This is a genomic window from Arthrobacter sp. B0316-5-4 (assembly GCF_059090325.1).
This window is the reverse complement of the sequence record NZ_JBNHFN010000006.1, coordinates 336,409-378,549: the sequence shown is the minus strand read 5'-3', so window position 1 is coordinate 378,549 and position 42,141 is coordinate 336,409. Positions and strand designations below refer to the sequence as shown.

Genomic DNA, 42,141 nt, shown 5'->3' with positions numbered 1-42,141 from the left:
CACCCGGGAGGGTGTGGGAGAGTAGGACACCGCCGGACACACATTAACGGGGAGCCCCGACCACCACGGTCGGGGCTCCACCCATTTAACCCACACAACACAACACAGGTATTGTCATGGGATGAATCTCACCCGGAGCCTCCCTTTTGACGCCACCGGTACCCCCGCCAGCCACGGCTTGCTGACCCTCCGCCCGTTGGAATCCCAGGATGGCGGCCCCCTGGCCGCCGCCTACGCACGGAACCGCGACCACCTGGCCCCGTGGGACCCTCAACGCAGCGACGAGTTCTTCAGCGCAGCCGGTCAGGCTAAAGATGTGGCAATCAAGCTGAACCTGTTCGCAGCCGGCAGCGAGGTGCCGTGGGTCCTTACCGCTGGCGAAAGGATCATCGGAAGAATCACGCTCTCGGGCGTCGTCCGCGGACCCTTTCTCAGCGCGAATATGGGTTATTGGATTGACCAGGAGTTCACTGGCAGGGGCCTTGCCTCTGCCGCAGTGGGACAAGTCCTCACCATGGCTGCGGAGGAGCTCGGACTCCATCGCGTTCAGGCCGCCACCCTGGTCCATAACCTGGCCTCGCAGGCGGTACTCAAGAGGTCTGGATTCGAGCGGATCGGGATGGCGCCGGACTATCTGCAGATCGCCGGGGAGTGGCAGGACCACGTCCTGTTCCAACGCATCCTGTTCTGACCGGGCAGGGCAATGGGTCCCAGCCAACGGCGCAGGGTACGCCAAGGGCGTAAACCGGTCCCAAAAACCCCGAAAATCCGGTGATTTTGGTCAAAAAGGCGCGGAAACACGCGGAATTTGCTGGTCATGGCTGCCCAAGCTGGTAAGTTTTCGAACAGTGGCTTGCTCGCATTCCGCTTGAAAGCTCAAAAACGTATGAGTCCAGGAGGACGTAAATGGCTAAGAACCGTAGTGAACTCGTTGCAGAGGTAGCAGGCAAGGCTGGCACCAGCCAGGCAGCAGTCAACTCCGTGCTCGATGCACTGTTCGAAGTTTTCGAGACTTCTGTCGCCGCTGGCGAAAAGATCACCATCCCGGGCTGGCTCGCAGTTGAGCGCACCGACCGTGCAGCTCGCACCGGCCGCAACCCGCAGACCGGCGAAACCATCCAGATCGCAGCCGGCCACAGCGTCAAGCTGACCGCAGGCTCCAAGCTGAAGGCTGCTGTCGCCAAGAAGAAGTAACTACTCTTCGGCGAACGCCTTGAAGGGACGGCAACCTGTTGGTTGCCGTCCCTTTTGCTGTTAGTTAATGCACATAGCGCCACTTACGATTCGCAGCCCGGCAGCGGGTAGCGGACAATGGATAAGTGCCATCAGCAAGAAGCTCCGCAACTGCCCCTTCGCCCGTTCCCAAGCCGGGACCGCGTGGAGGCGATTCCGTCGCGGGAATTTCCCTTCCGTGGCAATTGGCCGGCTTGGCGGTGTTGTTTCTGGTTCTTACCGCGGCCCTGATCTTCTCCGGAGCTTCGGCGGCCCGGCAAGTCTCCGACCCCGGCGCCCTGGTGCGGTGGGGCCTTCCCATCGCGAAAGCCGTACACAACGTATCCGTGGCCACCGTCGTTGGTGGACTGATCTTCGCCGTCGGCATTCTGCCCAAGAACCTCGGCGGATCCCGATCACGTGAAAAGGATCTGGACGCTCCGGAGCATCCCGCGTTTGCCCGGGCACTTGCGGTCGCCGCAGCAGCCGGTGCCGCATGGACGTTGTCGGCCGTAGCTGTTCTCGTCCTGACGTATGCGGATGTTGCTGGACAGGCACTCTCGGGAGATGCGGAGTTCACCAAGTCCTTGGTGTACTTCATGACCGACATCGACACCGGTAAGGCGTGGCTCGCCGTCACCATTATCGCCGCGGTGGTAACCACGGCATTGTTCGGCGTCAGGTCCCTGACGGGTCTGGCCTTCACACTGCTTTTGGCCCTCATTGGACTCGTTCCTACTGCCCTTATTGGGCACTCTTCAAGCTCCAGCGACCATGAAGGTGCCATCAACTCACTGGGCCTTCACTTGGTTGGAGTCTCAACATGGGTGGGCGGCATCATCATGCTCGCCGTCCTGTCCGGACTCCTTACGGGTTCGCGAAGCAAGGGGAGCCCCGATATCACGGAGCAGACGCTGCGGCGCTTCTCCGCCCTGGCAGGTTTCGCGTTCGTCCTGGTGTTCGCCTCGGGTGTCATCAACGCAGCAATCCGCGTAACCAACCCAGCGGACCTGTTCGGTTCGCCCTACGGCCAGCTGATTGTAGCCAAGGCGCTGGCCACTTTGGTGTTGGGCGGCATTGGTTTCATGCACCGCCAATGGGTCATCCCCCAGCTCGGCAAGAGCGGCTCCATGTCTGCGCGCCGGGTGCTGTGGCAGTTGGTTTTGGTTGAGCTGCTCGTGATGGGTGCGACGTCGGGACTCGCCGTTGCGCTTGGGCGCTCGGCTCCGCCGCAACCCACCACCTACGCGCCGGACGCATCGCCGTCGTTCATCCTTTCCGGCTACGAACTGCCACCCGAACTGACCCCCGAGCGATGGCTCACTGAATGGCGTTTCGACTGGCTGTGGGTAGGTGTAGCGCTATTTGGCGCGGTCTCCTACATCATGGGCATCGTGAAGGTCCGCAGGCGTGGGGACAAGTGGTCCTGGTTCCGGGCCGTGAACTGGATGATCGGCCTGGTGGTGCTCACCTATATCACTTCCGGCCCACCCGCTGTTTACGGCAGGGTACTGTTTTCCGCGCACATGGTGGACCACATGGCCCTCACCATGGTGGCGCCGATCTTCCTGGTCCTGGGTGCGCCGGTGACCCTCGCCTTGCGCGCTCTCCCTGCCAGGGGCGAAGGCGTCCATGGCTCTAGGGGATTGCGCGAATGGTTGTTGCTGTTTGTCCACTCCAGGTTCTCGCAGATCGTCACCCACCCGCTGTTCGCCGCTGCGAACTTCGCAGGCTCGATCGTTTTGTTCTATTACTCGGATCTCTTCGGCCTGGCGATGCGCGAGCACGTTGGCCACGAGCTCATGAATGTCCACTTCCTGCTAACGGGCTACATTTTTGTGCTCAGCATGATCGGCAGCGATCCCCTGCCACGCCGTGCCCCATATCCGATGCGCCTGCTCCTGCTGCTGGCCACCATGGGCTTCCACGCTTTCTTTGGCGTGGCCATCATGGGTGGTACGGGGCTGCTCGCTGCGGACTACTTCGGAAACCTCGGCCGTTCATGGGGTCCGTCGGCCCTGGGAGACCAGCAACTGGGTGGCGCCGTAGCTTGGGGCATCGGCGAAATACCCACGCTGCTGGTCGCAATCGGGGTGGCCGTCATGTGGTCCCGCTCGGATGAGCGCGAGACCCGCAGGGTGGATCGGGCCGCCGATAGGAATAACGACGCCGATCTCAGTGCTTACAACGATATGTTTGCCCGCCTGGCTGATCGCGACGCCAAGATGGCGGGCCGGAGCACGCAACCTACCCGGACGGACACCACTACGGACCCCGCCGGGCAGACTGAACCACATACCAAGCTGGAAGGACGCTGATGAGCGAAACCGTACGAACCCAACTCCGGGTCCGGGCCTCCGAACTGGAGGGCCGCGGCTGGCTCAACACGGGCGGCAAATCACTGGATCTCGAATCCCTGCGGGGAAAGATCGTGCTGCTCGACTTCTGGACCTTCTGCTGCATCAATTGCCTGCACGTCCTGGATGAGCTCCGCCCGCTCGAGGAAAAGTACTCGGACGTCCTGGTGACGGTAGGCGTGCACTCGCCCAAGTTCGAGCATGAGGCCGATCCCGTGGCATTGGCTTCAGCCGTTGAGCGCTACGAAATCCACCACCCGGTCCTGGACGACCCCGGGCTCGCGACGTGGAAGGCCTACACGGCCCGCGCATGGCCCACGCTTGTTGTGGTTGACCCTGAGGGCTACATCGTGGCCCACCTTTCGGGTGAGGGCCACGCCGGCGGCCTCGCCGTGCTGCTGGAGGAACTCGTAGCCGAACACGAAGCCAAGGGAACCCTCCACCGCGGCAATGGTCCATACGTGGCTCCAGAGCCGACGTCGGGCACGTTGCGCTTCCCCGGGAAGGCCACCCAACTCGCCAATGGCAACTACCTCGTAGTGGACTCCGGCCACCACCGGCTGGTGGAGCTCCGCCCGAACCTTGAGACCGTGGAGCGCGTTATTGGCTCGGGGACCAAGGGGTACCTGGACGGACAAGCTGAGATCGCCCAGTTCAACGAGCCGCAGGGCGTAGCTTTGCTCCCGTCTGAGCTCGCCTGGAAGCTCGGATACGACGCCGTCGTGGCCGATACGGTGAACCACCGGCTGCGTGGCGTGACGCTCAGCTCCGGTTACGTGCAGACCGTCGCGGGTAACGGAGTGCAGCGCCTGCTGGATGCCGGTCCCGCACGCGTGACGGACACTGGTGCCGGTACGTGGTCCGAACACCACGACGACGGTCCGGCCGACTTCGCGGCGGACTCCGTGGACGTTGGAGCGCTGGGACTTGGTGCTGAAGTTTCGCTGTCCTCCCCGTGGGATGTGGTGTGGAGCGGGAAGCTGCAGCGCGTGGTTATCGCCATGGCAGGTACCCACCAGATTTTCGCCTTCGACCCCCTAAGCAATGAGGTCTCCATCCTTGCCGGGTCCGGGCTTGAGGGCCTGTTGGACGGCAAAGCCGAGGAAGCCTGGTTCGCCCAGTCCTCGGGCCTCGCGATCGATGCGGATGACAACATCTGGGTTGCCGATTCCGAGACGTCGTCCCTGCGCCGGCTGGTTGTCAGCGATTCCGGCGTGACGGTCGAGACCGCAGTGGGGAAGGGGCTGTTCGACTTCGGGTTCCGCGACGGCGATTCCGCTGAGGCGCGTCTCCAGCACCCACTGGGCGTCACGGTTCTCCCTGACGGTTCGGTGGCCATCGCCGATACGTACAACGGTGCCGTTCGCCGGTACGACCCCGCCACCAAGTCAGTGTCCACGCTGGCGCGTGGCCTCGCTGAGCCGAGCGACGTCGTCGTGGTCCAGGTGGAAGGCAGCGAGCCGCTTCTTGTAGTGGTGGAGTCGAACAAGCACCAGCTGGTCCTGGTTCCCATCCCGAAGGAAGCCCAGCAAGTGGACGAGGGCGCATCGCAAACGCACCGCCCCAAGAGCCCCGTCACGCCGGGAAACCTTGAACTGGCAGTGCGTTTCAAGGCTCCCACGGGCCAGAAGCTTGACGACCGCTGGGGCGACCCGACGCAGTTGAAAATCTCCTCCACACCGCCGGAACTGCTGGTCTCCGGTGGAGGAACGTCGATGGGCCTGCTCCGCACCCTTGAACTGTCAGCGGACGTCCCCGAGGGAATCCTTCACATCACGGCCCGCGCTGCAGCTTGCGATGGCCCCGAGACAGAGGACGGCGAGATCCCGGATCACGCCGCCTGCCACCTCTACCAACAGGACTGGGGCATTCCGGTGGTCCTGCAGGCTGACGGTGAATCGGAGCTGGTTCTGGACTTGCGAGGCATGGACTAGGTCCGTCGGATAGGCCCGGGTCTGCCCCTGAGGGTGGACCCGGGCCATTTCCCGTTTAAGCCCATTCATTTCAGCAGATTTAAGCCATCCAGTTCAGCAGTGACCCAGGAAATCCTCCAGGCGTGGAGGCCGAAAACGTGCACGACGTAGAACGCCCGGAAGGCCCTAGAACGTCAGGAGTGGCGTCACGGTGACAGTGTCGCCGGAGATGTCCAGCTGGGTGGTGAAGCTGAAGTCGTGCTCGACGCTGAGGTCTTTGCCGTAGCCCGTGAAGAGGTCGATTTCGCGGGCGGTCAACGTCGCCTTGCCGTTCAGAGGCGCCACAACCCACTTGCCGCCAAAGGGCTCAATGGTGATCTTGGGGTATTCCGTAATGGCCCACTTGATGGTTCCGTCCACTACCCGCGCGTTGCTGACATGGTAGAAGGGGCAGTCCGGCTGGAGTCGCTGCTGTTCCGTGGCCTGGGCGGCGCACGTGTCCAGGAATTCCCGGACTTTGCCCGCCACAGCTTCATTCATGGCTTTTGTGGACCGGGTCTGCAGGTTCAGGGGCGCTTGGCCTCCGTCGCGGGAGGACACTAGGGCCGATGCCGGCGGAGCCTCGAAATAGGTGCCGTTCAGGCTTGCTTCGTATCTGCCGGGGAAGAAAACGGCGAAGGTGTTGCGGCCGTTGGGCATGTTGACGGGGACGCCGTTGAGCGTTGCTTCGCTGGCATTCACTACGGTGACGTCAATGGTGGGCAGAGTGGTGGGCACGAAGGCCCACTTGGTGAAGAACAGCCACTGGGTTCCGGTGCGCTCCATCAGGAACTCGGTGTGGAGGCGGTTGCCGTCCAGGGTGTATTCCACGGGCACGGCCATCCGGTTGCTGCCGCGCGCTTCGGGGTTCCCCACCTTGACGTCTGACATCTTGGAGGCGGCGGTTTGTAACGCGGTTCCGTCCAGCATCGCGGCGTTAGCGCTGGGAACTTTGGCCCTCAACAGCCCCAGTGCTTCTTCGCCTTCGCCCTTTTGCAGGGCTTCCAGATATTCCTTGACGGGCTGCTGGGGGCTGGCCACCGAGGAGCTCACCAGGTTGATGCACACGATGGCTCCGGCGGCAGCAAGCATCAGACCGAGCAGCCACCCGGCTGCGGTCTTGACCATCGCTTGACTCAACTGCACGCCCTTTACGTTACCTGCCACAGCCGCAATCACTGTGCACGAAGGCGTCGGAACGTCTTATATCCACCGTTTGGAGAAGGCTCGACGGCGGGCGGCAGCTGAGCATCCCACCGCCCGGGGCCGCTGAACAGGACTAGCGACGCCGACGCGAGGAGGTGCCGAAGACTCCGCGCATGAGGTCGCGGCCGAGCTGGGTGCCCATGGAGCGGACCATGCTCTTGAGGCCACCGCCCAATGCACCTCCCAAGGCGCCGGCTATGTCGCCGAACATCCCGTCCTGTGGGGCGGGCGCGGGAGCCGGGGCAGGCGCGGGCGGGGCCGGGTAGGACTCAGGGGTGGAAGCCCGCGAGCTTGGACGGCCCAGGATTTCCTCCTCGATACGGCGGGCTTCGGCGTCGATGTCTGCCTGCGATGCTCCCGTAGCGGATGAGGGAACAGGAGGCAGCCCCGGTGCGGGGTCGCCTGTGGAGGCAGCGACCTGGCCGTTCAACTTCTCGTAGGCGGAGACGTTGTCCACCGCGGTGCCGTATTTGACCAGCAAGGAGGACGCAGCCACGGTGCTCCGGATGAGCTCGTCAGTACTGGGTCCCATGACGGATTCGGGTGCCCGGAGCCGGGTCAGGGCGACAGGCGTGGGAGCGCCTTTTTCGTTCATGACGGTGATGACGGCTTCGCCGATGCCAGCTGAGGTGAGTGTCTTCTCCAGGTCGTAGTCGCTGACCGGGAATGTGGACACAGTTGCCTTCAGCGCCTTGGCGTCCTCTGGGGTGAAGGCCCGCAAGGCGTGCTGCACCCTGTTGGCGAGCTGGCCCAGGATGTCGGCGGGAACGTCTTTGGGTGTTTGGGTGACGAAGAAGATGCCCACGCCCTTGGACCGGATCAGCCGGACCGTGGTGGTGATGGCTTCAAGGAAGGCCTTGGAAGCGTCGTTGAAGAGCAGGTGTGCCTCGTCCAGGAAGAAGACGAGCTTGGGCTTGTCCAGGTCGCCGGCTTCGGGCAGGTCTTCGAAGAGGTCGGCGAGGAGCCACATCAGGAAGGTTGAAAACAGCAGGGGCTTGGTCTGCAGCGTGGGGAGCTCCAGGCAGCTGACCACTCCGCGGCCGTCGGGTGCCGTGCGGAGCAGCTCGGCGGTGTCGAACTCCGGTTCGCCGAAGAATTTCTCCATGCCCTGAGCTTCCAACCCCACCAGTTCGCGCAGGATCACACCGGCCGTGGCTTTGGAGAGGCCGCCCAGGTTCTCGAGTTCGGCTTTGCCTTCGTCCGAGGTGAGGAACTGGATGACGGCGCGGAGGTCCTTGAGGTCGATCAGTTCAAGGTTCTTCTGGTCGGCGAAGTGGAAGATCAGCTGGAGGCTGGATTCCTGGGTGTCGTTGAGGTCCATGATGCGGGAGAGCAGTATGGGTCCGAACGAGGTGATGGTGGCGCGGACCGGGATGCCGTTCCCGTCCCCGCCGAGTGAGAGGAACTCCACCGGGAAGTTCTTGGCTTCCCACTGCTGGCCCAGCGCGGACGTGCGGGCCGTCAGTTTCTCACTCCCGGTAGCGGGCGTGGCCAGCCCGGACAGATCGCCCTTGATGTCGGCGAGGAAAACCGGAACACCCGCCGTCGAGAGCTGTTCGGCAATCATGTGGAGGGTGACGGTTTTGCCGGTACCGGTGGCTCCGGCCACCAGGCCATGCCGGTTCATCATGGCCAGCGGGAGCCGGACCTGCGCTTCCTTGTGGACTTCGCCGTCCACGATCGCGGCACCAAGCTCAATAGTGGCGCCTTCCAGGGTGTACCCCTGCTGGATGGTGGCGAGTTTTTCGGCAGTGCTTTTGTTGGCCATGCGCATAGCTTAGCTGTGCGGGGCAAGATCCTTGCTGAACGCCAAATGCATGATTTCCTCGGGGTCCGCGTCGAGGTCGAACAGCGCCGTGTACCCTGTGGCCAGGTACAGGTTTTTCGCTTCCGGCTGGCGCGGTCCTGTGGTCAGGTAGAGCTTGGCGTAGCCGCGGCGCCGGGCCTCGGCTTCGAGCTCGACGAGAACGCGACGTGCCAATCCGCGACGGCGATGGGCGGAGTGGGTCCAAATCCTCTTGAGCTCGGCTGTGTCCTGGTCGTAGCGGCGGAAGGCGCCGCCGGCCACGGATTCGCCGTTCTCCTGGATGATGATGAGCGCACCGTGCGGAGCCGCGAACTCTTCGGCGGGGTACCGGTTAAGTTCCTCGGCCGCGCCCTCGCTGCTGAACAGGTCCCCATAGCGTGCCTCGTATTCGACGGCGAGCTCGTCCAGGAGCGGGCGGACGCGGGGATCGTCCATGGGCAGGCTCAGGACGGTGAGGCCCGACGTCGGGAGGGTCGGCGAGGTGGTCATGTCATGCCTTTCGTAGGTGGAACCCTAGTTGGGTTGGAGCGCTGGGACGACGGCAACCGTGGACAGGATCCTGCGTGCCAGGGCGTCGTTTTCCCGGAACGGAGCTGCGTTGGTGTTGGGACGGGCAAAGGCCCCCGCGCCCCACCCCGACGTCCACGGACCCACCGCAAACAAACCCTTCTGTGGAATACCAACGGGGGACAATACTTCGTGATTCCCGGAGACCAGGAGTTTCCCCGTGGAGTGGGCTCCTTCGGAGGTGAGCAGCCGCTGTTCGGTGCCCCATCCGGCGTCGTGCAGGTGCAGCAGGGCCGGGTTGGCGGACCGCTCCACGGAGGCCGAAGGCAGCCGTGCCTCGATGTAGGCGGACGCGTCCACCACCACCGGCGACTGGAAGGAGCCCGCAACGAACCGTCCGAGGGTTTCATCAGCGCGCACCCACATACCCGGGCCCAGGAATTTCAGGAGTCCGGCCCTATGCAGCGCGAGCATCTCACGGAGGCGGTGGGAAGGGGGCCCGGAGTCAACGAAGCTGAAGAAGCCGTGCCACCAGCCGTGGATCGCCTGCTGGGAGCGGGCGTTGAGCCGCTCCTGCGGGACAAGCCGGCCGAGATCCATGTACACAAACAGCAGCGCGGTGAACAACGCGAGGGTTTCGGAGTGGTCGCTGCTGGTGCGGAGGTTGAGGTCGTTCTGGATGTAGGCGGCAACGGAGCGCTGCACCGCGTCATGGTCGGCGAAAGCGCATCCGCTCAAGGGGTGGTCGAGCTTCTCCAGATCCAGGCGGAGTGCCGGATCCGGGATAGACACGGCCACCAGTTCTTCCCGCGCGGAGCTGTACCAGGGGGCGGCGTCAAAATGGGCTTCGAAGCTTTCCCACGTCCCCAGCACGCGTGATGGGTAGCCGGTGAACAGTTCCCGGTAGTAGGCGTAGCCGGCATCCTTGGCGATGAGCGGCCACAGCTGCGTCCGGAAATCGAGCTCCTGATGCTCAGCCAACAACGCCTGGACAGCCTCCGCAGTGAAATATCGGGGACGGGCAACCGGCTCACCGCGCAGCTCCGAGGAGATTTTGGAGTGGTACGGCACCCCACGCCGCGACCCTGCCCAGACCCGTGGCTCGGCGCCGGACGGAACGTAGTCAAGTTCGCCGTCGGGCCTTTCCTCGAAACGTCCACCGCGGCCCTGAAACAACAGCACCAACAGGTCAACGAACGCGAGCCCCATTCCGGAGACGATCACGTCCTGGCCTGCCTCCACCGCGGAGTAGTCCACATCCGTGGTGTACGACGGCGGCGCATGGAACCCGCCATGCGTGGCAGCAAAGTCGCTGAGGCGGGCGGACTCAGGATCCAGCAAAGAATCGGTGTGGCCCAACGCGTAAACCACGACGTCGGCAATCACCTCAGCGCCGGAAGCCAGCCTCACGTGGTGGGAACCGTCGTCGGAAGCGCGTTCGACGGCGGTTGCCGTGTCCTGATGGACCGTGACTGTCACGTCGGGGCCGAGGGAGGAGACGGCCCGGCGGAAGAACCACTCAAGGTACTTGCTCTGGAGCTGGCGGGTGGGGAAGGACGCAGGAGTCAGCGAATGGAGCTGCTCGAGCACGTGCGGCTCCAGGGCAGGAACGTCCCGGATGGTGCCGTCCAGCACACCCGCGGCCCAGGTAGAGAGGCCCGGGCCATCAACCGTTGGACCGTCGCAGGCCACCGAAGCGTCCGTGAACATGGTGACGTCCGCGGCTGTTGAGTTGAGCAGCAGGCCGGGGTCCTGGTCGTAACGCCAGATCCTGCCCGAGCCCGGCTGGTGTGGCTCGATCACGTGGATGTCCAACGGACCATCGAACAGCGCTGGGCGGTTGGCGGCGAGCCGTTCGAGGACGCCGGCCGTGCGCGGGCCGCCGCCAATAAAGGCGAGGGCTGGAACTCGTGACGGCATGGGATCTCCTGGCAAACAGTGGTTGGTGCAGTCCAATCTAGGGACCCCCGGGCACGCCGGTCGAGGAGCGGGTAACGGCCGTTCACTACGCGTCACACCGCGTTAACGCAGGCAAAGAAGAGACGCATTTGACGGTTGGTGAAGGAATTTATGACGTCATGCGAAGCCCCGAGAAGTCGCGCTAAGCCGGGTGAAGAAGTGCAAATTGCTGCCTTGCTGACGGCTTCGGCGCGCCCATAGATTGGCAGCCATCCAATAGACAACAACCGAACTGAAATGAGGTGGCGCATGAGTGCAATCGCACCGCCTGCCACGGCGGACACCGCACCGCCCACCCCGGACTACTCCGAGTACAAGCTGGTCCCGGCCCGTCACCCCTGGCGTTGGGTGGGCACGGTGCTGGTTGCGGCCGGCGTCGCAGCCATCGCCTGGTCGCTGGTGACCAACCCCCGCTGGGAGTGGGGCGTGGTGGCCCAATGGTTCACCGCCCAGTCCGTTGTCAACGGTTTGGTGGAGACCCTCAAACTCACGGCCATCTCCGGTGTCCTCGGCTTTGTGCTTGGTTTCATCCTGGCCCTCATGCGCCTGTCTGCCTCGCCGCTGCTGGTCTCGGTGTCCTGGACGTTCTCCTGGATCTTCCGCTCCACCCCGCTGCTGGTCCAGCTCCTCCTTTGGTACAACCTGGGCTACCTTTACGAGAAGATCAGCCTGGGCATCCCCTTCACGGACGTCCGCTTCTTCGAAGCCCAGACCACAACGCTCATCAGCCAGTTCGCGGCTGCCGTTCTTGGCCTCACGCTGAACCAGGCCGCCTACTCCGCCGAGATCATCCGTGGCGGCATCCTCTCCGTTGACCAGGGCCAGCTGGAAGCTGCGTCCGCTTTGGGCATCCCGGCGTGGAAGCGTTCCACCCGGATCGTGCTGCCCCAGGCCATGCGCGCCATCCTGCCCAACGCCTTCAACGAGATCATCGGCTTGGTCAAGGGGACGTCGATCGTTTACGTCCTGGCTTACTCCGAGCTTTTCTACACCGTCCAGGTCATCTACAACCGGACCCAGCAGGTGCTGCCGCTGCTCCTGGTGGCCACCCTCTGGTACGTGGTGATCACTTCGGTGCTGAGCGTTTTCCAGTACTACATTGAGCGCCACTTCTCCAAGGGCGCCCTCCGGACCTTGCCGCTCACGCCGTTGCAGAAGGCCCGGAAGTTCTTCGCCACCCACGTTGCCGCTTCTCCCACGAAGGACGCCCGATGAGCATCATCGCAGCACGCAAGCAGAAAACGACGGCGGCACAGGCTGCCGCTGAGACCGCAGCCGGTGAGGCTGCCGGGGAAGCCCGCGGAACCACTGGCGCTACCGGGTCAGCCCAGGCAGCCAACGACTCAGCCCAGGCCAAGGCCGCAACCCGTGGACAGGTGGATATCACCAACGTCCGGAAGTCCTTCGGCGCCACCGAGGTCCTCAAAGGTGTTTCCCTCTCCGTCCGGCCTGGCGGCGTGGCTGTGATCGTTGGACCGTCCGGTTCCGGCAAGTCCACGCTCCTGCGAACCATCAACCACCTCGAAAAGGTCGACGGCGGCTACATCACCATCGACGGCGAACTGGTGGGCTACGAGGTCCGTGGCAACAAACTCCACGAACTGCGCGAGAAGGACATCCTCAAGCAGCGCACCAATATCGGCATGGTGTTCCAGAGCTTCAACCTGTTCCCGCACCTCACGGCCCTGGAGAACGTCATCGAGGCGCCGATCGTGGCGCAGAAGCGCTCCAAGGCCGAAGCCCGGAAGCGTGGCTTGGAACTCCTGGACCGGGTGGGACTGAAGGACCGCGCCGACGCCTACCCTCGCCAGCTCTCCGGCGGCCAGCAGCAGCGCGTCGCAATTGCCCGTGCGTTGGCGCTCGATCCGAAGATCCTGCTTTTCGATGAGCCCACTTCCGCCTTGGACCCTGAACTGGTCAACGAGGTCCTGGACGTCATCCGGGAGCTGGCCAAGTCCGGCACCACACTGATCATCGTGACCCACGAGATGGGCTTTGCCCGGGACGTGGCAGACACCGTGGTGTTCATGGATGACGGGCTGATCATCGAATCCGGCTCACCCCAGGACATCTTCGCCAACCCGCGCGAGGAACGCACCCGGAGTTTCTTCTCCAAAGTCATCGAACCAGCTTTCAACATCTAGGACTCCCTCCATGCTTCGCAAGACCCACGCCTTCGCCGCACATGAAACCACGCTGCGTCTCACCAAAACCAAGCTCCTGGCACTCGCTGTACTTCCCGCCGTCGTGCTTCCGGTGTTGGCCGGGTGCTCCGATCCCGGGGCGTCGGCTGCCAAGCCGGAATCCGAAGCTGCCAAGAACGGCATTGTGTACAACACCTCCGTTGACCAGAACCGGATCCGCGATGAGAAGGATGCCGCAGCGGCAGCCAAGGTTCCGGCGGGCATCGCCAAGGACGGCAAGCTGACTGTCGCAACCACGGCTGGCTCCATCCCGCTGTCCTTCCACGCGACCGATGACAAGACGCCCATCGGCGTTGAGGTGGACATCGCCCAGCTTGTGGCCGACAAGCTCGGACTGGAACTGGACGTGCAGGTGACTTCGTGGGAGAACTGGCCGCTCAAGACGCAGTCTGGTGACTTCGAGGCCGTGTTCTCCAACGTGGGCATCAACGCTGCCCGCGTGAAGCTGTTCGATTTCTCCACGTACCGTGCCGCCTACATGGGCTTTGAAGCGAAGAAGAGCTCCAGCTACGACATCAAGGGTTCGGACGACATTTCCGGGTTGAAGATCTCCGTGGGCTCCGGCACCAACCAGGAGAAAATCCTGCTGGCTTGGAACAAGGAACTCGAAGCCAAGGGCAAAGCGCCGGCCACGTTGCAGTATTACTCCTCCGACGCCGACACCATCCTGGCGCTCTCTTCCGGCCGCACGGATTTGAACCTCGCTCCCTACCCGTCTGTGACGTACCGCGAAAACACGCGTGACGACCTCAAGGTAGTAGGGAAGGTCAACGCCGGCTGGCCCGCTGAAACCCTGGTTGCCGCCACCACACTCAAGGGCAACGGACTGGCCCCGGCAATCACGGACGCATTGAACTCCACCATCAAGGACGGCTCCTACGCCAAGGTCCTGGAACGCTGGGGCCTCTCCGAAGAAGCCGTGACCGAGTCCAAGACCGTCACAGAAGCAACGTTTGGTACCGGCAAATGAAGTTCCAGGTCCTTGACATCATTCCGCACCTGAAGAATCCGGTGACGGGGGACATTGTCTCCACCGCCGATCGGCTCAACCAGGTAGTGGAGACGGCCCGCCGCGCGGAGGAACTCGGCTTCGACAGCTTCGCCGTCGGGGAACGCCACGCCGGTGAGTTCGTCTCGTCATCCCCGACGACGGTCCTCGCCGCGATCGCGGCCGTCACCAGCCGCATCCGCCTCCAGACCGGGGTCACAGTGCTCTCCGTGCTGGATCCCGTGCGGGTGGCCGAGGACTACGCCACGATCGACCAGCTGAGCCGCGGACGCCTGGAATTGGTGATCGGCAAGGGCAACGAGGTCCTGCAGTACCCGTTGTTCGGTTTGTCCTTGGACGATCAATGGGAGCTCCTGGCCGAAAAATACGCGTTGCTGCGGACGCTGTGGCGCAAGGAAAGCGTCACTTGGTCCGGTCGCTTCCGGCCTGCCCTCACCGAACCAACGACGACGACGCCACGCCCCTTTGCGGGGTCGCCCCGGATTTGGCACGGCTCGGCTACAACCCTGACGTCGGCTGCGCTCGCCGCCAAGTGGGGCGATCCGTTGTTCACGGCCAACGCCATCCAGCCGCGGGAAAACTACAAGGTCCTGATCGACCATTACCGCGAAGAGTACGAGCGCCACGGCCATGATCCACGGCACCAATATCTTGGCTCGGGCAGCGGCGCAGGTGGAGTGTTCATCGCGGACACCACCCAGGAAGCCATCCGCCAATACGGCCCGGTATACGAAGGACTGACTGCGGGCCGGAACGTGCCAGGCAACAACTCGCCATTCCGCGACATTGAGCACGCCGTGGCTGAGGGCCCCGCTCTGGTGGGAAGCCCGGAACAGGTGATCGACAAGATCCTCAGCTACCACTCCCTGTACGGCCACGATCTCCAATCGATCTCCCTGCCCACCACGTTGCCGTTCGAACAGCAGCTGGACATCCTGGAGCGCTTCGCCCTGGAGGTCATCCCGGCCGTCCGCGCCGCAGCCCCCACCACTCTGTGGGAATCCGGGGATCCGTTCGGTGGCAGGCCGGAATTTGCCGGGGCCACCGAACCCGACGCCGCAGCAACAGTCACCGCCGACCACGCCTTCAACAGGACGGACAACGCCCATGTCTTTGCACACTGAAACAGCACTCGAAGCCTTTAACGAGGAATGGCAGGAATGGCACGCTGCCCACGAGCGCAACCGGGCCCACCCGCATGGCTTCCTCGCAGTGACCCACCTGCACTGGCTCAGCAGCGAGGCGACGCGGCTGGAAGGCGCGCCGGGCACCTGGAGTGCGGATGACGACGTCGTACGGGTTGTCCTGGAGCCGGGCGAAAGCCTGGAGCGGGACGGTGTCCAGCTCAGCGGCAGCGTAGCGTTGGGACCCATCGAGGAACGCGGCGGGATCAACCTGGTTTCCGGCGACACCGTGATCGAGGTTGCCAAGCGCGGCGGCGAGTACATCGTGCGCCCGCGGAATCCCGAAAACCAGCTGCTGAAGCAGTACCAAGGGACGCCCGCCTACACGCCCAACGCCGCCTTTGCCGTGGCTGGTACCTTCGTGCCGTTCGAGACACCGCGCGCCACCACGGTGGGGGCCGCGGTGGAAGGCATCCAGCACGTGTACGAAGCTCCGGGTGAGATCCGCTTCAGGTTGGCCGGCGAGGAGTTGGCGCTGACCGCGTTCAACGGCTACGCGCCGGGCTCGCTGTCCGTGCTGTTCACCGACCAGACCTCCGGTAAGACAACCTACGCGGCCAACCGCTCGCTGTCCGTAGTTCCGGCCGCCGACGGAACTGTCCAGCTCGACTTCAATCGGGCCGTGAACCTCCCTTGCGCCTACACCGACCTCGCGACCTGCCCGCTGCCGCCCGCCGAAAACCGGCTTCCTGTGGCTATCGAAGCCGGCGAAAAGATCCCCTACGAACGTCAGGACCAGAAGTGAGCAGCAACAACAACCAAGCCGGGTTCCTGGCCATCGAACTGGACGGGGCGGGCTACGGCAACCTCGCCGCTGCCGTCCTCGCCGCCGAGTCCGCCGGATTCCACGTGGCAACATTCAAAGACGCACCCGCCGCCGGTCGGGTCAACGCACTCCAGCGGGCAGCTTTCGCCGGGCCCATCACGCGTACCATCGCTGTGGTGCCGGAAGTGGACACCGTCTATACGGAGCCGTTCCACATTTCCACCCAGCTTGCCAGCCTGGACTACGTCTCCGGTGGGCGTGCCGGCTGGATCGCTACCGCAGCGGAATCGCCTGAGGCGGCCGCCGCCGTCGGACGCGCCTTTGTTGAAGGTGACGTCCTGGCGCAGGAAGCTGCCGCCTCCATCGAGGTGGGCCGCCGTTTGTGGGATTCCTGGGAGGACGACGCCGTCATCCGCGACGTCGCTACCGGGCGCTACATTGACGTCGACAAACTGCACTACGTCGACTTTGAAACGCCCGCGGACTTTGCCGGGACGCCATATTCGGTAAAGGGCCCGTCCATCATCCCGAGGCCCCTCCAGGGCCAGCTGCCCGTGCTCGCTGCGGCGTCGCTGGTAGGCGAGGGCTTGGTCCCCGTGGATGCTGTCGACGCAGTCCTCGTCTCCGCGCCTACCGCGGAGCTGCTGGCTGCCGAGGTCCGGGACGTGCGGGCCCGGCTTGGTGCCGCTGTTGCGGTCGTTGCGGAGCTCGACGTCGTCCTGGACTCGCGCGGGCAGGACGCCGCAGCGCGCTTGGCGGCTTCCACGGAAAGCGGACGCGCGCGGTTCGCTGGCACCGCAGCCGACCTGACGGAACTTCTGGACTCGCTTCTTCAGGAGGCCGACGGCGTTCGCGTCCACCCCGCTGAGGTGGACCTGGACCTGGAGGAACTGTCACGGCTGGTCCTTCCGGAACTCAGGCGCCGTGGTTCGCTGCGGGCGCCCATCCAGGACGGGACGTTCCGCGACGTGCTGGGACTGGGGCCGGCGGATAACCGCTATTCGACATCTGCCGCGGCCACCGCCGCCGGAAAGTAGGGGACCACCATGACACGAGACATTTTCCAGCCGAGCGGCCAGATCCAGTTCGGCATCTTCTTCCAAGGCGTCAACTCGGGCACCATCTGGAAGGCGGAAGAATCGGGATCACAAACGGACTTCGAGTCCTTCCGCCACATCGTCCAGACCGCCGAACGCGGAAAATTCGCGGCCTTCTTCCTCGGCGAAGGACTGCGGCTGCGCGAGCATCTGGGGCGCCCCCATGCGCTGGACGTGGTGGGCCGGCCCGACGCGCAGACGATGCTCGCCGCGCTCGCGGCCGTCACCCGGAACATCGGCCTCGTCGCCACCCAAAACACCACGTACAACGATCCCGCCGACCTGGCACACCGCTTGTCGTCGCTGGACCTGATCTCCGGCGGCCGGGCCGCGTGGAACGTGGTGACCACGGACAACGCCTGGACCGGAGCCAACTTCCGCCGGGGTGGGTACCTGGACCATGCCGACCGCTACAAGCACGCGGAAGCCTTTGTTGAAACGGCCAAGCGCATCTGGGACTCGTTGGAGACACCCACCGGTCCCGCCCGTCACGTCAGGCACGAGGGGCAGCACTACACCGTGGACGTCACACCGCGTTTGCCGCGCAGCGCCCAGTACCGCCCGGTGCTCTTCCAAGCGGGCGACTCTCCCGAAGGCCGCGATTTCGCTGCCCGCCAAGCGGACGTGATCTTCTCGGCACACCCCAGGTTCGATGACGCGGTGGAGTTCCGGCGTGACATCGTGACGCGCTCCGTAGCTGCCGGACGCGGTGCCAACGCCGTGCAGATCATGCCCGCCAGCGAGTTCATCCTTGCCGCCACCGAGCAGGAGGCACAGGAGAAAAAGGCCTGGGTCCGCAGCCTGCAGATCGGTCCGCAGCAGGCCATCGCATACCTGGAACAGTTCTGGGGCCGGGAGCTCTCCGCCTACGATCCTGACGGTCCCCTCCCTGAGATCGATCCCGTGGTGGAGGAAACGTCCGAGACGCGCGGCAGTGGATTCCATGGCGCCAAAGCCCGCCAGCTCGCCGATCAGTGGCGTGCAGAGGCCAAGGACAAGGGCCTGTCCATCCGTGGGTTCGTTACGTCCAAGACGGCGCGCATCGACTCAACGTTCACGGGTTCGTACACCGCAGTGGCAGACCACCTGGCCGAGTACGCACGGGTGGGTGCCGTGGACGGGTTCAACATCTCGCCGTGGCTCATCCCCACTGGCTTGGACGACATCGTGAACCACTTGGTGCCCGAGCTCCAGGAACGCGGCGTGTACCCGACGGAGTACCGCGGGACCACGCTCCGGGAAAACCTGGGGCTTGAGACGCCGGTGCGTTCCGAAGAGTCGGTACGGGTCTCGTGAACACGGGGCTCTTGCTGCAGCTTTGCCGTCGCTGGTTTGGTTTCACGCCGGACCGGCGCGGCAAGGCGCCCGACGGCGGCGAGGCGGCTGCCGCCGTCGTCGACCCTTCGCGTGGGACCATCAGCCTTCAGCTGACGGTGCTGGGGCAGCCGCTTTAGAGCAGATCCTTGAAGACGTTCCAACCGTTACCTATCGGCCCGTACGGGCCGTACAACGCTCCGGTTGATGCGCCTGTGGTGTAGCCGAGAAGGTTGCCGTCGGCGTCCACTGCAGAGAGCTCGTTGTATTTGGAGTGGCCGGAGCTGCCGAGTCCGGCCACGACGTTGAACGCCTCCCACCCAACGCCGACCTGTGCAGGCTGCTCCCAGCCACCTTCGCCGTCGGAGGGATACTGGTACAACCGGCCAGACTGATCGCGGCCGAAAATATCCACCGCACCATCGGCGTTCATATCACCGCCTGTGATGATCTTGTTCATGACCTGCCAACCCCACCCCACCTGCTCGGGCTCAAGCCAGCCGCCTTCGCCGTCGCCAGGGTAAAGGAAGAGGCCGCCGCCGGTGTCGCGTGCCAGCACATCGTTGGTGCCATCGCCGTTGAAGTCACCCGGTCCCACGATGGCATTGAAGATGCCCCAGCCTTGGCCTACCTGCCGGCGGGCCAGCCAACCGCCCTCACCATCGCCGGGGTACAGGAAGAGCTTGCCCGCGGCGTCCCGGCCCAGGAGATCGTTGAAACCGTCGCCGTCGAAGTCGCCCGGGGAGAACACGATGTCAAAGACGTTCCAACCCTGCCCCACTTGCTGGGGTTCGTCCCAGGAGCCCCAGTACGCAGGGCAAGGGCCTTCGCACATGCCCTTGTAGTACGTGTAGGTCCGTGGGTAAAGGATGAGCCTGCCGTCGTTGGTCCGGGCCAGGGGCTCGAAGTTGCCGCGCCCCGTCCATCCCATCGCCCGGCTGGACGCTTTGATCGGCCGTGTTTCCGCGCTCAGTTGCGTTCCTGTGGGACAACCGGTTGCGCCCGGAGTGAGCGGGTGCACCCTCAGCGATATCCGCCCGTCCTTGTCCTCGGGAAGGACTTTCAGGACATCGCCCTGCCGCTCCTGGGGAAGGGGCACACCGTCCCGCAACCATTCAAGCGTGATCCCGTCGCCTGAACCGTCAGGGTTTCGGCAACCGTTGTAGCTGTAGTCGTATTGGCGGCGCATTTCGGCACCCACGTATGGGACGCCGTCGATGTACGGTGTTGGCTGGGACGCTGCTTCGGAAGGGCCCGTGCCCAACAGTCCCGCCGCCAAGCCCAAGACGGCCGCCGAGGCAAACCTGACAGTGCGCGCTTGAATAATCCCCATTTGTTTCCCCCCGGAAGCCGGCATCGATGGTGCGTAGGTTTGTGCTGAGGCTACCGCACTTGCGGGGGTCCAGTCAGGGGGTTGCGGTAGAGACCATGAAAACGTCGATGGGATCCTCGGATTCCAACACGAACCCATGGCGTTCATAGAGACGCCGGGCAGGACTGCCCTGCAGGACGTCCAGGCGGAACGGCCGGTGATCCGCCGAAGCTGCCATGACATGCCGGAGCACGGCACCGCCCAGGCCTTTGCCCTGATGGGTGGGAGCCACGTAAAAGTGTTCAATCCACAGGGCATCCGCTTCCGGGCGGACTGCGATCACCCCGGCATCCACGCCATCGGAATGGATCACCGAGGTATGTTCCGGCTGGAATCCCTTCAGGAAACGCTCGCGGACCCGCACGGGATCGAATCTTCCAAGGCGCTCCAGGTCCGGGCGCATCACCACCGCACGAAGCTCGGCGATCCACGCCGCGTCGGAGGCTACGCAGGGACGAAGAATGAAATCAGCCATGCGAACCAGCCTATGCGCTCGCTGCCCATGACAGCGGCTTCACCCAAGCGACCTTAGGATGAAACGGACGAAAGGTGCCGCCCACATGGTCACACGCGAAGAAGTTGAAGCCGCATATTCCCGGACATCTGGCTGGGTCCGCCACACGCCCCTGGCCGAAAGCGGGAGCGCCGAGCCTTACCACCTGTGGTTCAAATGCGAATACATGCAACACACAGGCTCCTTCAAGGCCCGCGGTGCGTTCAACCGGCTGCTGACGGCGAAGGAAAACGGCGAACTGGATCCCGAGGTCGGAATTGTGGTTGCCTCCGGGGGTAACGCCGGGCTGGCCAACGCCTACGCCGCGGCCAAGCTGGGCGTACCAGCAACCGTGTTCGTCCCCGAATCCGCGCCGGCCAACAAGGTGCACAAGCTATATGCCATCGGTGCCACCGTGGTCCAGGGTGGCGCGGAGTACGCGGAAGCTTACGCGGCGGCCGTTCGTTTCGCGGAAGAGAAGGGCGCCGTCTACTGCCACGCCTACGATCAGCCCGAGATCGTCGCGGGCGCCGGTGGTGTGGGGCTTGAGTTGCTGGACGAACTGCCCGACGTCGACACCATCCTCGTTGCTGTCGGCGGCGGCGGGCTGATAGGCGGGATCGCCGCCGCCACCGAGGGCAGGGCACGCGTGGTTGGCGTGGAACCGGAAACGGTCCCCACCCTGCACACAGCGCTCGCCCAAGGTAAACCCGTCGACGTACCCGTATCAGGAATCGCCGCCGACTCGCTGGGCGCCCGGCGCATTGGGGAGATTGGCTTCGGGGTTGCCCGCCGGACCGGCGTGCACAGTGTGCTTGTCAGCGATGAGGACATCATCCAAGCCCGACGCAGCCTATGGGAAAACCACAGGATCGTGGTGGAGCACGGTGCGGCCGCGGCATACGCGGCGTTGCTCTCCGGAGCATATAAACCGCACGACGGCGAAACGGTGGCGGTCATTCTCTGCGGCGCCAACACAGATCCCGCCCACTTCTGACAAGGCCAGCGCGCAAGAATCCCCGCCGGTTGGTATCCGGCGGGGATTCGGCGTCGGCAGGTCTGCCCTGCCACAGCGGGCGTCCTACTTCTTAGGCAGACCCGCCGGGTTCAGTTCGGACGCCGGGATAGCCTCGGATGACAGCCCCCAACGGTCCAGGATCTTGCCGTAATCGCCGTCCTTGATGAGGGTGTTCAGCGCAGCCTGGGCCGCTACTGCCAAGCCGTTGCCCTTCTGGGTGGTGAACGCGATCTCGGCCTTCAACGGCCAGCCGCCTTCCAAGGTGCCTACCTGCTTCGTCTTTCCATCCTTCGCGGCCTTGTAGGCTGCCGAGGCGTTGGGACCAAACGTCAGGTCCGCACGGCCCGACTGAAGTGCGAGCTGGGAGGCGGAGTCGTCGTCGTAATACTGGAAAGCGACCGGCTGCAGGCCGTTCTTTTTGTTCTCCTCGTCCCAGCGCACCAGGATGGCCTCCTGGTTGGTGCCCGAACCGACGATGATGCGCTTGCCTGCGACGTCCTTGGCTTCCTTGATCTCACCGATGTCCGAGTCGCTCTTGGCGTAGAAGCCCAGGAGGTCGTTGCGGTAGGTAGCGAAGTCGAACTTTTCCTTGCGGGCTTCTGTGACGGTGACGTTGGAGAGAACCGCCTCATACTTGCCCGATTCAACGCCCAGCGGCCAGTCCGCCCAGGCCACCGGAAGGACTTCGACCTGAAGGCCCAAGGTCTCACCAACGGCGTATGCGATATCCACTTCGCTGCCGATGAGCGTCTTGTTGTCCGTGGCAAAGGTGCTCAGGGGCGGGGTACCTCCGGTGGTCACCACCGTCAACTTGCCATCAGCCTTGATGGCGTCAGGGACCAGTGCGGCGGCTGCCGAATCGACCGTGACTTTGATGCGGTCCTGCTGGGGCGTCAGGTTGAACTCTTTGGTCGTGGAGCCGGACGAAGCGTTCGACGACGGGGCAGTTGCGTTCGTGGCGGCCGTCGCACCGGGATCCGAGCAGGCCGCGAGCCCCAGCAGGGCGGTAGCGGCCAGCGCCGCGGTGACGCCGGTCTTGCCTGCAAAACTTGCCATGTGTACTCCTCGTGTTCCCTCATCGGGAGGTCTGATGCGTGCTTGTGGCTGCAACTATCCGGTAGGTCCGCAACCGGGGTCAAAGCACTCTGAAACGCTGGGATACAGGGGTTCATGGCGGTTAATCGGGCGTCGAACAGGGTCATAAAACACGCCATGCAGAGGCGGCGATCCGGGGCGCGACGCAACTCACAGAAATAAGGCGGCCATTGTGGTGGTTGTCGATAGAGTGCCCGGCGATCAACCGTGCCGGCACCGCGAAGCGTACCGAAAGGCCTTTCTTGTGACTGTTCCTCTTTCCATCCTCGACCTGGCAACCATCGGGAAGGGCCAGACGGTGGCGGAAAGCCTCGCGGGCAGCGTTGCCATGGCGCAGAAAGCCGAAGAACTCGGCTACCGCCGGGTCTGGTACGCCGAGCACCACAACATGTCGGCCATTGCTTCCTCCGCCACCAGCGTGTTGATCGCACACGTGGCTGCGCACACCAACACCATCCGCCTCGGTGCCGGCGGCGTCATGCTGCCCAACCACTCGCCGCTGACCATAGCCGAGCAGTTCGGCACGCTGGAGACCCTCCACCCAGGCCGGATCGACCTCGGGCTGGGACGCGCCCCCGGCAGCGACCAGAACACCATGCGGGCCCTTCGCCGGGACCACACGTCCTCGGACAGGTTCCCGCAGGACGTCCTGGAACTGCAGGGATACCTGACAGGGCCCACCCGGATCCAAGGCGTGGAAGCCACCCCGGGCAAGGGCACCAACGTTCCCCTTTACATTCTTGGGTCCTCGCTCTTTGGCGCCCAGCTGGCCGCACAGCTCGGACTTCCCTATGCATTCGCATCACATTTTGCGCCTGCCGCGTTGCAGGACGCTGTGGCCATCTACCGGCGCGAGTTCAAGCCGTCGGAGCAGCTGTCCGAGCCGCACGTGATCGCCGGCGTGAACGTCACTGCCGCGGACAGCAATGCCGAAGCGCAGGCCATCCACCTTGCGGTGAAGCGCGCCCGCGTTTCGCTGTTCTTTGGCGGCGGCCGAGAGTTCACGGACGACGAAGCGGATATGGTCCTCGACTCCCCGCAGGGGCAGCACATTGCCCAGATGATGAAGTTCTCCGCCGTGGGGACCCCTGACGTGGTGCATGACTACCTTGACGAGTTCGCCAAGCACGCCGACGCGGATGAACTCATAGTGGCGCACCAGAGCATCGGTACCGAGGAACGCCTTCGCTCGGTTGAACTGGTGGCCGAGGTTGCGGGGCTCATTCCGGCCTAGGCCTGAAGGGCTGCCAGCCCTCACTACATTGGAAGCCCGGCCAGTTCAGGCGCCATGGGGTGGCGATCAGCCCAGGGAAGCACGGATTCCACAGCCGCCCCGACGTGGAACACCGTTGCATCCTCGAAGGGATGCCCCACAATCTGTACGCCTGTGGGGATGCCGCAGTCCGCCATGCCACTGGGCACAGCCAGGACCGGGCACCGGTTGGCGATGTTGAACGGCGCGGTCATATGCGCCTGCCAGTAGTGGCTGAGCCGTTGGCCGTGGGCGTCGATTCCGTCCAGGTAATCGCCGTCCGCCTCCAACGCCGGGATGGCCGACGCCGGGCACAGCAAGGCGCTAAACCCGGTCATGGCCTCTGCGAGCTGCGCCTGCAGGAGGGTTTCGGCCCGAAGCCCGTCGATGTATCGGTTAGCCTGTGCTGCTGCGCGGGCGTCAGCCATGAAACGCCTGGTGTACGGGGCAAGTTGAGCCTCGCTACCAGCCGTTTCGTCCTCTATTGCCGGGCCCAACAGATATCCGAAGTGCGTAAACATGGTTTGGCTGATCTCCTCGACGGTCCAAGGCAGGGTGATCTCCTCGACCACCGCGCCGGCCGCCCTGAGGGCTTCTGCCACTCGCCGGGTGTTGATCTCGACGTCGGGAGCCACAGGATAATTACCCAGGCGTATACAAAGCGCTATCCGCAAACCCGCCACCGACCCCGGATCGGGAGTAATCCACGTCCCGTCGGTCACTGTGGTGTGATCGCCGGGGTGCCTCCCGGACATAATGTTCGCCAGCAATGCCGTGTCTGCCACGGTACGTGCCATGGGTCCGTCACCACGGTAATGGTCCGCTGATAACGGGGCCAGCCCCGGGATCCTTCCGTACGGTGCCTTGAAACCCACCGTCCCTGTGAACGAGGCCGGTAATCGCGTTGATCCTGCGATGTCGGACGCGGTTGCCAGGGGCGCGAACCCTGCAGCCAATGCCGCCCCGGAACCCCCCGAGGACCCACCGGGGGAGAACTTCTGATTCCATGGGTTTCGGGTGACGCCCCATAGCGGGCTGTGCGTGACCGTTGCGCAGCTCAATTCCGGTGTAGTGGTTCGCGCGTGAATTATGCCGCCTGCTCTGCGGATCCGGGCAATGACCGGGTGGTCGGCCGCCGCGACGGCGTCCTTCCTCGCGACTAGTCCCTGGGAGAGTGTTCGGCCTTGGATCCCATGCTTTTCCTTCGCGGCCACCGGCAATCCCAGCAGTGGAGTAATGTCGCGTCCGCGGGCATACTGGTTGGCTGCCTTTCGTGCCGCTGGCAAGGCTTCCTCAAAGAGTGTCTCCGTCAGCGCATTGATGCCGCCGTTTACCTCTTCAATACGTCGGATCGCGGCTTCCAACAGTTCAACCGGAGAGAGCTCACGCCGCCGGAACAGGCCCAAGGCCGCGGTGGCATCGAGGTAATGCAACCCGGTCATGCCAGCGCTCCCTGCAATAGCTCAAGGGCAACACCCGTCAGCATCTCCACGCCCATCACCATGTCCTGATCGGTGGTGAACTCGCGCTCGCAGTGCGAAACGCCGTCCACACTCGGGACAAACAGCATCACGGACGGAACGGCGGTGTTCATGGCCACGGAGTCATGCCCAGCCATCGTCTGGATGCGGCGGGAAGACAGCCCAAGGTTGGCGGCGATCTTGGCTGACAGGTCCAGTCCGGCTTCCGGGAATCGCCTGATGGGGCGGATGTCAAAGTCCTTGACGTTGACCTTGATGTCTTGTTCAGCGGCCAGCGTCTCGATATCGGCCAGCAAAGTGGCACGGGCCGCATTGACGATCTCCGGGTCGCCGGACCTCAGATCAGCGACCAGGTGCACCCGGCGTGCTACGACGATGGGTGAGTTGGGCTCCAAGGTAAGCTGGCCCACGGAAGAGACCAACGCTTCCTCGTCGAAGTCCTTGGTGACCTCATGGACCATGAGGATGATTTTCGATGCCGCCACCAGCGCGTCGTGCCTGTCTGCCATGGCGGTTGCACCGGTGTGGGACTGCTCGCCGAGCACTTCGATATCCAGCTTCTGCGTGTACCAGCTGCTGTCTACCAAACCTATGTTGATGCCTTCACGTTCGAGGATGCGTCCCTGCTCTATATGGATTTCCGCGTAGCCTGCAGCCTCCGGACCGGCATCTGTGCCAAGGTATCCGATGCCGTCCAGGGCGTCACGGACAGAGAATCCCTGCAGATCCCTGACGGAAAGCATCTGTTCAAGGTCAAACAGCCCCGCAAAAACGGAACTCCCCATGACGGACGGCGCGAACCGGCCCCCCTCCTCGTTGAACCAGTTGACGACCGCCAGGTTGAACCGGGGGGCACTGCCTGTCGCGGTGACTTCAAGGTCGATGGCGCGGGCGGCGTGCAGGGCCGCAACCACACCGTAGGCTCCGTCGAACCTGCCACCGAGTGGCTGGCTGTCCAGATGCGAACCGATCAGGATAAAGGGAGCCCCGGGTGTCCACTCAAGCAGCCCGAACATATTGCCAATGCCGTCCACCTGAAGCTGCCATCCGGCGTCGTGAATCCACTGGCCGAACCAGTCACGGGTCCTGGCATCATCCGGCGTCGCGGCTTGGCGATCAACGCCTTGGTTGGCTGTAGCGCCAATAGTGGCCACATGGTGGAAGTCCTGGAGAAAAGTTTGAGAAGTCATCGAAGTCCTTAGGATGCTATGAAGTGCGGCGGGCTCGGCGGGATTCAGCCCATGCGGCCGCGGGTCTCCGGCACTTTGGTGAAGAGGATCAGCAGAAGTACGACGACGGCGGCTGCCGCCATGTACAGGCCCGGCGCGTGTGGCACACCCGTAGCGCCTACGAGTGCGGTGCCGATCAGCGGGGCAGTGCCTCCAAAGATCGCGTATGCCCCGTTGTAGCTAACTGCTGCGGAGGTGAAGCGGGTATTGGTTGTGAAGATCTCGACAAAGAACGTATAGCAGCCGCCACCGTAGATGCAGAGCGCCACCACGAAGATCGACTGGCCGAGCAGTGCAAGGGGGAGGCTGCCGCTGGTCACGAGCATGAAGCTCGGGATGGACAGCAAAGCCAAGGAAGCGGAACCGGCGATCAGCATGGGCTTCCGGCCGAATCGATCCCCGAGCCGCCCGCCGATGGGCAGGAGGATCGCATAGAGCGCCAGTGCTGCTGCGTTGACCATGAGTGACTGTTCGCGGCTCAGCTTCCCTGTCGTCTGAACATAAGAGACGAAGTAGGCGGAGAGGAAGTAGAAGCCCATGGCTGTCAGGCCCATCACAAAGATGACTTGCACCATTCGGAGCTTGTTTTCACGGAATGCCTGACGAATAGGGCTGAATTCCTTGGTCTGGCCGGACTGTGCCTTCTTGAAGACTTCGCTTTCCTCTGTGCGGCTGCGGATCCAGACTCCGAACAAAGCCAACGGGAGGGCCAGCAGGAACGGGAGGCGCCACCCCCATTCCATGAACGCTGAGTTGGGCATGGATTGACTGAGGATCAGGATCATGGACCCTGCAACCACCGACGGCAGAGCTGTCGCTGCGATGGTGATGTTGAGCCAGAAACCCCGTTTGTTGACCGGCGCGTGCTCAAACACGAAAGACGGGGCACCAACGGATTCGCCACCCGCGGAGAAGCCTTGGATCAGCCGGCAGAGAACCAGGAGGGTCGGCGCCCAGGCTCCAATTTGGGCGTAAGTGGGGAGCAATCCCATGAGGGCTGTAGCTCCGCCGATTGCGATAAGGGTGATGGTGAGAACGCGGCGCCGGCCGATCCGGTCGCCCAAAGCGCCGAAGAAGAGGCCGCCGAGGGGGCGGACCACGAAAGCCACGCCAAAGGTGGCGAACGTTGCCAGCATCGCTGTCAGCGGGTTGCTGCCGGGGAAGAAAAGTTGTGAGAACACCACGGCGGTGAGGCCGTAAAGGGTGAAGTCGTAGAACTCGATGAACTGGCCGACGCTGCCGCCCGCCAGGACACGCCGCTGCATTCTCGAGGACGTGGTTTTGTCTTCAGCTGTGGCCGCTGGAGGCGCGGGCACCTGGGCGGGATCTTGTTCGGCGATCGTGTTGAGGGTCATGACTGCCACGCTAGGTTGTCCACGTTTCCTCGAACCGAAACAGTGTTGCGGCTGTGGGAAATGATTTCGTCAATTATTGCTTCGTTGTTGCGGGTGGGTCCGTGCGGGGAAACCGCCCAGACATTTTCGACGCTGTTCTGTACCATCGAATCTCCTCTGATCAAGATGGCAAACCGGGGTCCGGCCGAGGTCGCTTTCCTGCAATTGCGCGCTCTTCGGGGGTCTACCCGGGTCCTGCAGGTGCCGGACTGGTTCAACCATCGGTGATCCACATCACACATGTCCAATTGATTGTTTTTGATTCTGCAATCATTTTTTCCGATGGCTTTCGAAGTAGATCTAGTCTCGCGGCGCTCCATACAGCGTCAGGCACGTCTCTTCGAAGGCCAGCACCCGCCTGGTGGTTTGGACCCCTTGGGGTCGGACCAGCATCACTTCGATCGGCGGGAAGTTGTTCGTCAGCGCCAACAGCACCACCTTGCCGCCCGAGTAAGTGACATCGCTGTGCAGACGCTGGTTGAGGATCGCGTAACCATGGCCCTTCGCGACAAACGAACGGACTGTCTCGTAGCCTGCGAACCTATGCCTGACGTTCTGGACTACCCCAGCCATGGCGTACAGCTGCTCGTAGTACTCCCGGCTATGGGGAAGATCCAACACAACTGAAGGCTCGCCGTCGAGCTCCTTCAGCGAAATTTCGCGCTCCAGGCGAGCTGCGGCGGGATGTCCCTCATGGACCAGGACGTGTGGCGGAACGCGCTCCACCACCTTGTACGTGAATCCTTTGCCCAGGCCCAGCCCGTAGGTGAGGGCCACATCGCAACGGCCATCCATGAGCGCCTCCTGCAACGTGGCCAGGTCCGCTTCCAGAATGGAAACTTCGACGCCGGGATGCCGGGTCTCGAAGGTTTGCAGGATTGCTGGAAGGCGGAACGGGGCAAGCGGGGCGAAAACGCCAACTTTCAACTCGCCCACAAGCGTTGCTGACATGCCGCGTGCGGACTCATACAGCGAATCCGCCTGCTCAAGGAACGACTTAATGTCCTTGGCGAATTGCCGGCCGCTCTGCGTCAACCGCAGACCCCGGGACTTGTGGCGAACGAACAGCTGCGTTGCGAGGCTCGTCTCCAACTGTGCCATGGCCGCGGATAGTGCAGACTGCGTCACCATCAGCCGCTGAGCCGCTGCCGTCATGTTCTCGAGTTCGGCCACGACCGCGAAGTACCGCAGTTGCGTGAGGGTGAAGGGCTTGGCCATCCGTCCATGGTCGCACCAATGCCAGCCCTTTACTGTCCCCGGATCAGGTGGGCCAGGAGTGCTACGTGCAGTGAGGTGCGCGATTCGGGGTCGTCCAGGTCCACAGCCAACAGTTCTTCCAGCTTGGCGAGCCGGGCATAAAGCGTTGGCCGGCTCAGGTAGCCGCTGCGTGCCATAGCGGCTTTGTTGCCCCCGGAACCGAGGTAGAGCCCCAACAGCTCCAAATATTCGCCTTTGCCTTCGGCTTCAGCCCGGAGGACAGCCGACAACTCGGACTCCACGAATTGCTGGACCCGGGGATCCTTGCGCAGGAGGGCGAGCAGCCCGCGAAGCCGCACATCTGTAGCTCGATAGTAGGGTTTGCCGGTTTCCCGCAGCGTGGCAGCGCTTTCGGCTACGTGGGCCGCTTCGTCAATGCCCGCCGCCGCTTCCAGAAGCGTAGCTTTCATGCGGCCAACCCCAATGATCCAGGCTGGAGGAACTGCGGGGGTGGGGCGGACTCCGGAGCTAACTTCAACCCCTGGGCCCGCGGCGGCTTCGGCCAGTATCTGCAGCGTCGGTTCCTCCTGTTGCCGGGCCGGGAGGGCAAGGATCATTCCGACTGAACCGGACTGGATACTTGCCGCCAACGCTGTTCCGGCGGTGGACTTCAAGGCCTTCGCCAGTCGCTCCAAAAGTTCGCGTTCATCCTGCTGCCCTGCGAAGGGGTCGGTGGGCACCACAGGGACACCCCACGCTGGGAAGGCGGTCCTGAAAACGAGCGGCACGTAATAGGAGGAGCGTTTCAAGCCCAAGGAGCCCGCACGTGCCAGTGCCTCCGCCTCACTGAGTCCGCGGGGCTGGCGTAATGAGTTCAGGAGTCCGGCTTGGGCATGGTGGCTGAGCTCTCGCTGATCGCGATCCGCCAGGCGGTTGATCGCCAGGGTCTGGGCGGCCCGCTCAAGAACCATGACGGCCATGTCCTCATCGGCGCCAACAGTTGCCGGAGGAATCGGCACCACCAGCCTGCCCCATACCTGTTGCCTTACCCCCACCGCTGCCTGCAGCCATTGCTCCGGCCCGGACCTTCCGGTGAGTGACGGGAACGGCGTGGTCCTGGAGCGCCGCTCCCAATCGTCCAGGAGATCCGTGGTGGTGACGTGCTGGCTCGCATATGCGAGCACCAGGTGCGAGAGGTCCTCCAGTACGACGGATGCCCCGATCATGGTGGCCGCCTGCTCGACGACGCGTTGGGTGTCCGCGCTTTCCAGGCTCAGTACCGTAAAGGCTTCATGCACGTCCCGGGCCCGTTCCACGCGCTCGAGTTGGTCAGCGACGATCATCCTGTGGACGATCTCCGTGACCTGGACGAACCGCACCCGCCGTTCCACGATAACCACCGGCATGGAGGCTGTGCGGGCTGCTTTCTCCAGGGCGTTCCGGCTGCGTTGCCGTTGGCCAACGAGTTCCACGATTAACCCGGCCGCTCCGGCCGCCTCCAACGAGTGAATGAACGACGCCGACGCTTCCGGTGACTTTTCCAGCTCCAGTCCGGTGGTGAGGACCAGTTCCCCACCCGACAGCAGGCCGCCGACGTCGAGTATTTCGCTGACGTGCACCCAACGGACGGGCGTGTCCAGACCCGCTGTGCCGCCCAGCACGCTGGGGTCCGCGGCTCGTAGCACGGGCAGCTCAAGGACGGCACTAACGGTAGGAAGCATTTACACAGTGTAAGGGCTGGGCAGAATTCCTTTACATATGCCTCCTTCTGTGAGCACTCGACGGCGGGGAGACTGATTCCAACCGCGACACCTCACCAAGGAGAACTCTTGAACACCATCGAGCACTGGATCAACGGCAGCTACGTCCCGGCCGGCGACCGCACCGCTTCTGTCACTAACCCCGCCACTGGGAAAGTGACCGGGCAGGTCGCTTTGGCCAGCGTCGAGGAGGGCAATGCCGCCGTCGCCGCCGCGAAAGCCGCCTTCCCGGCATGGCGCGAAACCTCCCTGGCGCGCCGCACCCAGGTCCTTTTCGCTTTCCGTGAGCTCCTCAACTCCCGCAAGGACGAGCTTGCTGCGATCATCACCTCCGAGCACGGAAAGGTCCTGGATGATGCCTTGGGCGAGGTTACCCGCGGACAGGAAGTGGTGGAGTTCGCTTGCGGTATCCCGCACCTGCTCAAGGGCAGCTACACCGAAAACGCCTCCACCAAAGTGGACATCCACTCCATCCGGCAGGCCCTGGGCCCCGTGGCCATCATCAGCCCGTTCAACTTCCCGGCCATGGTCCCCATGTGGTTCTTCCCGATCGCGATCGCCGCAGGAAACACGGTCATCATCAAGCCGAGCGAAAAGGACCCCTCGGCCGTCAACTGGATCGCCGAGCTGTGGAAGGAAGCCGGCCTGCCTGACGGCGTATTCAACGTCCTGCACGGCGACAAGGTGGCGGTTGATTCCCTGCTGACGCACCCTGACGTCAAAGCCGTCTCCTTCGTGGGCTCCACCCCGATTGCCAAGTATGTCTACGAGACCGCTACCGCCCACGGCAAGCGGGTCCAGGCCTTGGGTGGGGCGAAGAACCACATGATTGTCCTTCCCGACGCCGACCTTGACCTCGCTGCCGACGCCGCCATCAACGCCGGCTTTGGTTCCGCAGGGGAACGCTGCATGGCTGTCTCGGCGCTCCTGGCTGTTGGCGACATCGCAGACGCGCTGGTGGACAGGATCGCTGACCGCGCCCGCAGCCTGCGCACCGGCGATGGCCTGCGTGGTTGCGACATGGGGCCCTTGGTTACGTCCCAGCACAGGGACAAGGTGTCGGGATACGTCGACGCCGGTGAAGCGGCCGGTGCCACGCTGGTGGTCGATGGCCGCGGCGTCGTTCCCGACGCTGAAGGTGACGGCTTCTTCGTGGGCCCAACCCTGTTTGATCACGTCACCACCGACATGTCCATCTACCAGGACGAAATTTTCGGACCGGTGCTCTCGGTGGTCCGGGTGGACAGCTACGACGACGCCCTCGCCACCATCAACGCCAACCCGTACGGCAACGGCACCGCGATTTTCACCAACGACGGCGGCGCCGCCCGCCGCTTCGAGAACGAGGTTGAGGTGGGCATGGTGGGCATCAACGTTCCCGTCCCTGTACCCATGGCCTACTACTCGTTCGGAGGTTGGAAGAACTCCTTGTTCGGCGACACGCACGCCCACGGCTCCGAGGGCGTTGGCTTCTTCACCCGGGGCAAGGCCGTCACCACCCGTTGGTTGGATCCCAGCCACGGCGGGATCAACCTCGGATTCCCGCAGAACTCCTAAGCGCCAACGACGTCAGGACAACCACCATGACCGCCATCCTTGAACCATCACTCACGGACTCCGGGGCAGCCCAACGCGCCTACGAGCTGGACCGCAAGCACGTCTTTCACTCCTGGTCGGCGCAGGACACCCTGGATCCCATGGTCGTCAGCGCAGCAGAGGGGTCGCACATCTGGGACGGTGAGGGCAACAAGTACCTGGACTTCTCTTCCCAGCTGGTCAACACGAACATCGGCCACCAGCACCCTGCCGTTGTGGCGGCTATCGCCGCACAGGCAGCCAAGCTGTGCACGATTGCTCCCAGCTATGTCAACGACGCGCGATCTGAGGCCGCACGGCTGATCGCGGAGCGAACCCCGGGCGAGCTGGACCGGATCTTCTTCACCAACGGTGGGGCGGATGCCAACGAACACGCTGTCCGGATGGCCAGGCTGCACACGGGCAGGCACAAGGTCCTTTCCGCCTACCGCTCGTACCACGGCGGAACACACTTGGCAGTCAACATCACTGGCGACCCACGGAGGTGGGCCAGCGACCACGCGTCCACTGGCACCATCCATTTCTTCCCGCCCTACCTCTACCGCACGGCCTTCCACTCGGCCACGGAAGCAGAGGAATCCCAGCGGGCTCTGGAGCACCTGGAACAGCTGATCGAGTTTGAAGGTCCCTCCAGCATCGCTGCGATCATGTTGGAGAGCATCCCCGGAACGGCGGGGATCTACGTTCCGCCGGCAGGCTACATGCAGGGCGTTCGGGAGCTGTGCACGAAGCACGGCATCGTCTTCATTGCTGATGAGGTCATGGCCGGTTTTGGACGCACAGGCAAGTGGTTCGCCGTCGAGCATTTTGACGTCGTCCCTGACCTGCTCACCTTTGCCAAAGGCGTGAACTCCGGCTACGTACCGCTCGGTGGCGTGGCCATCAACCCCGAGATCGCGGCCACGTTTGGTACCAGGGCCTATCCCGGCGGTTTGACCTACTCCGGTCATCCACTGGCCACGGCCGCCGCAGTCGCCACCATCAACGCCATGGAACGTGAAGGCATGGTGCAGCACGCCGAAAGCCTCGGCACTGACGTGATCGGTCCTGCGCTCACCGGCTTCGTCGAACGTCACCGTTCCGTAGGCGAAGTGCGGGGTCGCGGCGTTTTCTGGGCCATCGAGCTGGTCAGGAATCGTGCCACGCGGGAGCCGCTGGCGCCTTACGGTTCCTCCAGCCCTGAAATGAACCAGCTCGTGGCGGCTTGTAAGTCGCGCGGCCTCATACCGTTCGCGAATTTCAACCGCATCCACGTGGTTCCGCCGTGCAACATCAGCGTCGAGGATGCCCGTGCAGGCCTGGCGATTTTGGATGAGGTCCTGGACTTGCCGGACACGTTCGCTGAATAGGTGTGGTGTCAGGTCCCGCCCCGGGTGTGGGTGGAGGAAGGCGGGACCTGACAACGCCAAAGGTTTTACGCATTTGCAACGAATAAAGCATGACGGCGAAACCGGACGGGCGGAAACTGGATCTATCCGCTTCGGAAGGATTCCCCATGCCTACGCCCTTGAACCAGTCGGTTGCCGATTCAGCGCTGCTAATGAAGTCGCTTCCGCTCGGCCTGCTCCGGACTGCCCTTCAGTCCGACGCGCCAAGCGGCATCACCCCGCAGCTGTTCTCGGAGCTCCGTGTCCTGGCCCGGGTGCCTGGCCTGCTGGTGGCCTGCAACTATGGCGGGACTCTCTGTTCGGCGGAGGGCGTGTCTACGGAGACGCTCCCCCTGGATAGCGCAGCCGTAGCGCTCCGTGCGCTCGCAGCTTTGCCGAACACCCACACCGCCATCATTTCCGGCCGGTCGCTCAGGGATTTGGCGGCAGTGTCCCGGCTCCCGGCAGAGGTGCACCTGGTGGGGTCCCACGGGGTGGAGTTCGACATGGGCTACGCCTACACCCTGTCCCTCGCCACGGAACAGTTGCTTCAACAGGTGGCCACGGCGTTGACCGAAGCCGTCGGGTTCGAAAAGGGCATCAGTGTGGTCCGCAAGCCCGTGGGCGTCGGCGTGCACACCCGGCCGGCGACACCCGAAGTGGTGGACAGGGTGATTTTCGCTTCGCAGAAGATCGCGATCGAGTTTGGCCTGTACTTCATCATTGACGGAACCGTCCTGGACCTGACCGTCGAAGAACCAGCCAAGGGACAAGCCCTAGAACAGCTCCGCTCGCGGCTCGGGGTCAGTGCAGCGCTGTACGCGGGCGACGCCGAGAGTGACGAAAAGGCGCTCGCCACCCTGCGCGGCCCGGACCTTGGCCTTCATGTCGGGCTGGGGGACACGACGGCGCCGCACACCATTCCGGATCCGGAAGCCTTTGCGCACGTACTGGCTGTGTTGTTCGAACTGCGGCGGGCGTGGCTGTTCGGCGAGGACGCGGTGGGCCTGGAACGGCATTCGATGATCGGCAACGGCAGCTCGACGGCGTTGATCACCCCGGATGCCAAGGTCTGCTGGATGAGCCACCCCTTGCCGGATTCCGGCTCACTTTTTGCCCACATCCTGGGCGGCGATCCCGCCGGCCACTTCAGCGTTGAGCCCGTGAAACCATCCCCGGTTCTGGCGCAGCGCTATGTGGACAACACGATGATCGTGGAAACCCGCTGGGCCGACGTCACGGTGACCGACTACTTGGAGCCCGCCCCCGAGGGCATCACCAGCCTGGTCCGTGTCCTGTCCGGGACGGGTAAGGCGCGTGTAGTGTTCGCGCCAAGGCCTGACTACGCCAATGCGCCGTTCAATATGGAGATCCGCGGCGATGAGGTCCACATCATCGGGACGTCGGACCCAATCATCCTCTCGGCGCCAGGCGTTGTTTTCACCATTACCAGCGATGCCAAGTACGCCACGGCTACGGCAGAGGTCGCTTTGGGCGATGGTCCCGTAGTACTGAATATGCGGTGCGGTGACACTGAGCCGCCACCCGCGGACCCGGCGGGCGAACCGCACCGGCGTGCCGCCGTCGGACTCGTCACTCGCGAGTGGGTCAAAATGCTGCAGCTGCCCACCATGAAACCGTCGCTGGTGCGGCGCTCGGCACTGGTGTTGAAGTCGTTGGTCCATGAGCCGACCGGCGCCGTGCTGGCCGCGCCCACTACGTCCCTGCCGGAAGGTATTGGGGGCACGCGCAACTGGGATTACCGGTATTGCTGGCTGCGTGACGGGTCCATGACCGTGAACTCGTTGGTGTCGTTGGGGTCCACGGAAGAAGCCGAAGGTTTCCTGGCGTGGCTGGGCCGGATTCTGGACAACGCGCCGGGACCGGAATGGCTGCACCCCCTCTACTCGGTGACGGGTGCTCCGCTGTCCACGGAAGCCATTGTTGAGAGCTTGCCGGGTTACGCGGGTTCGCGGCCAGTGCGGATCGGCAACGCCGCGGACCACCAAGTGCAGTTGGACGTTTTTGGGCCCATCGCCGAGCTGATCCACGATCTCGCCGAGCGGCGCGGATTCCTTCCGGACCAGCATTGGTTCCTTATGGAGCAGATGGCGCACGCCGTGCTGGCCCGTTGGCACGAGCCCGACCACGGGATTTGGGAAGCCCGCCGGCCGCCGCGCCACCACGTGTACACCAAGGTCATGTGCTGGGTGACGCTGGATCGGGCGCTGCGGGCTGCCGCTTTGCATGGCCGGGTTCCCCATACGGACTGGGCGCCCACCGCGGACACCATCCGCGAGGAAGTGCTGCACGAGGGCTGGGATGAGTCCGTCGCGTCCTACACCGTGGCTTATGACAGCCCGGACCTCGATGCCGCCGTCCTGCACATTGGCCTGTCCGGCCTGCTGGACGCCCAGGACCAGCGTTTCCTGGATACCGTCACTGCCGTTGAGCGCGAGCTTCGCGTGGGGCCCACCGTTTTCCGGTACAGGTACGACGACGGTCTGCCGGGTTTGGAGGGTGGCTTCCACATCTGCACTACCTGGCTGATCGAGGCGTATCTGGCCGTGGGTCGCCTGGATGATGCGCTGGAGCTGTTCAACCAGTTGGTGGCTCTGTTCGGACCAACGGGCCTGCTGCCCGAAGAATACGACCCCGGCACCGAAACACACCTGGGTAACCATCCGCAGGCGTATTCACACCTGGGCTTCATCCGATGCGCACAGCTCCTGGACCACTATTTGGCAAGCGCTGACGTGGAGTAACCCAACGGTCCGAACCAGCCATTGGGGTGAGGCTACAAACCCCTCCGGGGCGCCGACTAGGTGAGCAGTAGTGCCACGGCGATCATGGCGGGCACTGCCACGATGGTGGTGATCAGCACGGTGTCCTTGGCCACGGTGATCCCGGCCTGGTACCGATTGGCCGCGACGAAAACGTTCTGGGCTGTCGGCAGCGCTGATGTCACGACGACGGCGAACAGCGCGTGCCCGTCCATCCCCAGGGCGAACCGAGCGAACAAGTACGCGATCAAAGGATGCACCACCAGTTTGAAGCCGCTGGCCAACAAGGTGTCCAGTCTCCGCCCGGTGTCTTTCTGGAGGGGTTTGGAGCCGTTGAGGCTCATGCCGAACGCCATCAGCATGGCCGGGATTGCTGCTCCGCCGATCAGGTGGATGGGTTCCAAAATCAGCGTGGGCACTTGGAATCCGGTCCCCGCCACCAGCAGGCCGAGCGCGGAGCCCACGATCATGGGGTTCTTCACGATCATCAGCAGGAAGCGCAGGGGAGTGGTCCGGTGCGAGCTGGTGCTGGCATCCAGTGCCATCAAGTACATCGGTGTGAAGAACGCCAACTGGAAGATCAACAGCGGGGCCACATAGCTCGCATCGCCCAGGACAAACACAGCTATGGGGATGCCCAGGTTCGCCGAGTTCGCCAAGGATGCGCTCATGGAGGACATGAGGGCTTCGGGCATCGAACGCTTGAGCCAGAACTTCACGATCAGGAAGAACAGGAGGCCGGTGATGACAGCGCCCACGGCCGTGACCAGAAGCGGTGCAGCGAACACGTCGTGCAGCTTGGCCTTACTCAGGGTTTCAAAGAGGAGCGCGGGGCTCGCCACAAAGAATGTCAGTGAACTCAGGACGGACCGGGCGTTCTCGCCCAGAATGTTGCGGCGTCCAACATACATGCCCACCAGGATGATGGCCCACACCACGAAGAACCCCTGCAGTACGCCAATCATGGCAGCGTACGGGCGGGGGCTTTTTGGGTCACGAACTACAGCCTAGCCAGAACCTTCCAGCCAGTAAGCGTTTTCTGCCGGGCGTTCCGTCATATGGACAGTGGAGCTTTTGTGCAGCTGGCGACCCAAGGGCGCCTTCTTTGCCGCCTTATCTCTACCAAAACGTGCTCGACGCCGGGGTCTGCGGTGGGTGCCGGCGTCGGACTCTATTTCGTGGCTGGCTTTTTGGTTGTTCCGTTCGCCGTCTCCAGTGCGGAGATCATATGCCCTACCTGAATGACGGCGGACCTGATCCGGTGGGGGTCGCTGATGGTGAGGAATTGAAGCATGAGGCCGTCGAGGGCGGCGAAAATGGCAAGCGAGGCTTCGTTGCGTGTGTCCAGTCCGCGGCGCGTCAGGGCCTCCTCCACTGTGCTGACGTAGTTCGCGTAGAGGCGCTCCACCATCGAGCGGATCTGCGGGTTGCGCCTGGATTCGAGGATCATTTCGAACTGAAACAGCTGAAGCTCCGGTTCGGCGGAGACGGTGGCGATGAGTGTATCGGCGAAGGTCCCATCGAAGTCCGCGATCCCCGACAGCCCGGTTTCCTCAATGGAGCGCTGGACGGACCATTCCATGGTGGCGGCCAAGAGACCTTCCATGGAGCCGAAGTGATGCGTGACCAGTGCATGGTTGACGCCGGCCTTGGCGGCAACTGATCTGTAGGTTGCGCCGCGCAGGCCCTTTTCCGCCACGACCTCCAGTACGGCAGCCAGAAGGGCATCCCGACCGTCTCCGTAGGGCAGCTTGCGTGCTTCCTGGCTCATATAGCGAGTCTAGCGGTGGCGAAATGAGGGGTGGGAACCCATTGACACCCCAAACTATACAAACGTATAGTTTGGAATGTGGCCCGGATCACGCGCCACCAAGAGCAGCTTCAGCCTCACCGCCCGGACGTTGGATCCGGGCCCCAGGGCACCCTATCCCTCCGCAGTGGCGACGATGCCGGTGCATTTCGGAAAGAACAGCCTCATGAACGAATCCAGTCAGACCTCGGCCCCCGTCGGTCCCCAGGGCACCGGCCCCAAAGATGCCGGCCGCCAACCTGCCGATCCCTCGGCAGGTGCCGTCCGCCTCAGGGCGAACAAGCTTGGCGTTGGTGCCATTGCCTTCTTCGCCATAGCTGCGGCTGCCCCCATGGCCGCAGTGGTGGGAGCCAGTCCCGTCATCTTCTCCGCAAGCGGGCCCGGAACCCCGGTGATCTACGTGATTGCGGCCCTCTTGGTAGCCCTCTTCTCAGTCGGATACCTGAGAATGAGCCAACACATCACCAACGCAGGCGGCTTCGTTGCCTACATAGCCAAGGGCTTGGGCAACAAGTGGGCCACGGGCGGCGCTGGCATCGCCATCCTTACCTATCTCAGCCTTCAAATCGGGTTGTGGTCCCAGTTTGGCGTCTTCGCCCAGCAGCTCGTGGAAAGCCTCACAGGCCTTGGGCTACCGGTCTATTTCTGGATCGTCGTTGTCATGGCACTCACCACGGTGCTGACCATGAAAGGCGTGGACGCCAGCTTAAGGGTGCTGGGAGTCCTCATCCTCGGCGAAACGCTGGTGGTGGCCGCGCTTGTCGCCTCATTGATCGCGCAAAAGGGGCTGGGGATCTTTACGTTCGCAGGGTTCACCGGTGAGAACATTTTTGGACCCGGCCTCGGGATCTCACTGCTGTTCGCCTTTGCCTGCTTCACCAGCTTTGAGGCCACAGTTGTCTTCGCCGAAGAAGCAAGGAATCCGCGCCGCACCATCCCCCGCGCCGCCTACCTGGTCATTGCCTTCATCGGCGTTTTCTACATGTTGTCCACGTGGGCCATCAGCGGAGCAGTAGGGATCGACGGAATTCAGGCTGTAGCCACCGGGAATCCGTCCGGGATGATCTTCGACCTCGCCGAGTCCAGCGGTGGGGCATGGCTGAGTCTCGCCATGCAGGTGTTGGTGGTCACCAGCTTCATCGCGATGCTCCTGGGCCTTTCCAACATGTTCTCCCGCTACCTCTTTGCTCTGGGCAGGGCAGGCGCACTCCCGGCCAAGTTGTCTTCCGTTTCCGCAACCGGGGCACCTGCCTTTGCCGGCTTGGTCAATTCCCTGGTTGTCCTGGCAGTGATCAGCGCCTTCCTCTTGGCCGGTGCTGACCCGATCGCCACGGTTTTCGCCTGGTTTGTAGCCCTGGGAACGGCAGGATTCATCTCCATCCTGCTGCTGACCTCCGCCGCCGTTCTGGTGTATTTCGCCCGGGCCGGGATCCGTGACAACCTCTGGGTCACGGTGATCGCACTCGCACTTTCCTTCCTGGCGTTTGTTGTAGTGGGCTACCTGACCTTGGACAACTATGACGTCCTGCTCGGCGGCGCGGGAGGGGTAGCACGCTGGCTCCTCCATGGCATCCCGCTGATTTTTGTGGCCGGCCTGATCCGGGGAAGGCAAAAGCCCGCAATCAACTACGCCGCCGAAATTGTCTGACCTGAACTCTCTGACCCACATCGGCTCATTCAACAAAAGGAACAAACTCATGACCTCCACGGAACTCCAGGATTACGTACCCGAGGAAGAATGGCCCCCGGTCTCCACCATGCTGGACGGCTTCGGGGATCAGACCCTGCCTGCGTCTCCTGCGCTTGCCGCGACGACTCTTTTCCTTCAGGCAGCTGATGGCACCCCGACCGAGTACAACTTCCTCACCTCGTCAACGCTGACGTGGAACGAGGGCGCTGCCAGCGGGACCGCTGCCTACAAAGCGATTGAAGCCCGCCCCGGAATCTTCATCATTGATTTCGTCAGGGGACACGACGGCGGCAATGACGCCGACGCCGACAACGTCACCATCATTTTCGACCACGCCACAGGTGCCGTCACCACCGCCGTCTCCAGGTTTGTCACCTCGGACGGCAAGGTCCGGGGAACTACCCACTTCACGCACACCAACGCCAGCGGCCAGCCGGCGGTTCACCAACGGTCTTCTGACCTCGTGGGCAAGCGCATCTTCTACCGCTACAGCGACGTCGAATCCTATGAGCACATCTACCTCAACCAAGGGACTTTCACATGGCACTGCGTTCGGGGAGGGGAAGCCGGACTCGCTGATACCGACCGGTGCATGACGTGGGCTGTCGCGGAGGACCTGTACATCTTCTTCTGGACCGAGCAGGTGATGACCGTAGAAGCAGTGCTCTTGATCGATTTGCGCGAGCAACGCTCCATCGGGCGGATGTTTGGCTGGGACAATCCTGCCGCGGAAGCAGTCTCTTTGCCGTTCAACTCCAGGCTCACTGTCCTGAACACCACGAGCTACCCCCAAGACACCCACAAGCACTGACACCCGCAAGCACTAAGTTGAGCCCCCTCCGCCAATCCACCACCAGAGGAGCATTACCATGTCCCAGGTCTTTCATGCCCACCTTGACCACGCAGCGTTTGAACCGTTTGCGCTTGGATCTGTCCAATGGCTCCGGCGCCCCGGAGACAACGGGAATGAGGCGCTCAGCGGCGGCATCTGGAAGGTCACGCCCGAGGAAGCGCCGGAACCGTTCGACCTGCCGATTGACCAGGATGAAACCATTTACATCGTCTCCGGCGAACTCCGCATTGAGGTCAAGGGCGGGAACACCCTTGAGCTGAGTGAAGGTTCCATGGCTTCGTTGTCCAAGGGGGCAATGACCCGCTGGACAGTTCTGGAGCCGACCATCGAATTCTTCGTCTACAGCTGAGGAACGGGCAAAGTGGAAACCTCCGACGTCATTGTTATCGGCGCTGGCTTTGCCGGTCTCACAGCAGCAAGGGAACTGTCCCGCAGCGGACACTCCACCATCCTGCTCGAGGCCAAGGACCGCATCGCCGGACGAACCCACCTGGCGGAGCGCCTTGGCCGGAACCTGGAACTCGGTGGCACCTGGGTGCACTGGACCCAGCCATATGTGTGGGCGGAAATGGGGCGGTATGGGATCAAGGCCCTGCCGGGACCGGAGTTCACCAAGACTTTCTGGACCGTGGACGGACAGCGGCATGAAGGCACCGCAGACAGCTTGCTGGAATTGCTCGATGGACCAAACCGTCTGCTGCTGGCTGACTCGAGGCGCTATTTCCCGATGCCGTGGTCACCGTTGGAGAATCCCGACGTGGCAGAGATCGACGAGCTCACCCTTTCGGAGGCCATAGATCGCCTGGGTCTTCCTGAGGATCAGCGACAGCTCCTGAGATCCTTCTGGACCCTGAATTTCAACGGCAGGCTGGACAAAGCCGCCTACACCCAGGCGTTGCGCTGGTGCGCCGTGGCCAGTGGTGACTGGCAGCTGATGTTTGAGGCGTGCGCCAGCTTCAAGATCGACGGCGGCACCCGCCGCCTCGCCGAGGCGCTCCTGGCGGATTCAACGGCGGAGCTGCGGCTGAACCAGGTGGTCGCGTCCATCGAACAGGATGCCGAGGGAGTCCTGGTGACAACCAAAGCGGGCAAACAATACAAGGCCCGTCAGGCCATCCTCGCTCTCCCGCTCAGTGTGCTGAACGACATCAACATCCAACCAGCGTTGTCGCCGGGT

At 63.5% G+C, this 42,141-nt stretch carries 36 protein-coding genes (1 of these 36 only partly in view); 21 read left to right on the top strand and 15 right to left on the bottom strand.

What is annotated here, in order from left to right:
- The first annotated feature begins 121 nt into the window (after positions 1-121).
- The 4 genes from AC5RU9_RS20050 (at position 122) to AC5RU9_RS20035 (ending at position 5,503) form a co-directional block, all read left to right on the top strand.
- Complete coding sequence (locus AC5RU9_RS20050) at positions 122-691, top strand: GNAT family N-acetyltransferase (RefSeq protein ID WP_494017850.1); 570 nt, start codon at positions 122-124, stop codon at positions 689-691.
- A 215-nt stretch (positions 692-906) separates the two neighbouring features.
- Complete coding sequence (locus tag AC5RU9_RS20045) at positions 907-1,194, top strand: HU family DNA-binding protein (RefSeq protein WP_011776355.1); 288 nt, start codon at positions 907-909, stop codon at positions 1,192-1,194.
- Between the two features lie 125 nt (positions 1,195-1,319).
- The gene (locus AC5RU9_RS20040; protein ID WP_494017849.1) at positions 1,320-3,530 is read left to right on the top strand and encodes a bifunctional copper resistance protein CopD/cytochrome c oxidase assembly protein; all 2,211 of its coding nucleotides are present in this window, start codon (positions 1,320-1,322) and stop codon (positions 3,528-3,530) included.
- Positions 3,530-5,503, top strand: a complete 1,974-nt coding sequence (locus tag AC5RU9_RS20035) for an NHL domain-containing thioredoxin family protein (RefSeq protein ID WP_494017848.1) — start codon at positions 3,530-3,532, stop codon at positions 5,501-5,503. The genes AC5RU9_RS20040 and AC5RU9_RS20035 overlap by 1 nt, the downstream gene beginning before the upstream one ends.
- A 165-nt stretch (positions 5,504-5,668) precedes the next feature.
- Here AC5RU9_RS20035 and AC5RU9_RS20030 read toward each other — a convergent pair whose 3' ends face one another.
- The 4 genes from AC5RU9_RS20030 to AC5RU9_RS20015 form a co-directional block, all read right to left on the bottom strand.
- On the bottom strand, positions 5,669-6,649 hold the full coding sequence (locus AC5RU9_RS20030; protein ID WP_494017847.1) for a hypothetical protein: 981 nt from the start codon (positions 6,647-6,649) through the stop codon (positions 5,669-5,671).
- Between the two features lie 151 nt (positions 6,650-6,800).
- Positions 6,801-8,495, bottom strand: a complete 1,695-nt coding sequence (locus AC5RU9_RS20025) for a helicase HerA-like domain-containing protein (protein ID WP_494017846.1) — start codon at positions 8,493-8,495, stop codon at positions 6,801-6,803.
- Positions 8,496-8,504: 9 nt separating this feature from the next.
- Positions 8,505-9,023 (bottom strand): GNAT family N-acetyltransferase, encoded by a 519-nt coding sequence (locus AC5RU9_RS20020; protein WP_494017845.1) that lies wholly within the window; start codon positions 9,021-9,023, stop codon positions 8,505-8,507.
- A 24-nt stretch (positions 9,024-9,047) separates the two neighbouring features.
- Positions 9,048-10,961: an FAD/NAD(P)-binding protein gene (locus AC5RU9_RS20015; protein ID WP_494017844.1), complete on the bottom strand. Its 1,914-nt coding sequence runs from the start codon at positions 10,959-10,961 to the stop codon at positions 9,048-9,050.
- 288 nt (positions 10,962-11,249) lie between these two features.
- Here AC5RU9_RS20015 and AC5RU9_RS20010 point away from each other — a divergent pair, with 288 nt between their 5' ends.
- Genes AC5RU9_RS20010 through AC5RU9_RS19975 form a run of 8 tightly spaced genes read left to right on the top strand, consistent with a single transcriptional unit; the run spans position 11,250 to position 18,714 of the window.
- Positions 11,250-12,215 (top strand): amino acid ABC transporter permease, encoded by a 966-nt coding sequence (locus tag AC5RU9_RS20010; protein WP_211713550.1) that lies wholly within the window; start codon positions 11,250-11,252, stop codon positions 12,213-12,215.
- Positions 12,212-13,144, top strand: a complete 933-nt coding sequence (locus AC5RU9_RS20005) for an amino acid ABC transporter ATP-binding protein (protein WP_494017843.1) — start codon at positions 12,212-12,214, stop codon at positions 13,142-13,144. The genes AC5RU9_RS20010 and AC5RU9_RS20005 overlap by 4 nt, the downstream gene beginning before the upstream one ends.
- 10 nt (positions 13,145-13,154) lie before the next feature.
- Positions 13,155-14,174: an ABC transporter substrate-binding protein gene (locus AC5RU9_RS20000; protein ID WP_494017842.1), complete on the top strand. Its 1,020-nt coding sequence runs from the start codon at positions 13,155-13,157 to the stop codon at positions 14,172-14,174.
- Positions 14,171-15,337 (top strand): LLM class flavin-dependent oxidoreductase, encoded by a 1,167-nt coding sequence (locus AC5RU9_RS19995; RefSeq protein WP_494017841.1) that lies wholly within the window; start codon positions 14,171-14,173, stop codon positions 15,335-15,337. The genes AC5RU9_RS20000 and AC5RU9_RS19995 overlap by 4 nt, the downstream gene beginning before the upstream one ends.
- Positions 15,321-16,142 (top strand): DUF1684 domain-containing protein, encoded by an 822-nt coding sequence (locus tag AC5RU9_RS19990; RefSeq protein WP_494017840.1) that lies wholly within the window; start codon positions 15,321-15,323, stop codon positions 16,140-16,142. Before AC5RU9_RS19995 ends, AC5RU9_RS19990 begins: the two co-directional genes overlap by 17 nt.
- On the top strand, positions 16,139-17,200 hold the full coding sequence (locus AC5RU9_RS19985) for an LLM class flavin-dependent oxidoreductase (protein ID WP_494017839.1): 1,062 nt from the start codon (positions 16,139-16,141) through the stop codon (positions 17,198-17,200). Before AC5RU9_RS19990 ends, AC5RU9_RS19985 begins: the two co-directional genes overlap by 4 nt.
- Positions 17,201-17,209: 9 nt before the next feature.
- Entirely contained in the window at positions 17,210-18,556 is a 1,347-nt protein-coding gene (locus AC5RU9_RS19980) for an NtaA/DmoA family FMN-dependent monooxygenase (protein WP_494017838.1), read from the top strand.
- Positions 18,553-18,714: a hypothetical protein gene (locus AC5RU9_RS19975; protein WP_494017837.1), complete on the top strand. Its 162-nt coding sequence runs from the start codon at positions 18,553-18,555 to the stop codon at positions 18,712-18,714. The genes AC5RU9_RS19980 and AC5RU9_RS19975 overlap by 4 nt, the downstream gene beginning before the upstream one ends.
- Here AC5RU9_RS19975 and AC5RU9_RS19970 read toward each other — a convergent pair.
- Together AC5RU9_RS19970 and AC5RU9_RS19965 are read right to left on the bottom strand one after the other, a co-directional pair.
- A complete protein-coding gene (locus tag AC5RU9_RS19970; RefSeq protein WP_494017836.1) occupies positions 18,711-19,907 on the bottom strand; it encodes an FG-GAP repeat domain-containing protein in 1,197 nt (398 codons plus the stop codon). The two genes, AC5RU9_RS19975 and AC5RU9_RS19970, sit on opposite strands and share 4 nt — an antisense overlap.
- A gap of 73 nt (positions 19,908-19,980) precedes the next feature.
- Positions 19,981-20,421, bottom strand: a complete 441-nt coding sequence (locus tag AC5RU9_RS19965; RefSeq protein ID WP_494017835.1) for a GNAT family N-acetyltransferase — start codon at positions 20,419-20,421, stop codon at positions 19,981-19,983.
- Between the two features lie 85 nt (positions 20,422-20,506).
- Here AC5RU9_RS19965 and AC5RU9_RS19960 point away from each other — a divergent pair, with 85 nt between their 5' ends.
- Positions 20,507-21,436, top strand: a complete 930-nt coding sequence (locus AC5RU9_RS19960) for a threonine/serine dehydratase (RefSeq protein WP_494017834.1) — start codon at positions 20,507-20,509, stop codon at positions 21,434-21,436.
- An 84-nt stretch (positions 21,437-21,520) separates the two neighbouring features.
- Here the strand turns inward: AC5RU9_RS19960 and AC5RU9_RS19955 are convergent, their stop codons facing one another.
- Positions 21,521-22,513 (bottom strand): ABC transporter substrate-binding protein, encoded by a 993-nt coding sequence (locus AC5RU9_RS19955; RefSeq protein WP_494017833.1) that lies wholly within the window; start codon positions 22,511-22,513, stop codon positions 21,521-21,523.
- Between the two features lie 283 nt (positions 22,514-22,796).
- On the opposite strand from AC5RU9_RS19955, the gene AC5RU9_RS19950 reads away from it, so the two are divergent.
- On the top strand, positions 22,797-23,786 hold the full coding sequence (locus tag AC5RU9_RS19950) for an LLM class flavin-dependent oxidoreductase (protein ID WP_494017832.1): 990 nt from the start codon (positions 22,797-22,799) through the stop codon (positions 23,784-23,786).
- A 23-nt stretch (positions 23,787-23,809) separates the two neighbouring features.
- On the opposite strand, the gene AC5RU9_RS19945 is transcribed toward AC5RU9_RS19950, so the two are convergent.
- From AC5RU9_RS19945 to AC5RU9_RS19920, 6 genes are all read right to left on the bottom strand, one after another.
- A complete protein-coding gene (locus AC5RU9_RS19945) occupies positions 23,810-25,246 on the bottom strand; it encodes an amidase (RefSeq protein WP_494017831.1) in 1,437 nt (478 codons plus the stop codon).
- On the bottom strand, positions 25,243-26,475 hold the full coding sequence (locus tag AC5RU9_RS19940) for a M20 family metallo-hydrolase (protein ID WP_494017830.1): 1,233 nt from the start codon (positions 26,473-26,475) through the stop codon (positions 25,243-25,245). Before AC5RU9_RS19940 ends, AC5RU9_RS19945 begins: the two co-directional genes overlap by 4 nt.
- A 44-nt stretch (positions 26,476-26,519) precedes the next feature.
- Positions 26,520-27,869: an MFS transporter gene (locus tag AC5RU9_RS19935; protein ID WP_494017829.1), complete on the bottom strand. Its 1,350-nt coding sequence runs from the start codon at positions 27,867-27,869 to the stop codon at positions 26,520-26,522.
- A complete protein-coding gene (locus tag AC5RU9_RS19930; protein ID WP_494017828.1) occupies positions 27,866-28,015 on the bottom strand; it encodes a hypothetical protein in 150 nt (49 codons plus the stop codon). The genes AC5RU9_RS19935 and AC5RU9_RS19930 overlap by 4 nt, the downstream gene beginning before the upstream one ends.
- A 193-nt stretch (positions 28,016-28,208) precedes the next feature.
- Entirely contained in the window at positions 28,209-29,126 is a 918-nt protein-coding gene (locus AC5RU9_RS19925; protein ID WP_494017827.1) for a LysR family transcriptional regulator, read from the bottom strand.
- A 29-nt stretch (positions 29,127-29,155) separates the two neighbouring features.
- Positions 29,156-30,826 (bottom strand): PucR family transcriptional regulator, encoded by a 1,671-nt coding sequence (locus AC5RU9_RS19920; RefSeq protein ID WP_494017826.1) that lies wholly within the window; start codon positions 30,824-30,826, stop codon positions 29,156-29,158.
- Between the two features lie 108 nt (positions 30,827-30,934).
- Between AC5RU9_RS19920 and AC5RU9_RS19915 the strand changes: the two genes are divergently transcribed.
- The 3 genes from AC5RU9_RS19915 (at position 30,935) to AC5RU9_RS19905 (ending at position 36,593) form a co-directional block, all read left to right on the top strand.
- Positions 30,935-32,422 carry a CoA-acylating methylmalonate-semialdehyde dehydrogenase gene (locus AC5RU9_RS19915; protein ID WP_494017825.1) on the top strand — a complete coding sequence of 496 codons (1,488 nt, stop codon included), beginning with the start codon at positions 30,935-30,937 and terminating at the stop codon, positions 32,420-32,422.
- Between the two features lie 26 nt (positions 32,423-32,448).
- Positions 32,449-33,810 (top strand): aspartate aminotransferase family protein, encoded by a 1,362-nt coding sequence (locus AC5RU9_RS19910; protein ID WP_494017824.1) that lies wholly within the window; start codon positions 32,449-32,451, stop codon positions 33,808-33,810.
- Between the two features lie 146 nt (positions 33,811-33,956).
- Positions 33,957-36,593 (top strand): trehalase-like domain-containing protein, encoded by a 2,637-nt coding sequence (locus AC5RU9_RS19905; RefSeq protein WP_494017823.1) that lies wholly within the window; start codon positions 33,957-33,959, stop codon positions 36,591-36,593.
- Positions 36,594-36,649: 56 nt separating this feature from the next.
- Here AC5RU9_RS19905 and AC5RU9_RS19900 read toward each other — a convergent pair whose 3' ends face one another.
- Both AC5RU9_RS19900 and AC5RU9_RS19895 read right to left on the bottom strand, forming a co-directional pair.
- Positions 36,650-37,576, bottom strand: coding sequence for an AEC family transporter (locus AC5RU9_RS19900; protein WP_494017822.1), 927 nt, complete (start codon positions 37,574-37,576; stop codon positions 36,650-36,652).
- 206 nt (positions 37,577-37,782) lie between these two features.
- Entirely contained in the window at positions 37,783-38,382 is a 600-nt protein-coding gene (locus tag AC5RU9_RS19895) for a TetR/AcrR family transcriptional regulator (RefSeq protein ID WP_494017821.1), read from the bottom strand.
- A 205-nt stretch (positions 38,383-38,587) separates the two neighbouring features.
- Between AC5RU9_RS19895 and AC5RU9_RS19890 the strand changes: the two genes are divergently transcribed.
- The 4 genes in view from AC5RU9_RS19890 to AC5RU9_RS19875 are tightly spaced (at most 58 nt apart) and all read left to right on the top strand, a layout consistent with a single transcriptional unit that may run on beyond the window.
- A complete protein-coding gene (locus AC5RU9_RS19890; RefSeq protein WP_494017820.1) occupies positions 38,588-40,069 on the top strand; it encodes an APC family permease in 1,482 nt (493 codons plus the stop codon).
- A gap of 49 nt (positions 40,070-40,118) precedes the next feature.
- Positions 40,119-40,922 carry a MoaF C-terminal domain-containing protein gene (locus AC5RU9_RS19885; protein ID WP_494017819.1) on the top strand — a complete coding sequence of 268 codons (804 nt, stop codon included), beginning with the start codon at positions 40,119-40,121 and terminating at the stop codon, positions 40,920-40,922.
- 58 nt (positions 40,923-40,980) lie between these two features.
- The gene (locus AC5RU9_RS19880; RefSeq protein WP_494017818.1) at positions 40,981-41,313 is read left to right on the top strand and encodes a cupin domain-containing protein; all 333 of its coding nucleotides are present in this window, start codon (positions 40,981-40,983) and stop codon (positions 41,311-41,313) included.
- A gap of 12 nt (positions 41,314-41,325) precedes the next feature.
- A protein-coding gene (locus AC5RU9_RS19875; protein WP_494017817.1) for a flavin monoamine oxidase family protein crosses the window boundary here: on the top strand, positions 41,326-42,141 show its 5' portion. The gene runs 507 nt beyond the window's last position; the window shows 816 of its 1,323 coding nt (coding positions 1-816); it begins with the start codon at positions 41,326-41,328; the stop codon falls past the right edge of the window.

Coding starts and splice junctions, on each gene's coding strand:
- AC5RU9_RS20050 (WP_494017850.1), top strand. CDS start 122: ATGAATCTCACCCGGAGCCTCCCTTTTGACGCCACCGGTACCCCCGCC.
- AC5RU9_RS20045 (WP_011776355.1), top strand. CDS start 907: ATGGCTAAGAACCGTAGTGAACTCGTTGCAGAGGTAGCAGGCAAGGCT.
- AC5RU9_RS20035 (WP_494017848.1), top strand. CDS start 3,530: ATGAGCGAAACCGTACGAACCCAACTCCGGGTCCGGGCCTCCGAACTG.
- AC5RU9_RS20030 (WP_494017847.1), bottom strand. CDS start 6,649: ATGGTCAAGACCGCAGCCGGGTGGCTGCTCGGTCTGATGCTTGCTGCC.
- AC5RU9_RS20025 (WP_494017846.1), bottom strand. CDS start 8,495: ATGGCCAACAAAAGCACTGCCGAAAAACTCGCCACCATCCAGCAGGGG.
- AC5RU9_RS20020 (WP_494017845.1), bottom strand. CDS start 9,023: ATGACCACCTCGCCGACCCTCCCGACGTCGGGCCTCACCGTCCTGAGC.
- AC5RU9_RS20015 (WP_494017844.1), bottom strand. CDS start 10,961: ATGCCGTCACGAGTTCCAGCCCTCGCCTTTATTGGCGGCGGCCCGCGC.
- AC5RU9_RS20010 (WP_211713550.1), top strand. CDS start 11,250: ATGAGTGCAATCGCACCGCCTGCCACGGCGGACACCGCACCGCCCACC.
- AC5RU9_RS20005 (WP_494017843.1), top strand. CDS start 12,212: ATGAGCATCATCGCAGCACGCAAGCAGAAAACGACGGCGGCACAGGCT.
- AC5RU9_RS20000 (WP_494017842.1), top strand. CDS start 13,155: ATGCTTCGCAAGACCCACGCCTTCGCCGCACATGAAACCACGCTGCGT.
- AC5RU9_RS19995 (WP_494017841.1), top strand. CDS start 14,171: ATGAAGTTCCAGGTCCTTGACATCATTCCGCACCTGAAGAATCCGGTG.
- AC5RU9_RS19990 (WP_494017840.1), top strand. CDS start 15,321: ATGTCTTTGCACACTGAAACAGCACTCGAAGCCTTTAACGAGGAATGG.
- AC5RU9_RS19980 (WP_494017838.1), top strand. CDS start 17,210: ATGACACGAGACATTTTCCAGCCGAGCGGCCAGATCCAGTTCGGCATC.
- AC5RU9_RS19970 (WP_494017836.1), bottom strand. CDS start 19,907: ATGGGGATTATTCAAGCGCGCACTGTCAGGTTTGCCTCGGCGGCCGTC.
- AC5RU9_RS19965 (WP_494017835.1), bottom strand. CDS start 20,421: ATGGCTGATTTCATTCTTCGTCCCTGCGTAGCCTCCGACGCGGCGTGG.
- AC5RU9_RS19960 (WP_494017834.1), top strand. CDS start 20,507: ATGGTCACACGCGAAGAAGTTGAAGCCGCATATTCCCGGACATCTGGC.
- AC5RU9_RS19955 (WP_494017833.1), bottom strand. CDS start 22,513: ATGGCAAGTTTTGCAGGCAAGACCGGCGTCACCGCGGCGCTGGCCGCT.
- AC5RU9_RS19945 (WP_494017831.1), bottom strand. CDS start 25,246: ATGACCGGGTTGCATTACCTCGATGCCACCGCGGCCTTGGGCCTGTTC.
- AC5RU9_RS19940 (WP_494017830.1), bottom strand. CDS start 26,475: ATGACTTCTCAAACTTTTCTCCAGGACTTCCACCATGTGGCCACTATT.
- AC5RU9_RS19935 (WP_494017829.1), bottom strand. CDS start 27,869: ATGACCCTCAACACGATCGCCGAACAAGATCCCGCCCAGGTGCCCGCG.
- AC5RU9_RS19930 (WP_494017828.1), bottom strand. CDS start 28,015: ATGGTACAGAACAGCGTCGAAAATGTCTGGGCGGTTTCCCCGCACGGA.
- AC5RU9_RS19925 (WP_494017827.1), bottom strand. CDS start 29,126: ATGGCCAAGCCCTTCACCCTCACGCAACTGCGGTACTTCGCGGTCGTG.
- AC5RU9_RS19920 (WP_494017826.1), bottom strand. CDS start 30,826: ATGCTTCCTACCGTTAGTGCCGTCCTTGAGCTGCCCGTGCTACGAGCC.
- AC5RU9_RS19910 (WP_494017824.1), top strand. CDS start 32,449: ATGACCGCCATCCTTGAACCATCACTCACGGACTCCGGGGCAGCCCAA.
- AC5RU9_RS19905 (WP_494017823.1), top strand. CDS start 33,957: ATGCCTACGCCCTTGAACCAGTCGGTTGCCGATTCAGCGCTGCTAATG.
- AC5RU9_RS19900 (WP_494017822.1), bottom strand. CDS start 37,576: ATGATTGGCGTACTGCAGGGGTTCTTCGTGGTGTGGGCCATCATCCTG.
- AC5RU9_RS19895 (WP_494017821.1), bottom strand. CDS start 38,382: ATGAGCCAGGAAGCACGCAAGCTGCCCTACGGAGACGGTCGGGATGCC.
- AC5RU9_RS19890 (WP_494017820.1), top strand. CDS start 38,588: ATGAACGAATCCAGTCAGACCTCGGCCCCCGTCGGTCCCCAGGGCACC.
- AC5RU9_RS19885 (WP_494017819.1), top strand. CDS start 40,119: ATGACCTCCACGGAACTCCAGGATTACGTACCCGAGGAAGAATGGCCC.
- AC5RU9_RS19880 (WP_494017818.1), top strand. CDS start 40,981: ATGTCCCAGGTCTTTCATGCCCACCTTGACCACGCAGCGTTTGAACCG.